We start from the raw sequence: 41457 nt of genomic DNA, 5'->3' as shown, positions 1-41457 counted from the left end.
CACCACCAGCGACATCAGCAGCTCCAGCGCCTTGTGCGGCAATACGTAGTTGACGATCACGCAGAGGAAGGTGATCAGCGCCGAGACCAGGATCGACAGCACCGGCACGCCCCGGCGGTCCACCGACATCAGCACCTTCGGCGCGTCACCCTGGGCGGCCAGGCCGTAGAGCATCCGGCTGTTGCAGTAGACGCCGCTGTTGTAGACCGACAATGCCGCGGTGAGTACTACGAAGTTGAGGATGTTGGCCGCGGTGCCGCTGCCGATCAACGAGAAGATCTGCACGAACGGGCTGCCGCTGTAGTCGTCGCCGGAAGCGTTGATGGTCTCCACCAACTGGTCCCATGGATACAGCGAGAGCAGCACCGCCAGGGCGCCGATATAGAAGATCAGGATCCGGTAGATCACCTGGTTGATCGCCTTCGGGATCACCTTCCGCGGCTCGGACGCCTCGGCTGCGGTGATACCCACCAACTCCAGCCCCCCGAAGGAGAACATGATGATCGCCAGGGTCATCACCAGGCCGCTGAGACCGTTGGGGAAGAAGCCGCCGCGGTCCCACAGGTTGCTCACCGAGGCTTGCGGTCCGCCACCGCCGCCGACCAGCAGGTAGATACCGAGCAGGATCATGCCGATGATCGCCGCTACCTTGATGATCGCGAACCAGAACTCGGTCTCGCCGAAGGCTTTCACGTTGGCCAGGTTGATCGCGTTGATCAGCACGAAGAACGCCGCCGCCGTCGCCCAGGTCGGCACGTCCGGCCACCAATACTGGATGTACTTGCCCACCGCGGTCAGCTCCGACATGCCCACCAGGATGTACAGCACCCAGTAGTTCCAGCCGGAAAGGAAACCGGCGAATCCGCCCCAGTACTTGTGTGCGAAGTGACTGAAGGAGCCGGCCACCGGCTCCTCGACGATCATCTCGCCGAGCTGGCGCATGATCAGGAAGGCGATGAAGCCGCCAATGGCGTAACCGAGGATCATCGACGGGCCGGCCGTCTTGATGACGCCCGCCGAGCCGAGGAACAGCCCGGTGCCGATCGCCCCGCCCAGCGCGATCAACTGGATGTGGCGATTCTTCAGGCCACGCTTCAGCTCGCCCTGGTGCAGATGTTGACCATCCATTGAAAAACCCTAAATCGAAGTGAGTAGTTTCTTGTTCTGGTTATCCACAGAAATGAAAAACGGGAGCCCGAGAGCTCCCGTTTTCCTCTACGCCTTGCGCATCAACGCGGGAAGGCCGGCGGGTTGACCCCAGCCATGTCTTCCATCACGCGCACTACCTGGCAGCTGTAGCCGAACTCGTTGTCGTACCACACGTACAGGACGACACGGTTGTCGTTGCAGATGGTCGCCTCGGCGTCCACCACGCCGGCATGGCGCGAACCGACGAAGTCGGTGGAAACCACTTCCTGGGAGCTGACGAAGTCGATCTGCTTCTGCAGGTCCGAGTGCATGGCCATCTGGCGCAGGTACTCGTTGATCTCTTCGCGGGTGGTGGCCTTTTCCAGGTTCAGGTTGAGGATCGCCATGGACACGTTCGGCGTCGGCACACGGATCGCATTGCCGGTCAGCTTGCCTTTCAGCACCGGCAGGGCCTTGGCCGCGGCGGTGGCGGCACCGGTCTCGGTGATCACCATGTTCAGCGGCGCGCTGCGGCCACGACGACTGCCCTTGTGGAAGTTGTCGATCAGGTTCTGGTCGTTGGTGTACGAGTGAACGGTCTCGACGTGACCGTTGACGATGCCGTACTGGTCGTTGACGGCCTTCAGCACCGGCACGATGGCGTTGGTGGTGCAGGAGGCGGCCGAGATGATCTTGTCGTCGGCGCCGATGTCGGTGTGGTTGATACCGTGCACGATGTTCTTCAGCGCACCCTTGCCCGGAGCGGTAAGGACCACGCGATCGATCCCCGGGCACTTCAGGTGCTGGCCGAGGCCTTCGGCGTCGCGCCACTTGCCGGTGTTGTCGACCAGCAGGGCGTTCTTGATGCCGTACTGGGTGTAGTCGATCGACGCCGGATCGTTGGAGTAGATCACCTGGATCAGGTTGCCGTTGGCGGTCAGCGTGTTGTTTTCTTCGTCGATGGTGATGGTGCCGTCGAACGGACCGTGCACCGAGTCCCGACGCAGCAGGCTGGCCCGCTTGACCAGGTCGTTCTCGGCACCCTTGCGCACGACGATCGCGCGCAGGCGCAGGCCGTCGCCGCCGCCGGTCTTCTCGATCAGGATGCGCGCCAGCAGGCGGCCGATGCGGCCGAAGCCGTAGAGCACGACGTCGGTGCCTTCGCGGGCATCGCCGTTCTGCTTGCCGACCACCTCGGCCAGCTCGGCCTTGACGAAGTCCTCGATGCTGCGGCCGTTACCTTCTGCCTTGAACTTGGCGACCATCTTGCCCAGATCGACGGAAGCGGCGCCCAGCTTGAGCTCGCTCATCGCCTTGAGGATCGGGAACGTCTCGTGAACCGACAGCTCGGCGTCATCAGCCATGCGATGACGGGCGAAACGATGCGCCTTCATGATCGCGATCACCGAGCGGTTGATCAGACCACGGCCATGGATCGAGGTCACCACATTGTTATTGCGGTAGAGCTGGCCAATCAGCGGGATCATGGCTTCCGCGATGGCTTCACGATCGATCCATTCACCGAGACACTGGTCGGGCTTCTGAGTCACGGGCAATACCTTCCACATGTAGGGGATGAAAAAAGGGGCTACATTATGACCGCGCCGGCCAGGCTCGGCAATCTGCAGCAGTCGGAAGACTGACATCCAGCAGTCGGGAAAGTTACAATCCGGCGGGTCAAATTCCCGACCGGAGCCCAGCTTGCCCGTGTCCGTACTGCGTCTTCCCAGCCTGCCGGCCAGCGCCGGCAAGCAACACTGGGGCAACCTCCCCGGTGCCGCGCTGAGCCTGGCTGTCGCCGAGGCCGCCAGTTCCGCCAAGCGCTTCACCCTGCTGCTGACCGCCGACAGCCAGAATGCCGAACGCCTGGAACAGGAACTGCGGTTCTTCGCCCCCGACCTGCCGGTATTGCATTTCCCCGATTGGGAAACCCTGCCCTACGACGTCTTTTCGCCGCACCAGGACATCATTTCCCAGCGCATCGCCGCCCTCTACCAGTTGCCGCAGCTCAAGCACGGCGTGCTGGTGGTGCCGATCTCCACCGCCTTGCACCGCCTGGCGCCGACCCGCTTCCTGCTCGGCAGCAGCCTGGTCCTCGACGTCGGCCAGAAACTCGACGTCGAGCGGATGCGCCTGCGCCTGGAAGGCGCCGGCTACCGCTGCGTCGACACGGTCTACGAGCACGGCGAGTTCGCCGTCCGCGGCGCGCTGATCGACCTGTTCCCGATGGGCAGCGAGTTGCCCTTCCGTATCGACCTGTTCGACGACGAGATCGAGACCCTGCGCACCTTCGACCCGGAGACCCAGCGCTCCATCGACAAGGTCGAGTCGATCCGCCTGCTGCCGGCACGCGAATTCCCCCTGAACAAGGAAGCGGTCACCGGCTTCCGCGGCCGCTTCCGCGAGCGCTTCGACGTCGACTACCGGCGCTGCCCGATCTACCAGGACCTCGCCAGCGGTTTGACACCCTCGGGAATCGAGTACTACCTGCCGCTGTTCTTCGAGGAAACCGCGACCCTCTTCGACTACCTGCCGCAAGACACCCAGGTGTTCTCCCTGCCCGGCATCGAACAGGCCGCGGAGCAGTTCTGGAATGACGTACGCAGCCGCTACGAGGACCGCCGGGTCGATCCGGAACGGCCATTGCTGCCGCCGGCGGAAGTGTTCCTTCCGGTGGAAGACTGCTTCGCCCGGCTGAAGAACTGGCCACGGGTGGTCGCCAGCCAGGAGGACGTCGAGCCGGGCGTCGGGCGCGAGCGCTTCCCGGCCCTGCCGCTGCCGAACCTGGCGATCGAAGCCAAGGCCGCCGAGCCGCTGGCCGCGCTGCGCCGGTTCATCGAGGAGTTCCCCGGCCGCGTACTGTTCTGCGCCGAATCGGCCGGACGCCGGGAAGTCCTGCTGGAGCTGCTGGCCCGACTGAAGCTGCGCCCCGAGGAAGTCGACGGCTGGCCGGCCTTCCTCGCCAGCCAGGCACGCCTGGCGATCAGCATCGCGCCGCTGGACGAGGGCCTGCTGCTGGACCATCCGGCCCTCGCCCTGGTCGCCGAAAGCCCGCTGTTCGGCCAGCGCGTCATGCAGCGCCGGCGCCGGGAAAAGACCCGCGACGGCGGCGACGCGGTGATCAAGAACCTCACCGAGCTGCGCGAAGGCGCGCCGGTGGTGCACATCGACCATGGCGTCGGCCGCTACCTGGGCCTGATCACCCTCGAGGTGGACAACCAGCAGGCGGAATTCCTCATGCTGCAATACGCCGAGGACGCCAAGCTCTACGTGCCGGTCGCCAACCTGCACCTGATCGCCCGCTACACCGGCGCCGACGACGCCCTGGCGCCGTTGCACCGGCTCGGCTCGGAAACCTGGCAGAAGGCCAAGCGCAAGGCCGCCGAGCAGGTCCGCGACGTCGCCGCCGAGCTGCTCGACATCTACGCCCGCCGCGCCGCCCGCGAAGGCTTCGCGTTCAAGGATCCGCAGGCCGACTACGCGACCTTCTCGGCCGGCTTCCCGTTCGAGGAGACGCCGGACCAGCAAAGCGCCATCGAGGCGGTGGTCGCCGATATGCTCGCGCCCAGGCCCATGGACCGCCTGGTCTGCGGCGACGTCGGCTTCGGCAAGACCGAAGTGGCGATGCGCGCGGCGTTCGTCGCCGTGCATAGCGGCAAGCAGGTGGCGGTGCTGGTGCCCACCACCCTGCTCGCCCAGCAGCACTACAACAGCTTCCGCGACCGCTTCGCCGACTGGCCGGTGAGCGTCGAGGTGATGAGCCGCTTCAAGAGCGCCAAGGAAGTCGAGAATGCTGCGCGGCTACTGGCCGAAGGCAAGATCGACATCCTCATCGGGACCCACAAGCTGCTCCAGGAAGACGTGAAGTTCGCCAACCTGGGGTTGGTCGTGATCGACGAGGAACACCGCTTCGGGGTGCGCCAGAAGGAGCAGCTCAAGGCCCTGCGCAGCGAAGTGGACATCCTCACCCTCACCGCCACGCCGATCCCGCGGACCCTGAACATGGCCGTCTCCGGCATGCGCGACCTGTCCATCATCGCCACGCCGCCGGCGCGCCGCCTGTCGGTGCGCACCTTCGTCATGGAGCAGCAGAACGCGGTAATCAAGGAAGCGCTGCTCCGCGAACTGCTGCGCGGCGGCCAGGTGTACTACCTGCACAACGAAGTGAAGACCATCGAGAAGTGCGCCCGCGACCTCGCCGAACTGGTCCCGGAGGCGCGCATCGGCATCGGCCACGGACAGATGCACGAGCGCGAGCTGGAACAGGTGATGAGCGACTTCTACCACAAGCGCTTCAACGTGCTGGTGGCCTCGACCATCATCGAGACCGGCATCGACGTGCCCAGCGCCAACACCATCCTCATCGAGCGCGCCGACAAGTTCGGCCTGGCCCAGTTGCACCAGTTGCGCGGCCGCGTCGGTCGCAGCCACCACCAGGCCTACGCCTACCTGCTGACACCGCCGCGCCGTCAGATGACCCCGGACGCCGAGAAACGCCTGGAAGCCATCGCCAACGCCCAGGACCTGGGCGCCGGCTTCGTCCTCGCCACCCACGACCTGGAGATCCGCGGCGCCGGCGAGTTGCTCGGCGACGGCCAGAGCGGGCAGATCCAGGCGGTCGGCTTCACCCTCTACATGGAAATGCTCGAACGGGCGGTGAAGGCCATCCGCAAGGGCGAGCAACCGAACCTCGAGCAGCCACTGGGCGGCGGGCCGGAGGTCAACCTGCGGGTGCCTGCGCTGATCCCCGAGGATTACCTGCCCGACGTGCATGCCCGGCTGATCCTCTACAAGCGCATCGCCAACGCCCCTGACGAGGAAGGTTTGCGCGAGTTGCAGGTGGAGATGATCGACCGCTTCGGGCTCCTGCCCGATCCGGCGAAGAACCTGATGCGCCTGACCCTTCTGAAACTGCAGGCGGAAAAACTTGGAATACTCAAGGTCGATGCCGGACCGCAGGGTGGTCGTATAGAATTCGCCGCCGATACCCAGGTCGACCCGCTGGTGTTGATCAAGCTGATCCAGGGCCAACCGAACCGCTACAAGTTCGAAGGCGCAACCCTGTTCCGCTTCCAGGTGCCCATGGAACGACCGGAAGAACGCTTCAATACCCTGGAGGCGCTGTTCGAGCGCCTGACACCGCAAACCACCTAAGGATTAGCCTATGCGCTTGTTCCGTTGCCTTGCCCTGCTGCTCTCACTGGCCGCCCCCGCGGCATTCGCCGGCGGTCCCTACCAGGTGGAACTGGTGGTGTTCCGCCAGGCCGGCGATGCCGTGCCGTCCAGCCAGCCGGCCCCGGACGACTGGGCCACCGGCGCACAGCCGCTGGCCAGCGACGCCCTGCGCGCCACCGCGCTCGACAACCAGCTCGCCAAGCTCAGCCAGGACAACGGCTACACCGTGCTGCTGCACAAGGCCTGGCGCCAGGACATCGGCGAGACCCCGGTGAAGATCGCCCTCAGCGAAGGCCAGGAACAGGATCATCATTTCCCGGTGGAAGGTACGCTGACCCTCAGCCAGGTGCGCTTCGTCGACATGGAGGCCGATTTCTGGGTCAATCGCTTCGGCGACGACGGTTTCCTCGCCGGCAGCCAGCACATCAGGCAGGGCACGCGGCTGAAGAATGGCGAACTGACCTATCTCGACCATCCGAGCCTGGGCATCCTGATCAAGGTGGTGCCGGTCGGCGCCCGTCCCGCCGCCCCCAATCCCATGGAAATGGAAGAACAGCAGGCACCGGCGGACGCGCCCCCCGTCGAAGGCGGCTTCGACGCCGCACCTCCTGCGCAATAGCGAAAAAGGCCGCAATAGCGGCCTTTTTTTCGTTGCGATGGCCGCCTAGCCGGCCAGGACCCGCGCCAGCACCTCGCGCACCTTGCCGATGCCATCGTGCAACGCCTGTTCGATTTCGGCCATGGTGATGATCCCCGCCGACTTGCCCGCCGCGGGATTGACCACCAGCGCCAGGCAGGCGTAGGGCAGGTCCAGCTCGCGGGCCAGTGCCGCCTCGGGCATGCCGGTCATGCCGACGATATCGTTGCCGTCCCGCTCCAACCGGGCGATTTCCGCCACCGTTTCCAGGCGCGGCCCTTGGGTGCAGGCGTAGACCCCATGGCTGCTGTGCGCCAGCCCCAACGCACGCAACGCCTCGATCAGGCGCTGGCGCAACGGCTCGTCATAGGGGTGGCTGAAGTCGATATGGGTGACATGCTCGATATCGCCGGCGAAATAGGTGTGCTCGCGTCCCGAGGTGTAGTCGATCAACTGGTGCGGCACGCACAGGTGCCCCGTTCCCATCGCCGCATGGATGCCACCCACCGCGTTGACCGCGATCACCGCCTCGGCACCCGCCTGCTTCAGCGCCCAGAGATTGGCGCGGTAGTTCACCTGGTGCGGCGGGAAGCGGTGCGGATGACCGTGACGTGCCAGGAACAGCACCTCGCGCCCGGCGTAGCGGCCACGCTGGAGCGGCGCGGACGGCGCGCCATACGGCGTTTCGATCGGCAGGGACTCGCCCAGCGTCAGCCCTTCCAGCTGGGTCAGGCCGGTTCCTCCGATAATCGCGTAGACACTCATCGACAGCTCCCTCAATCAATCAGTTGCGCGGCGCGCAACGCGGACAGTGCTTCCAGCCAGCGCGGCTGCTGGCGATAGTCGGTATTCGCGTAGCCCTTGCCACGCATGCGTTGCAGACGCGACGGCGGGGTCACCTTCAGGCGTTGCAGGGCAGCCAGGGCCAGCTCGGCGGAAGCCCGGTCGTTGCACACCAGGCCCATGTCGCAGCCCGCGGCCAGGGCGGCCTCGATGCGGCTGGCGGCGTCGCCGACCACATGGGCGCCGGCCATCGACAGGTCGTCGCTGAATATCACCCCGTCGAACTTCAGCTCGCCGCGCAGGATCTCCTGCAACCAGCGCCGGGAAAAGCCGGCGGGCTGCGGGTCGACCTGCGGATAGATGACATGGGCCGGCATCAGCGCGTCGAGCTGTCCGGCCAGGCGGGCGAACGGAACCAGGTCGCTGCGCCGGATTTCCTCGAGACTGCGCGCGTCTTCGGGAATCGCCACATGGGAATCGGCCTCGGCCCAGCCGTGACCGGGAAAATGCTTGCCGGTGGCGGCCATCCCGGCGGCATGCATGCCGCGAATGAAAGCACCGGCAAGCAGCGCGGCACGCTCCGGGTCGCCCTCGAAGGCGCGGCTACCGACCACGGCGCTGCGCTGGTGATCGAGATCCAGCACCGGCGCGAAACTCAGGTCGAGGCCGACCGCCTGCACCTCGGTCGCCATCAGCCAGCCACAATGCTCGGCCAGCTCTTCGGCATTGGGGTTGTCGGCGATCGCGCGCATCGCCGGCAGGCGCACGAAGCCCTGGCGCAGGCGCTGCACGCGCCCTCCTTCCTGGTCGACGGCCAGCAACAGGTCGGGACGGATGGCGCGAATGGCCGCACACAGTTCGCGAACCTGGGCAGGATGCTCGATGTTGCGAGCGAAGATGATCAGCCCGCCCACCTCGGGGTGGCGCAGGATTTGGCGGTCCTCGGCGGTCAGCCAGGTGCCGCCGATGTCGAGCATCAGAGAGCCTTGCATGAAGAGTCCTATGGCCTGGAAATCAGCGAAGCCCGCCGTCACGGGCCTCAGACAGCGCACACTGTACTGCACCCGGCAGAAAGACTTAAGTCCCGGGGCGGTACCGCGCGCCTGCCAATGGAGCCGGCCCGGCGCATGGAGTTCCGCCCGGAGCACAGAGAAAGGAGAAAGAAAAACGGCGCCCTGGGGCGCCGTCTGCAATCAGGCCTTGGCGGGCGTCTTGTTCCGCGGGCGCAGTTGCGCCCCGGCCAGCAGCGGATCGTCGATGCCGCTCTCGGCGCGCATGCCGGCAGCGAAGAACGGCACCATCAGGTGCATCACCTGCTCGGTGGAAGTGTTCACGCCGAAATCGGTTTCCGCCATCGCCCGCAGGGCCTTGATCCCCGACATGCTGAAGGCGGCCGCGCCGAGCATGAAGTGCACGCGCCAGAACAGCTCGATGGGCGGCAGCTTCGGCGCAGCCTCGTTGACCAGCAGCATGTAGCGCCGGAAGACCTTGCCGTAGACCTCCTCCAGGTACTTGCGCAGGTGCCCCTGGCTCTGGCTGAAGGCCAGGCCGAGCAAGCGCATGAAGATCGACAGGTCGTTGCCGCTGCGCGGCTTCACCGCCATCGCCTGGGACACCAGCAGGTGCAGGAGGTCCTCCAGGGTGGCGTGCTGGGCCTCGGGCTTGGCCTGGCGACGATCCAGCTCCTTTTCCAGGCTGGCGCAGAATGGCCCGAGGAAGCGCGAGAACACCGCCTGGATCAGCGCCTTCTTCGAACCGAAGTGATAATTCACCGCCGCCAGGTTGACCCCGGCCTTGCTGGTGATCAGACGCAACGAGGTTTCGGCGAAGCCTTTTTCCGCGAACAGCTGTTCCGCCGCATCGAGAATGCGTTCGACGGTTTCCGACTGGGCCATGGTTTCTCCGCCTGACAAACACTTGTTTGAAACATACGTTTCAGCCACATCCCTTGTCAAGCGGCAGATGACGCACCAGTCAGGAAAATTACAGAGAAGTCCCGAAAAACGGAAGCAAGACACTGGCCAACTTCATCGTGACGCAGGACGAAATGTCATGCGGAAAATCATTGCCACGCCCCGCTCACTGTATATAATCCCAGTCACTGGATAAAAACACAGAGCGACGACATGCAGAAGCTGACGCCCCGCCAAGCCGAGATTCTCTCCTTCATCAAGCGCTGCCTGGAAGACCACGGCTTTCCGCCGACCCGGGCGGAAATCGCCCAGGAACTCGGCTTCAAGTCGCCGAACGCCGCCGAGGAGCACCTCAAGGCGCTGGCACGCAAGGGCGCCATCGAAATGACTCCGGGCGCCTCTCGCGGCATCCGCATTCCCGGCTTCGAACCGCATGCCGCCAACGACGATGAGGGCCTGCCGGTGATCGGACGGGTCGCCGCCGGCGCACCGATCCTCGCCGAACAGAACATCGAGGAATCCTGCCGTATCAATCCCGCCTTCTTCAATCCTCGCGCCGACTACCTGTTGCGCGTGCGCGGCATGAGCATGAAGGACATCGGCATCCTCGACGGCGACCTGCTGGCCGTCCACGTCACCCGCGAAGCGCGCAACGGCCAGGTGGTGGTCGCGCGGATCGGCGAGGAGGTCACGGTGAAACGCTTCAAGCGCGAAGGCAGCAAGGTCTGGCTGCTGGCGGAAAACCCTGAGTTCGCTCCGATCGAAGTCGATCTGAAGGAGCAGGAACTGATCATCGAAGGCTTGAGCGTCGGCGTGATCCGGCGCTGACAGGAGATACCATGCAGACCTCCCACTCGCTGCCCAGCGCCCAGTTGCCACTATTCCAGGAAGCGTTCTGGGCTAGCAACGGCGCACCCTTGCTCGACGATGTCATCGACAGCCCTTCCAGTGCCTCCATCGAGGAACCCGCTGCCTTTAGCGAACTTTCGCTCAGCGGCCTGCCGGGGCACTGCCTGACCCTGCTCGCACCGATTCTCCGCGAGCTCAGCGAGGAACAGGATGCCCGCTGGCTGACCCTGATCGCTCCGCCGGCGAGCCTGACCCATGAATGGCTGCGCCGCGCCGGCCTGAACCGCGAGCGCATCCTGCTACTGCAGGCGAAGGACAACGCCGCTGCCCTGGCGCTCAGTTGCGAGGCCTTGCGCCTGGGCCGCAGCCACACCGTGGTCAGTTGGCTGGAACCGCTGAGCCGGGCGGCGCGCAAGCAACTGTCCCGCGCCGCCCAACTGGGCCAAGCACAGAGCCTGAATATTCGTCTGGGTTGAAAAAACGGCGGGGGACAGCGTTCAGTGCAGGACGCGGGGGCCTTCGTCGTGTTCCATCTCGCCCTCGGCAAGACGACCGGCCATTTGCACGCCGACATTGAACATGGCCTTGGCCACTTCGACATGCTGGCCTTGCAGGAAATTCTTCGCGTCCCCGGAGAACTCCAGGGTCACCAACGCCTCCTCGTCATCGGCGCGACGCAGCACGATGCGCCCGTCGGGCATTTCTACGATTTCAAGGAAGGATGTTGGCATGACAGACGCTCTCTACGAAGACGCGACATTGTAACAGCCCATCCAGTGCATCCCTAGCCCGCATCCGCCTTCCGGTTCCCCTCTCGCGCCTGTAACGGCGGTTCCAGAGCGCCCGGACGGCATCCGCTAAATTTTTTTGCTGGCAAATCAACCGAGTGGAACGGTAGGAAAATGTCCTACCGCTGATCGGCGAATGACGACGGCGTTACAGCTCCGTCAGGCTCTCGCGAAAACGCAGGACCAATTGCTTCAGCGACTGCCGCCATTCCTCGAGGGTTTCGCGAGAAAGCAAGGGGGCTTCTTCGTCGATACTCACGGCAACGATCAACGGTGTGCTGGGGTCGATCTTCGCTGCCTTGGTCGGTCGCGGCGGCAGGAACAGCTCGGAGTAGGCGCCCAGCAACTGGCCCAGCCAGGTTTCCGGCTGCGACGCCAACTCCACCAGTTCAGCTAGCTCGGGGCTGGGCGCGGCCGCCAGCACTTCGGCATTCAGCAATGCATCCACGCGAGGAGCGGCAGCCTGCGGCAGACGGTAGTAACCGGCGATCTCATGGCATACACCGAGCACTGCGCCATAAAGGTGGAACAGCGCCGACTCGCGCTCCCCCTGGATGATCGCCTGGGCATTCATCGCCCGCTCGGCATCGGCTCGCTTCCAGGCCTCCAGAGCCAACCCGGCGAAATACAGCTTCTGGTTGGTGCGGGTATAAAGCTCTTGGGCCATGCCGGTACTCCCGATTAAAACTGGAAGGAATGCGGAGCGCAGGCCAGGCCAGCGCCCGGCCTTCGCGCAGTATAAGCGCGCCCCATGCAAGCGGGCACGCCATCCATCAGCGCTTGTCTTCGACCTTCCACTTGCCGCCATCGTAGAAGGCGCGCCAGCCGGTGGGCTTGCCATCGACCTCGGACTGCACGTATTGCTCCTTGGTCTTGCGGCTGAAACGGATCACCGCGGGACGGCCGTCCGGGTCTTTCTGCGGGGCGTCGCAGAGGTAATGGTACTTGGGATCCAGCTCGGCCTTGTGCGGGATGATCTCGCTCACCAACGGCGCGCGGGTCTCGCGGTTCTTCGGGAACTGGCTGGCGGCCAGGAACATGCCCGAAGCGCCGTCGCGCAGCACGTAGATATCGTCCACCTTCTCGCACTTCAATTCAGGCATGCGAATGGCGTCCATCTTCGGCGGCGCCGCCTCGCCATTCTTCAGCAGCTTGCGGGTGTTCTTGCAGGTCGGATTGGTGCAACCGAAGAACTTGCCGAAACGGCCGGTTTTCAACTGCATCTCGCTGCCACACTTGTCGCATTCCAGGCTCGGCCCTTCGTAGCCCTTGATCCGATACTGGCCCTCCTCGATCTCGTAGCCCGGACAGTCGGGGTTGTTGCCGCAGATATGCAGCTTGTGTTTCTCGTCCAGCAGGTAGGCGTCCATCGCGGTACTGCAGATCGGGCAGCGATGCTTGCCACGCAACACCCGCGACTCGGACTCGCCCTCGTCGTCCGCGGCGATCTCGTCGCCGGGAATCAGGTTGACGGTCGCCTTGCAACGTTCCTTCGGCGGCAGGCTGTAGCCCGAGCAGCCGAGGAACACGCCGGTGGAGGCGGTACGAATCATCATCGGCCGGCCGCACTCGCGGCAGGGAATGTTGGTCAGGGTCGGCTGGTTGGCGCGCATCCCCTTCTCGCTGACTTCGGCCACCTCGAGCTTCTTCTTGAAATCGCCGTAGAACTCGTCGAGCAGGTGCTTCCAGTCGCGCTCGCCCTGGGCCACGTCGTCGAGATGCTCCTCCATCCCGGCGGTGAAACCGTAGTCCATCAGGTTGGCGAAGCTCTCGTTGAGCCGATCGGTGACGATGTCGCCCATCTTCTCCGCATAGAAGCGGCGGTTGTGGGTGGTTACGTAGCCGCGCTCCTGGATGGTGGAGATGATCGCCGCGTAGGTCGAGGGGCGGCCGATACCGCGCTTCTCCAGTTCCTTGACCAGGCTCGCTTCGGAGTAGCGCGCCGGCGGCTTGGTGAAGTGCTGGCTCGGATCGAGCTTGATCAGCTTGAGGTTCTCGCCTTCCTTCATTTCCGGCAGGACGTCGTCCTCGCCCGGCTTGCTCTGCTGCGGCAGTACCCGGGTATAACCGTCGAACTTGAGGATGCGGCCCTTGGCGCGCAGCTCGAAATCGCCGGCGGTGACGCTCACGCTGGTCGAGAGGTATTCGGCCGGGGTCATCTGGCACGCCACGAACTGGCGCCAGATCAGGTCGTACAGGCGCTCGGCGTCACGCTCCATGCCGGACAGCTGGGTCGGCTTGAGGTTGACGTCGGAAGGACGGATCGCCTCGTGCGCTTCCTGGGCGCCCTCCTTGCTCGAGTAGACGTTGGCCTTGCCCGGCAGGTACTTCTGGCCGAACTCGTCCTCGATGAAACCGCGGACCATGCCAATGGCATCGGCCGACAGGTTGGTCGAGTCGGTACGCATGTAGGTGATGTAGCCGGCCTCGTAGAGACGCTGGGCCATCATCATGGTCTTCTTCACCCCGAAGCCCAGGCGGTTGCTCGCCGCCTGCTGCAGGGTGGAAGTGATGAACGGCGCCGAGGGTCGGCTGGAGGTTGGCCGGTCCTCGCGCTTGGCGACGCTATAGGCCGAGGCCTTGAGCTTTTCCAGGGCCGCCATGGCCTGGGCTTCGTTGAGCGGCTTGAAGGCCTCGCCCTTCTCACGGGTAACCTCGAAGCGCACGTTGGCGCCCTTGGCGGTACCGAGGTCGGCATGCACTTCCCAGTACTCTTCCGGGACGAAGGCGCGAATCTCGCGTTCGCGCTCCACCACCAGCTTCACCGCCACCGACTGCACGCGGCCGGCGGACAACCCACGGGCAATCTTCTGCCAGAGCAGCGGCGAGACCATGTAACCGACCACGCGGTCGAGGAAACGCCGCGCCTGCTGGGCGTTCACCCGGTTGATATCGAGCTCGCCGGGCTGGGAGAAGGCCTCCTGGATGGCCTTCTTGGTGATTTCGTTGAATACCACGCGCTTGTAGCGGCTTTCGTCGCCGCCGATGGCTTCCCGCAGGTGCCAGGCGATGGCCTCCCCTTCGCGGTCCAAGTCGGTCGCGAGATAGACGGTGTCGGCGTCCTTGGCCAGGCGGCGCAGCTCGTCGATGACCTTTTCCTTGCCGGGCAGGATCTCGTACTTGGCCTTCCAGCCATGCTCCGGGTCGACCCCCATGCGCGAGACCAGTTGGCGCCTGGCCTTCTCCTTCGGTGACAGCGCCGGCGCCTCGGAGGCGCTCTTGCGGCCCTTGGCCGCCGGCTCCTTGGAACTCGACGAACCACTGGTGGGCAGGTCACGGATGTGGCCGATGCTCGACTTCACCACGTACTGGCTGCCCAGGTACTTGTTGATGGTCTTGGCCTTGGCCGGGGATTCCACGATGACCAGCGATTTACCCATGGATCGGAAGGTTCCTGCGTCGAAAAGATGAATATAAAGGAGGGAGCGACTAGCGCGGCACCGCTATATATAGTGGCGAACGAGCCAAGGTCAAGCGCGGTCTTCCCCGCCGGGAGCTTTCTGCAAGCCCAGGGGATCGGCCTCGGGACTCACCAGGACGAAGCGCGGCACCCACTCGCCATCGACCTCCACGGCCTCGGTGAACATCTCCAGCGGACGCACCCAGAGACCGAATTCGCCGTACAGCGCCTGGTAGATCACCAGCGCCTCTTCCGTCTCCGAATGCCGCGCGACACCCAGGACCCGGTAGTTCTGTCCCTTGTAATGACGATAGAGCCCAGCCTGCAGGTCCATGTTCCTTACCTTGTCTCGAAAATCGGAAAACAACGGCACAATGCCGACATACAACAGCCCGGTATAGGCACGGATCGCACAATAGGCAAACCCGCGCTCCCGGGGCGTCATTCGCTCGATACAGCCGGAAACGACTGACACTGAAAAACGAAAGCCGGGGCACGAGGCCCCGGCTTTCCCCTTCGACGAACGCTTAGATGCGCTCGAAGACGGTGGTGATACCCTGTCCCAGGCCCACGCACATGGTGGACACGCCAAGGGTACCGCCGTTCTGCTTCATCACGTTCAACAGGGTGCCGGAAATGCGCGCACCGGAGCAACCGAACGGGTGACCCAGGGCGATGGCGCCGCCGTGGAGGTTGACCTTCTCGTCCATCTTGTCGAGCAGCTTGAGGTCCTTCAGCACAGGCAGGGCCTGGGCGGCGAAGGCTTCGTTGAGTTCGACGAAATCGATGTCGGCGATGGTCAGGCCGGCACGCTTGAGCGCCTTGTTGGTCGACGGCACCGGGCCGTAGCCCATGATCGCCGGGTCGACACCCGCCACGGCCATGGAGCGGATCACCGCCATCGGCTGGATGCCCAGGTCCTGGGCGCGCTGGGCCGACATCACGATCATGCAGGAGGCACCGTCGGTGATCTGCGAGGAGGTCCCCGCGGTCACGGTGCCGCCTTTCGGATTGAACGCCGGCTTCAACTCGGCCAGGGTCTCGACGGTGGTTTCCGGACGAATGGTCTCGTCGAAGTCGAAGACTTTCAGGAAACCGTTCTCGTCATACCCTTCCATCGGGATGATCTCGTCCTTGAACTTGCCTTCCTGGGTGGCCTTCCAGGCCAGTTGGTGCGAACGCGCGCCGAACTTGTCCTGCGCCTCACGGCTGATACCGTGCATCTTGCCGAGCATTTCCGCAGTCAGGCCCATCATGCCCGAGGCCTTGGCGGCGTACAGGGACAGGTGCGGGTTCGGGTCGACGCCATGCATCATGCCGACGTGGCCCATGTGCTCCACGCCGCCGATGACGAATACATCGCCATTGCCGGTCTGGATCGCCTGGGCGGCGGTGTGCAGCGCGCTCATCGACGAACCGCACAGGCGGCTGACGGTCTGCGCGGCGCTGGTGTGCGGGATCTGGGTCATCAGCGACGCCATGCGCGCGATGTTCCAGCCCTGCTCCAGGGTCTGGTTGACGCAGCCCCAGATCACGTCTTCCACTTCGGCCGGGTCGACCTTCGGGTTACGCTCCAGCAGCTTGCTGATCAGGTGCGCCGACATGGTCTCGGCGCGGGTGTTGCGGTGCATGCCACCCTTGGAACGACCCATCGGGGTGCGGCCGAAGTCGACAATGACGACGTCTCTCGGATTCAGGCTCATAAATTCACTCTCGCTCTAGTCGTTCCGCGATTAACCGAAGAATTTCTGACCGTTCTTGGCCATTTCACGCAGCTTCGCGGTCGGGTGGTACAGCGCGCCCAGCTCGGCGTACTTGTCGGCCAGGGCCACGAACTCGGCGACACCGATCGAATCGATGTAGCGCAGAGCACCACCACGGAAGGGCGGGAAGCCGATGCCGTAGATCAGGCCCATATCGGCCTCGGCAGCGGTCTCGACGATGCCGTCTTCCAGGCAACGCACGGTTTCCAGGCACAGCGGGATCATCATGAAGTTGACGATGTCCTCGTCGGTCACTTCGCGCTGCTCGACCACGATCGGCTTGAGCACTTCGTAGGCCTGCGGATCGGTGACCTTCTTCGGCTTGCCGCGCTTGTCGGTCTCGTAGGCGTAGAAGCCCTTGCCGTTCTTCTGGCCCAGGCGGTTGGCCTCGTACATCACGTCGACGGCGGTCTTGCCCTCGACCGCCATGCGGTCCGGGAAGCCCTCGGCCATGACGTCGCGGCCATGGTGGCCGGTGTCGATGCCGACCACGTCGGACAGGTAGGCCGGGCCCATGGGCCAGCCGAACTTCTCCATCACCTTGTCGATGCGCACGAAGTCGACGCCGAAGCTCAGCAGCTTGGCGAAGCCGCCGAAGTACGGGAACAGCACACGGTTGACCAGGAAGCCGGGGCAATCGTTGACCACGATCGGGCTCTTGCCCATCTTCTTGGCGTAGGCGACGGTGGTGGCGATGGCGGTTTCACCGGTCTTCTCGCCACGGATCACTTCCACCAGCGGCATCATGTGCACCGGGTTGAAGAAATGCATGCCGCAGAAGTTTTCCGGACGCTTCAGCGCCTGGGCCAGCAGGCTGATGGAGATGGTCGAGGTGTTGGAGGCGATGATCGCGTCTTCCTTCACCGCGCCTTCCACTTCGGCGAGCACGGCTTGCTTGACCTTGGGGTTCTCGACGACGGCTTCGACGACGATGTCGACGTTGCCGAAGTCGCCATAGGACATGGTCGGACGGATGCCATTGAGCGCCTCGGCCATCTTCGCCGGGGTCAGGCGACCCTTCTCGACGCGCTTGCCGAGCAGCTTGGCGGCCTCGTTCAGGCCCATCTGGATACCCTCTTCGCGGATATCCTTCATCAGGATCGGGGTGCCCTTGAGCGCCGACTGATAGGCGATGCCGCCGCCCATGATGCCGGCGCCGAGCACGGCGGCCAGTTTCACGTCCTTGGCGACTTCGTCGTATTTCTTGGCTTTCTTCTTCAGTTCCTGGTCATTCAGGAACAGGCCGATCAGACTCTGCGCGACCGAGGTCTTGGCCAGCTTGACGAAGCCGGCGGCTTCGACTTCCAGCGCCTTGTCGCGGCCGAAGTTGGCGGCCTTCTGGATGCTCTTGATGGCTTCCACCGGCGCCGGGTAGTTCGGACCGGCCTGGCCGGCGACGAAGCCCTTGGCGGTTTCGAAGGCCATCATCTGCTCGATTGCATTCAGCTTCAGCTTTTCCAGCTTCGGCTGGCGCCGTGCCTTGTGGTCCAGCTCGCCGGCGACGGCGCGCTTGGCCAGGTCGAGGGCAGCGGCCTGCAGTTGCTCGGGAGCGACCACGGCGTCGACGGCGCCGACCTTCAGGGCGTCCTCGGCCTTGTTTTCCTTGCCCGAGGCGATCCACTCGACGGCGTTATCGCAGCCGATCAGGCGCGGCAGGCGGACGGTGCCGCCGAAGCCCGGGTAGATGCCCAGCTTGACTTCCGGCAGGCCGACCTTGGCGGTCGCGCTCATCACGCGGAAGTCCGCGGCCAGGCACATCTCCAGGCCGCCGCCGAGGGCGATGCCGTTGATCGCGGCAACGGTGGGTACGTCCAGGTCTTCGAAGTCGCTGAAGATCTTGTTGGCTTCGAGGTTGCCCGCCATCAGTTCCTCGTCGGGCAGCTGGAAGTTGTCAACGAACTCGGTGATGTCGGCACCAACGATGAACACGTCCTTGCCGCTGGTCACGATCACGCCCTTGACCGATGCATCGGCCTTGATCGCATCGACTGCCGCACGCAACTCACTGAGGGTGAGACGGTTGAACTTGTTGACGGACTCGCCCTTGAGATCGAAATTCAACTCGACGATGCCGCCCTCAAGAGGCTTAACCGTGATGGCTTTACCTTGGTAAATCATCAACTGATCTCCACGCTATTATGGAAGCTTGAACTTACACATCGGACGCCGTGTCGGGACCCTTTCGGCAACCGCCGAGCATAGTCCCAAACCCTTCGGCACACCCGCCGACGCGATAACCGGGTCTCTATTGTCGAGGCCTGCGCGAGGCAAACGCTCGATTCATACGCCCGTTTGACTTGGGTGCGCACACATTCCGGCAAAAGCCGGGAATTGTCAATCAGCCATCCGGAAAACACCTGCCCTCCTCCAGGCCCTCTGCGCAGGGCCATTCAGCCAGCCTCTGTCGGACCATTCAGATGTTCGATGATCGGCGCCGTGGGCGCTTGTCCCGGTGCGGAAAGGCAGGCTAGAGTCGCCGCAGATCGCCATGCATGATCGGCCACGGGCCGTTACAAAAGAACAACAAGAAGGCCTCCAGGGCCACATGGAGATGGAACCCATGATCTGCCGTCCGTTCACTCTTTGTCTGGCCCTGCTCGGCCTGCTGAGCCTCCCCGTCTTCGCGGCAGGGACCGCCGATGACCTGCTCGCCCTGCACCAGATGCGGCTCGCCACGCAGAAATCCCTGAACGCCTTCTTCATGTACGTCGGCCAGGAAGGCGATCAACGCTACGCCAGCCTGATCGAAAGCTCGACACAGACGGCGGAAGCCCGCCTGCAGCGACTCGACGGCGTGAACGGCAGCGAATCCCGGCGCCTGCTGGGCCAGCTTCGCGAGCAATGGCGGGACTATGCGCAAGACCTCGACAAGCTGACCGGCGCGGTGCGCAACAAGGGCTACAGCGACCTGCAACCGGTCGCCGACCTGGCACGACGCAACCAGCAACTGATGGACCTCGGCGGCCAGTTGTATCGCAGCCTGCAACGGGAAAACGCCGCCACGGTGCCGACGCTCACCGAGCAGAGCCGCGAACAGAGCCTGCTGATGCAGGACATTGCTCTGGACTATGCCTCGCGCAACGCGTCGGTGGGCGCCAGCTTCTTCGGCGGCGGCGAGGAGCGTCCACTGGACGACCTGGCCAGCCGCTTTTCGGTCAACCTGTTGAAGCTGCAGCAGGCGCCGCAGAACGACGAGGAGATCGCCAGGGCGCTGCGCAGCGTGGCGATCAAGTGGCACTACATCGAGAAGTCCCTGCGCAACTACAACCAGAACAGCGTGCCGTTCCTGGTCAACAAGAATGCAGACCGGATCATCGATGGCCTGGAGAAGGTCGCCGCGCTGTATGCCGCGCGCAACCAATGAACCTCGGCGCGCCGCCTCAGGCGCGCTGGCGGAGAAACTCGGCGATGCGCCCGAGGTCGGCGCTATCGCCGCGCTCGCCCCAATACAGGGCAAGGAACTGGGCGGTCGCCTCCACCTTGTAGACATCCCCGGGGAGGCTGCGCAGGGCGTCCAGCAACTCATCGTCCGCGCACGGCTCGCGCCACTGGTTCAGCCACTGGCCCGGGGTATTCTGCCAATAGCACCAGGCCTCCCGGCCGCGTCGGCGCGGGCAGTGGAACTGCGCGCAGGACGTCGGCGGAGCGCTCTCCAGCCAATGCGGCCAATCCTGGCGCGCGAGCTGCATGGCCAGGCCGAGACGGCGCGCCTCGAGGCGCAGGGCCATCTTGCCGCGCTGCCTGTTGGACGGCATCAGCCAGGCCAGGGGACTGAGCATGACAGCCAGCAGCAGGATCACCAGCCAAGTGGTCATAAGGAACGGACACTCGAAAAACGGTTAAGGCATTTGCCTCGATCCGCGCGCGCAGGCAGGATCGGTCGCAGTCGCCAAGGGAGGCGCAGTTTACAGGCGAATGCGACCACGGCGGAGCAGCTTTTTGCCCAGCGCAACGGAACAGGTTCCACGCGCGGCGCAAAAGTCCATAATGAAAACACTATCCCCTTCTGGGAGGAGACGTTCATGCCCTATCAACACATTCTGGTCGCCGTCGACCTGACCGACGAATGCGACCCGGTGATGAAGCGTGCGGCGGCCCTGGCCACCAGCAACCAGGCCCGGCTCTCGGTGGTGCATGTGGTCGAGCCCATGGCCATGGCCTTCGGTGGGGACGTGCCGATGGACCTGTCGATGTTGCAGCAGCAGCAGTTCGACCAGGCCCGTGAACGCCTGGATGCCTTCGCCGTACGCTATCCGGACCTCGGCAGCGAGCAGCGCCACCTGGTCTACGGGCAACCGCGCCAGGAAATCCACCGCCTCGCCGCGGAACAGGCCTGCGACCTGATCGTGGTCGGCAGCCACGGTCGCCACGGCCTGGCGCTGCTGCTCGGTTCCACTGCCAACGACGTGCTGCACGGCGCGCCCTGCGACGTGCTCGCGGTGCACCTGAAGAAAGCCTGATCTCTCCCCGCTCGGCCGGGGCCTGCGCCTCAGCCGGGCGTTTCCTCGGCGCTCATCACCAGCGGGCGGATCTTCTGCAACTGGGTTTCCAGCGAATAGCTGATGCTCGACGACAGCGAGAAGAAGGTCAGGAACGCCTTCAGGTTGGAATCGCTGACACAGGTGTCGTGGATTCGCTGCCAGAACGCCTGGTTGACCAGTTGCAACTGCTGGAACAGCCGCACCAGCCCTTTCAGTTCCCAATCGGCATGCCGCCCCTCGCGGAAGTTGAAGTACTGGCGCATCAGGTACAGCGGCACCACCCGCAGCACGAACTCCTGGTTGCTGGCGAACGGCAGGTGCTGCATGGCCATCGGCCTCAGCGGCGCCAGCAGCGGACAGGCGCTGCTGGCCATGATCAAGCCGATCAGCGCGCGCAGTCCTTCCTCCAGGCCCGCCTGCTTGATGTACTCGCGCTCCGGCGTGCGCACGCAGATGCCGGCCTTGCGGAACGCCGGCAGGTTGCGGAAATCCTCGATCACCCCATGCAGGTCGACCGCCGCCGGACAATGGCTGTAGCGCTCGCGATCGAGCGGGCAGTTGCTGCAGCGATTGTGTTCCAGGCGCGTCCAGCGCGGCGCTGCGGCAGCCGCCTGCGGGTCGTAGTGCCGCTCCAGCTCGATGCGATAGTTGAGCTGATGCTGGTCGTCCAGCGTGATGCGGTACTCGATTGCCATGGACTGATCCTTTCTCGGGAGACGGCCGGCCCGTCAATGACGCCAGCCAGAGGGACCGACGGGGGACTGCACCCACCGCCGGCAAGGCCCGCAAGGATCATCGAGATGAGCCGCTATCACATTGATGCAGCTCACTTTTTCGAGATAGATCAGTCTTCCAGTTCGGCCCAGCGCTCGAGCAAGGCATCGAGTTCCTGCTGCAACGCGTCCAGCCGCGCCAGGGTTTCGCGCTGCTCGTCCTGCGGGCGCAGATAGAAATCCTGCTGCGCGATGGTTTCCTGGACACCCGCCAGCTCCGCCTCGACCGCGTCGATCTGCCCGGGCAAAGCCTCCAGCTCGCGCTGCAACTTGTAGCTGAGCTTTTTCTTCGCCGGCGCCTCGCTCGGCGCCGCAGCAGCCGGCGCGGGTTCGGCGGCGGGCGCCAGCGCGGTATTCAGCTCGGCCTTGCCGCTCTTCGACTCGCTCACGCCGAGCAGGCGCGGCGTGCCCCCTTGGCGCAGCCAGTCCTGGTAGCCACCGACGAATTCGCGAACCTTGCCCTCGCCCTCGAAGACTAGGGTGCTGGTCACCACGTTGTCGAGGAAGGCCCGATCGTGGCTGACCATCAGCACGGTGCCCTGGAAGCCGAGCAGGACTTCCTCCAGCAGTTCCAGGGTTTCCACGTCGAGGTCGTTGGTCGGTTCGTCGAGCACCAGCAGGTTGGCCGGCTTGCTGAACAGCTTGGCCAGCAACAGGCGCGCGCGCTCGCCGCCGGACAACGCCTTCACCGGGGTGCGGGCGCGCTGCGGACTGAACAGGAAGTCGCCGAGATAGCTGAGCACATGCCGGTTCTGGCCGTCGATGGTGATGAACTCGCGGCCTTCGGAGATATTGTCGATCACCGTCTGCTCGGGTTCGAGCTGATGGCGCAACTGGTCGAAGTAGGCCACTTCCAGCTTGGTGCCCACCTCGATCTTGCCCGAGGTCGGCTGCAGGTCGCCAAGCAGCAGCTTGAGCAAGGTGGTCTTGCCGGTACCGTTGGCGCCGAGCAGGCCGATACGGTCGCCGCGCTGCAGGACCATGGAGAAGTCGCGTACCAGCGGCTGGCCGCCGGGATGGGCGAAGCTGACGTGCTCCACCACGATCACCTGCTTGCCGGACTTGTCCGCGCTTTCCAGCTGGAAGCTGGCCTTGCCCTGGCGCTCGCGGCGCTCGGCGCGTTCGCGACGCATTTCCTTCAGTGCCCGAACCCGCCCTTCGTTGCGCGTGCGGCGGGCCTTGATGCCCTGGCGGATCCACACTTCTTCCTGGGCCAGGCGCTTGTCGAACAATGCGTTGGCAGCTTCTTCGGCGGCCAGTTGCTGTTCCTTGTGCACCAGGAAACTGGCGTAGTCGCCGTTCCAGTCGATCAGGTGGCCACGATCCAGCTCGAGGATGCGGGTCGCCAGGGATTGCAGGAAGGCGCGGTCGTGGGTAATGAACAGCACCGCGCCGTTGAAGCCCAGCAGCGCTTCCTCGAGCCAGGCGATGGCGCCGATGTCCAGGTGGTTGGTCGGTTCGTCGAGCAGCAGCAGGTCCGGCTCGGCGACCAGCGCCTGGGCCAGCAGCACGCGCCGACGCCAGCCGCCGGAGAGTTCGGCGAGGGTCTTGTCGGCCGGCAACTGCAGGCGGCTGAGGGTGCTGTCCACCAGTTGCTGCAGGCGCCAGCCATCGCGCGCCTCGAGTTCCTGCTGGACCCGCGAGAGGCGCGCCAGGTCATCGTCGGTATGGATGTTCAGGCTCAGGTGGTGGTACTCGGCGAGCAGCTTGCCGACTTCCGCCAGACCCTCGGCCACCACGTCGAACACTGTCCGTTCGTCGGCACGCGGCAGTTCCTGGGGCAATTCGCCGATCTTCAGCGCCGGTGCGCGCCAGACTTCGCCGTCGTCGGCCTGCTGTTCGCCCTTGACCACCTTGAACAGGCTGGACTTGCCGGTACCGTTGCGCCCGATCACGCAGACCCGCTCGCCACGGCCGATCTGCCACGACACCTTGTCCAGCAAGGGAGTGGTGCCAAAGGCAAGGGATACATCGGTGAACTTGAGCAGGGTCATGGGCGCCTCCGGAAACAGGGCGCGCATTTTACGCCGGATAGGCATCGGATGGCACGGCGCTTTCACCGCCATGCCGCAACGGCTAAGCTTAGGCGAGCCATCCGCCCGGCTTCGGGCGCGCCCCGCGACAGCGGTCGCGCGCCAGTCCCGCGAGCGGTCGAAACGCCCGTAGGCAGCCGTTGCGGACCTGCCGACGTTACCCGACATCACCTGCCCGGATAAGTCATGCGCGGTCGCCTGTTCACTCTCGTTTCCTGCCTTTTGCTCAGTATTTCCTCCGTCGACGCGGTCCACGCCGCTTCCCTGACCGAACAACGCCGTCTCTACGACCAGGCCAAGGCCGCCCTGGCCAAGGGCAACAGCGCGCCCTACATGGCCTCGCGCAGCGCCCTGCGCGATTACCCGCTGGAACCCTACCTGGCCTACGACGAACTGACCCACCGGCTGAAGTCCGCCAGCAACGAGGAGGTCGAGCGCTTCCTCACCGAACACGGCGACCTGCCGCAGATCGGCTGGCTGAAACTGCGCTGGCTGCGCCTGCTGGCCGACCGCGACGACTGGAAGACCTTCGTCAACTACTACGATCCGAAGCTGAACTTCACCGAACTCGACTGCCTGTATGGCCAGTACCAGCTGGGCCACGGCCAGAAGGCCGAAGGCTACGCCACCAGCGAACGCCTGTGGCTGGTCGGCAAGTCGCAGCCGGCTGCCTGCGACACCCTGTTCGGCCTCTGGCAGGGCGAAGGCCAGCTCACCGAGGAAAAGGTCTGGAAACGCCTCAAGCTGGCCGCCGAAGCGCGCAACTACAGCCTCGCCTCGCACCTCGCGCAGCGCCTGCCGACCCTCGGCAACCAGGGCGCGCTGATGGTCAGCGTGGCGCAGAACCCCGCCCAGCTGAGCCAGACCGGCCGCTTCAGCCAGCGCGACCATGCCACCGCCGACGTGGTCGGTCTCGGCCTGCGCCGCCTGGCGCGGCAGGACCCGGAAAAGGCCCTTAGCCTGCTCGACTACTACAGCTCGGCGCTACCCTTCTCCAGCGACGAGAAGGTCGCCATCGCCCGCGAGATCGGTCTCAGCCTGGCCAAGCGCTTCGATCCGCGCGCACTGCCGCTGATGACCCAGTACGATCCCGGCCTGCGCGACAACACCGTCACCGAATGGCGCACCCGCCTGCTGCTGCGCCTGGGCCGCTGGGACGAAGCCTACGCGCTGACCCGCAAGCTGCCCCAGGATCTTGCCGCCACCAGCCGCTGGCGCTATTGGCAGGCACGCAGCCTGCAACTGGCGCAGCCGAACAGCAAGGAGCCGATCGCGCTGTACCAGAAGCTCGCCGGCGAGCGCGACTTCTACGGCTTCCTCGCCGCCGACCGCCTGAGCGTGCCGTACAAGCTCGGCAACCGTCCTGCGCACATCGACCCGCGCGTCCTGCAACGCGTACGCAACGCCGCCAGTACGCGCCGGGCCATGGAGTTCTTCAACCGTGGCGAAGTGATCAACGCCCGCCGCGAGTGGTACCACGCCGCGCGCCTGTTCGATCGCGACGAGCTGATCGCCCAGGCCAGGCTGGCCTACGACATGCAGTGGTATTTCCCGGCGATCCGCTCGATCAGCCAGGCGCAGTACTGGGACGACCTGGACATCCGCTTCCCGATGGCGCACCGCGCCACCCTGGTGCGCGAAGCGAAGAACCGCGGCCTGCACTCCAGTTGGATCTTCGCCATCACCCGGCAGGAAAGCGCGTTCATGTCCGATGCCCGTTCCGGAGTCGGCGCCACCGGGCTGATGCAGCTGATGCCCGGCACCGCCAAGGAGACCTCGCGCAAGTTCGGCATCCCGCTGGCCTCGACCCAGCAACTGATCGTGCCCGACGTCAACATCCGCCTCGGCGCCGCCTACCTGAGCCAGGTGCATAGCCAGTTCAACGGCAACCGGGTACTCGCCTCGGCCGCCTACAACGCCGGTCCGGGCCGCGTCCGCCAGTGGCTGAAAGATACCCGCCACCTGGCCTTCGACGTGTGGATCGAGACCATTCCGTTCGACGAGACTCGCCAGTACGTGCAGAACGTGCTGTCCTATGCGGTGATCTACGGGCAGAAGCTCAATGCGCCGCAGCCCATCGTCGACTGGCACGAACGCTACTTCGACGATTTCTGACCCCCAACCCGGCCCGGACGCCCGGGCCTTTCCAGTACCTTGAAAAGGACCTCAAGATGAACAAGCCCCTCGCCACCGCCCTGCTCGCCGCCTCCAGCCTGCTGCTCGCCGACGGCGCCCTGGCCGCCGACGCCTGCGGTACGCCGCGCAACGCCTTCGACAGCGTGTATTGCCGCAGCGGCGAGTTTTCCCAGGCCGACCGCGAGCTGAACCAGCAGTTCGGCACCCTGCGCAAGCACCTGAACGACGGCCAGAAAGCCCTGCTGAAGAAGAGCCAGATCGCCTGGATCAAGGAGCGCGACGCGGCCTGCAGCGAAAGCAAGGACAACGGTTATTTCGTCAACCTCGACTGCGCCACCGAGAAGACCCGCCAGCGCCTCGACTTCCTCCGCGAACGCGAGCGCGAGTGCCTGAGCACCGGTTGCGTCGACGCCAAGCTCTGATCGCCGGCAATGGCCGCCCGCCGCAACGGCGGGCGACCGTTCCTCAGTCGAGGATTTCCACCGGCATCCCCACCTCCAGGCTGCCCTGTCCCAGCGCAATCAGGTTCTGCCCGAACAGCACCGCGCCATCCTTTTCCCGGTAGGTCTTCAGGGTCGTCAGCGGCTCGCGGTCCTCGTTGCGCTCGCCGGTCGCCGGATCCAGGGTGGTGAGGATGCAGCGGGAACAGGGCTTGGCCACGACGAACTCGACCGAGCCGATGCGGATGCGTTTCCAGCCGTCCTCGGCGAACGCGGCGCTGCCTTCCACCACCAGGTTGGGACGGAAGCGCAGCATCTCCAACGGCCGGCCGACCCGCTGGCTGAGGTCGTCGAGCGAAGCCTGGCCGATCAGCAGCAGCGGGAAACCGTCGGCGAAATGCACCTTCTGCCCCGGTTCGGCGTAGCCGGTATCGACCTGCCGCGCGCGCGCCTCGGGAATGTGCACCAGGCGCGTCGGGCGGCCGAGGAAGCGCGTCAGCCAGTCCGCTGCGGCGTCGCCGGCATCCGGCGCCTGCAAGGTATCGCGCCAGACCGTGACGCCACGCAGGTTGGCGTCGGCTGCCGGTACTTCGAGGCTCAGCTCGGACATCCCCGGCGCATTCAGCCGCAGGACCTCCGGCGCCGCCCAGCGCGCCTGGATACGCCCCAGCTGCGGCAGCAGGCGCTGGGTGAAGAAACGTCCGGTTTCGGTGTCCACCGCCATCCAGCGTCGGTCGCCGACCACGCCCAGCGCATCGAGCGCGACGCGCTCCAGGGACTCGGCGGCGGAAGACTTGATCGGATAGCGGTACAGCGCGGAGAGACGGAACATGGAACCAGCATCCTTGGTGGAAAGATGCTGTTATACGGTGTCGCGGGAAAGGCCGACAAGACACAGACGCCACTCCAGGCAGCGGATCAGTCGGCCCCGCCCTCAGTCCTCGCGCGGCGGCTCGCGCAACAACGGCGAGCCGGCCGGCAAGTGCACGCGCAGCGCGCCCGGGGAAACCGAGAAACGCAGCTTGCGTCCTTCCAGCGGCTCGCCGTCGAGATTGACGTCGAGACCTTCCGCCGCCTCCACTTCCAGCCATGGCACCCGCGCGCGGACGAACAGGCTTTCCACTCCGTTGCCACCGCCGAGCAGGGTGCCCAGGGTACCGACCATGTCCTGCGGCGTCGGCAGGATGCTCACGTCCAGCAGGCCGTCGTCCACTCGCGCTTGCGGACACAGTACGTGCCCGCCGCCGGCCTGGCGCCCGTTACCGATGCCCAGGGCGAGGAACTCGCCTTCCCACTGGAAGTCCGGGGCGCTGAAACGGCCCTGGGCGGCATGCACTTCGGAAAAACGGGTCAACCCGGTCAACAGGTAGGCGGCACCGCCGAGAACCTTCTTCAGGTCCTCCGAGGTATTCGCCGTGACCTTCGAACCGAAGCCGCCAGTGGCCATGTTGAGGAACAGCTTGCCGTTCACCTCGCCCAGGTCGATCGGCCGCGCCGTCTGGTCGAGCAGCGCCAGCGCCGCGGCCGGTTCCAGGGGAATCCCGGCGGCGCGGGCGAAATCGTTGGCGGTGCCCAGCGGCAGGATCGCCAGGCTCGCCTCGCCTCGCCCGCGCGCCAGCGCTTCGGCCACCTCGCGCAGCGTGCCGTCGCCACCGCCCGCGACCAGCGTCGCATAGCCGGCCGCCAGCGCCTCCTCGACGATGCGCCGGGCGTCGCCGTCCTCCCAGGTTACCCGCACCGCCAGCTCCCGCCCGGCCTCGCGCTGTGCCGCGACCGCGGCACGAACCTCTTCGTTGCCCGCCTGCTTGCCGTGCAGGACCAGCAGAACCTTGTCCTTGTCCATCGAACCGAACCCCTCGTCGTGGCCTTGTCTTTGCCTATTGACCGCGTATCCGGGACGGAAGTGCGGCGCCCGGTTCAGGCAGGGTAGCCGGTAATCTCGCGAATGCTGCGGTAGAGCGGGCGCAACTGGCGATACATGCGCAGGTAGACCTCGCCATAGAGCCGCTGGTAGATCTGCCGGGCTTCCGCCTGGGGCAGGAAAACCCGGCCGACGCGGGTCATCCCGGCCACCGCGCTGGCGACGTCCGGATAGAGGCCGAGCCCCACCGCGCAGTCGATCGCCGCACCCAGGCCGGACGCCTCGTAGACATGCGGGCGCTCGGCCGGCAGGCCGAAGATGTCGGCGGTGAGCTGCATCGCCGCGTCGCTCTGCGAGCCGCCGCCGGCCACGCGCAGGCGCACGATCGGCGTGCCCGAACGCTTCTCGATGCGCTCCTTGCCCTGGCGCAGGGCATAGGCCAGGCCCTCGAGGATGGCCCGGTAGATGTGCGCCCGGGTATGCACGTCGCCGAAACCGATCATCGCCCCCTTGGCCTCCAGTCCCGGTTCGCGGATTCCCGGCGACCAGTAGGGTTGCAGGGTCAGGCCCATCGAGCCGGGCGGCACGCCGTTGACCAGTTCGTCGAACAGTTGCTCCGGCTCGACCCCCTGCTCGCGCGCCTGCTGCATCTCGCGCAAGCCGAACTCGCGCTTGAACCAGCTGACCATCCAGTAGCCGCGATAGATCATCACCTCGGTATTGAAATGATCGGGAATCGCCGCCGGATAGGGTGGAATCAGCGGCACGGTTTCCAGGTAGCGGGCGCGAGTGGTGTTGATGGTCGCCGTGGTGCCATAGGAGAGGCAGGCGATGGTGGGCTCCAGCGCACCTGCGCCGAGCACCTCGCAGGCCTTGTCGGCCCCCGCGGCGATCAACGGCAGGCCTTGCGGAATGCCGGTGTGCCGGCTGGCCTCGGCGCTGATCTCGCCGAGCCGCTCGCCCGGCTTGAACAGCTCCGGCAACTGCTCGCGGCGTACCGCCAGCGCCTGCCATTTCCAGTCGCGCGGCGCGGCCCAGCGCAGGCGCTTGTAGTCGAACGGCAGGTAGGCAACGCAGCACCCCACCGAGTCGACGAAACGGCCGGTCAGGCGGTGGCTGAGAAAGCCGGAAAGCAGCAACACCTTGTCGGTCTTCGCAGCGATCTCCGGCTGCTCCTGGGCCACCCAGTTGACCTCGGCCTGGGCGCGGAAATGCTCCACCGCGCCCTCGGCGCCGACCAGCTTGAACAGCCAGCCCCAAGGCCCCCTGATGCGCTCGCGGACCTCCGCCCGGCGCTGGTCGAGCCAGAGGATCGCCGGACGCAACGGCCTGCCCTCGGCATCGACGTGGATCACCGTGCCACGCTGGGTGGTCAGCGACACCCCGCGGATGAGCCCGCGATCGATGTCCACCTGGTCCCAGAGCCGCCGACAGGCCTCGCCGAGCATCGCCCAGTAGTACTCGGGGTCCTGTTCGGCCCAGCCCGGATGCTTCGAGTAGTAGGCCTCCAGCTCCACCTTGCCCTTGCCCAGCAGGTTGCCCTGCAGGTCGAACAGCAGGGCGCGCACGCTCTGGGTGCCATTGTCGATCGCCAGCAGATAGTTCTTATCGTTCATCTCGTTCTCGTCTCGGCTGGTCAGACGGGCAGGCTGTAGTGCCGGCGCCAGAGGTCCAGATAGGCCTGTTGCTCACGTTCCCAGCGCGGGTCGTCCCAGCCCAGGCGCGCTTGGCAGAGTGCGCGGATACGCGGCAGGTATGCCGCGCCGCCTCCGGGCAACAGCAGGCCGAGGCGGGTGCGGCGCAACAGCAGGTCATCGAGATGCAGCACCATTTCCGCCTCGGAGGCGAACGCCAGTTCGGCCCAGAGCGTTTCGCTGGCACCCACGCAGTCCGTTCCGAGGGTGTCCACCAGCCGCTTGAGGCGGACCAGGTCGCGTCCGTAGCGACCGGCCAGGCGGCGTCGCTGGCCGCTGCCGAGCCCGTCGATGAGCGGGCCTTCGCAGGCGCCGAACACCGCCGCGCCATCGTCCGTGACCGTGCGCCCGAGCAGCGCCGCGCAGGCTTGTAGCACCTCCACCGCCAGCGGCCGGAAGGTGGTCAGCTTGCCGCCGGCCAGGGTCACGCAGCCCGGCTCGCGCCAGAGCACATGCTCGCGTTTCTCGTCGGAAGGCTTGCCGCTGTCGTCGCCGCTGCTGACCACCGGTCGCACGCCGGCCCAGGTCGACAGCACGTCGCGCGCCTCGATGGCAGCGGCGGGAAACTGCTGGGCGCAGGCCGCCAGCAGGTAGTCGAGTTCGGCGCGGCTGATCCGCGCGTCCTCCCCAAGGCCGTCGCGATGGTCGAGATCGGTGGTGCCGACCACCGTCGCGCCCTCCCAGGGGAACACGAACACCGGTCGCCGGTCCGTGGCGTGCATGAAGCTGAAGGCATGGGCCACCGGCAGGCGCCAGGCCGGCAGCAATAGATGGCTGCCGCGCAGCGGGCGGATGTGCTCGCTTCCGCCGGGCTGGCGCAACTCATCGGCCCAGGCCCCGGTGGCCAGCGCCAGGGCGCGGCAGCGAAAGTCGAAAAGCTCGCCGCTCTCGCGGTCCTCGGCGCGCAGGCCGACCACCTGGCCGCCCTCGCGCAGCAATTCGCGCACACGCATGCCGTTGAATGCCTCGCCGCCGTCGTGACGCGCCTCGGCCAGCACCCGCAGCACCAGGCGCGCATCGTCGGTCACCGCATCGAAGAATCGCGTGCCGCCGAGCAGCCGTTGTTCCTTCAGGCCCGGCGCCAGGTAGCGCAACGCGGCGGCGTCGTAGAAACGGTGGTTGCGCCGCCCGGCAAGGGCGTCGTACACGCTCAGCAGGCCGCCGAATAGCCGCGGGCCGGGAAAGCCGCCGCGGTAGTGGGCCATCACGAAGCTCAACGGCTCCACCAGCCCAGGCGCCTCGCCGAGCAGGCGCTGGCGCTCGCGCACCGAGTCGCGGGTCAGCCGCCACTGGCCCTTGGCGATGTAGCGCAGGCCGCCATGGACCATCTTCGACGAGCGGCTCGAGGTGCCCCAGGCGAAGTCCCGCTGCTCCAGCAGCAGGCAGCGCCAGCCGCGCCGCGCGGCTTCGCGGAGGATGCCGGCACCGCTGATGCCGCCGCCGACCACGATCAGGTCCCACTCCTGCCCCGCCAGCGCCGGCAGGCGGCGGCGACGCCACTCCTCGTTCCAGGCTGAAGTCATTCCGCTCAGTCCTGCAGCAGGGTGCCGCGGTTGAGCCGCCCGGCCGGGTCGAAGTGACCGGCCATGGCACGCAGCGCGGCGACGCCCAGTTCGCCCTTCTCGCGGGGCAGGTAGGGTGCGTGGTCCTTGCCGACGCCATGCTGGTGGCTGATGGTGCCACGATTGTCGACGATCGCCTGGCTGGCCGCATGCTTGAGACGCTTCCAGCGCTCCAGCGTCGCCGCATAGCTCGCGGCCGGACGGAACACGTAGGTGGTATAGATGCTCGACCCCTCGCCATAGACATGCGAGAGGTGGGTGAACACATGGACCCTCTCGCCCTCGGCGGCCAGGCCGTCGCGCAGGCTGGCCTCGATCTTCTGCAGCAGGCCGTCGACGTTGCTCCAGTCGGTGGCGGTCTCCAGGGTGTCCACGGCGTAGCCCGCCTGCCACAGGGCCTCGCGCAGGTAGGGGAAGCGGAAGCGGTTCTGCGCCCACTTGCGCCCCAGCAGGGTGCCGGTGAAGACCCCGCCGAAGCGTTTCAGCAAGGCCTTCGCCTGGCTCAACGACAATCCGTTCTGCCGACGGTTGCCAGTCACGCCGAAGGTCAGCATGCACTTGCCCTCGCCCGCGCCGCGCAGTGCCAGGTATTTCTCCAGCCAGGCGATCTGTCCGGGATGGCCGGCCAGGGCCAGTTGGGTCATGGTTTCCACGGCGTTGGACAGGCGCAGCATCGACAGCGGCACGCGCGCCTGGGCCAGCTCGCGGGTGGCTTGCTGGGCCTGCTGCCAGTTCGGCAGGAAGACGCTGTAGAAGCGCTCGTCCTCGGCCAGCGGCGAGACCCGCACCTTCACCGAGGAAATGATCCCGAAGCGTCCCTCAGAGCCCAGCACCAGTTCGCGCAGGTCCGGTCCCGCCGCGGATGCCGGGAAGGTAGCGATTTCAAGCGGCCCGGCGAAGGTCTCCAGGGTCCCGCCGGCGAAAAGTTGTTCGATCCGCCCGTAGCGCAGCGACTGCTGGCCACTGGAGCGGCTGGCGACCCAGCCACCGAGGGTCGACAACTCCCAGGACTGCGGGAAATGCCCGAGCGTGTAGCCCAGCGCACGCAACTGGCTCTCCACCTGCGGGCCGGCGGCGCCGGGGCCGAAGGTCGCGACCAGGCTCTCGCGGTCCAGATCGAGCAGGCGGTTCATACGCTCCAGCGAGACCGTCAGTACCGGCCGCCGCGAGGCTTGCGGATTGATATGGCCGGCCACGGAAGTACCGCCGCCATAGGGAATCAGTTGCAGGTCGCGGGAGTCGGCCAGGGCCAGCAACTCGCGGATCTGCTCGGCGGTTTCCGGATAGGCCACGGCGTCCGGGTAGACGCCGAAGTCGCCCTCGCGCATCGCCAGCCAGTCCGGCAGGCTCTGCCCGCGGGCATGCAGCAGACGCTCACGGGGGTCGATGCTGTAGCGCGGATCGGCCTCCAGGCGCGACGCCGGGACCTTCGCCAGCGCCGCCTCCAGGCTGGCGTCCGGCAAGCGTGCGCCCTGCCCGACCAGTTCCGCCAGGAACCCACGGGCGCTGTCCGGCAATTCGACCACGGTGCTTTCTTCGCCCCAGCCATTCCAACGACGCATGAACCTCTCCCCTCGCTTGTCGCGGCAACCTGTTTATCGGAACCTTTCTGGCTGCCTATACTAGCCAGCCGCCCTCGCCTGTCACTGTCGGATCGAGACACTCCCTGTGACCGATCAAGACAGCCGGCACGCACGCCGGACGGCCTGTTCCACCCGCCACGACAAGAACAACGACCATGCAGACCCTTGGCTCCACCTCGGTTCCGGCCCTGCTGAAGTACCTGCGCCACGCCGAACGGCTCGGCCTGGACATCGCCCCTGCCCTGGCCGCCGCCGGCCTCCAGGCCGACCAGCTCAACGACAATCGCCAGCGCCTGCCGGGCGAAGCCCACGAGCGCCTGCTCGGCTATTTCTGCGAGCATTCCGGCGATCCCCTGTTCGGCCTGCATTCGGCGCGCTTCGTCCAGCCCGGCTCCTGGAGCGTGCTCGGCTACATCGCGATGAACTGCGCCACCCTGGGCGAGGCCATGAGCCGCATCACGCCCTACGAGAAGCTGGTCGGCGACATGGGCACCAGCCGCATCGAGGCGGCCGGCGGGCAGGTCCGGCTGATCTGGAACTGCCGCCACCAGACACCCCTGGTACGGCGCCACATGGTCGAGCACGTCCTGGCTTCCTGGGTCCTCTACGCGCGCTGGATCGCCGACCTGGAAGGTTCGCCGGACGAGGTCTGGCTGGAACACGACCTGCCGGACGGAACCCGCGTGGAAGACTACGAGACCTTCTTCGGCTGTCCGGTGCGCTTCACCCAACCCTGTTCGGCGCTGCTGGTACCACTGGACTACCTGGCGCTGCCGCTGCGCCAGGCCGACGCGACGCTGCTGCGCACCCTGGAAGAACATGCCCTGGCGCTGATGGCCGAGCTGGACGATGACGAGCCGCTGCCGCTGCGGGTGAAGAACGCCCTGCGCCAGCTACTCAAGGACGGCCTGCCGCGCAAGGAACGGGTGGCGGAGAAGTTCGGCATGACCGTACGCACCCTGCAACGCCACCTGCAGCAAGCCGGCAGCAGCTACCAGCAGACCCTCGACGAACTGCGCCGCGAACTGGCCGAGCACTACCTGCTGCATAGCGAGCTGCCGATCCAGGACATCGCCCAGTACCTGGGCTTCACCGAGTCGCGCTCGTTCCATCGCAGTTTCAAGGGCTGGACCGGGCAGACGCCCGGCGAGTACCGGCAACGGCGGAAGGAGCCGGCGGCGCAATGAGAACGGCGGCCATCCGGCCACCGTCGGCTCAGTCGAGCAGTTCGCTCAGCGGAATGAACGCCACGCCCTCGCCTTCCACGAGGGTACGTCCCTCGCGGACCTCCACCAGCCCCTCGGCCCAGGAAGCGCTGCGCAGTACCCCGGAACTCTGGTTCGGATAGAGCACCGCGCGGCCCTGCTCCAGGCGACCACGCAGGTACTCGCGACGCTGCCCCGCCTTGGTCCAGGCGAAGCCGGCCGGTACCTCCACCCGCAGCGGCGCGACCTGCGCCACGCCGAGCCGGCGCAGCAGGTAGGGACGCGCCAGCAGGGCGAAGGTGACCAGGGTCGAAGCCGGATTGCCCGGCAGGCCGATCACCGGGATGCTCTGGAACTGGCCGACGGTCAGCGGCTTGCCGGGTTTTATCGCCAGCTTCCAGAGGGTCAGCTCGCCGGCTTCGCGCAGCGCCATGCCGAGGAAGTCGGCCTCGCCCACCGATACGCCGCCAGTGGAAAGGATAAGGTCCACCCCGGCCAACCCGGCCAGGCGCTCGCGGGTACGTGCCAGGTCGTCGGGAAGGATACCGGCGTCGAGCACGTCGCAGCCCAGGCGTTGCAGCCAATCCTTGAGCAACGGACGGTTGCTGTTGTAGATCTGCCCGGCCTGCAGCGGCTGGCCCGCCTCGACCAGCTCGTCGCCGGTGGACAGCAGCGCCACCCGCGGCTTGCGTCGCACCTCCAGGGTCGCGCAGCCGAGCGAAGCCGCCAGCCCCAGTTCGATGGAGCGCAGGCGCGTGCCGGCCGGCAGGACCAGGTCGCCCTGGCGGATTTCCTGGCCACGCGGGCGCACATGCTGGCCCGCGCGCAACGGCTGGGTGAAGCGCACGCGGCCATCGTCGAGCGCTTCGGCGTTTTCCTGCATCTCTACCAGATCGGCGCCTTCCGGCAGCGGCGCACCGGTGAAGATCCGCGCACAGGTACCCGCTTGCAGCGGCTCCGGCGCCTGTCCGGCAAAGATCTTCTGGCTGACCGGCAGTGGCTCGCCGTTCCAGTCGGCGAGGCGCAAGGCGTAGCCGTCCATGGCGCTGTTTGGCCACGGCGGCAGGTCCAGGCCGGCCAGCAGGTCGACCGCCAGCACGCGGCCGCCAGCCTGCTCCAGGGGCACCTGCTCACACGTATCGATAGGCGTTTGCGCGGCCAGTTCGAGGAGCCGTTCCAGCGCCGTCTCGACCGGCATCAGCCCCGGCTGTTCGCAGCAGCCGCTCACCCGCGGCTCTCGCAGGGCGCCGCCTGTTTCAGGTGCGGGACGAAGTTGCACGGGCGATGACGGGCGTCCAGTTGCTCGACGAGGATGCCTTCCCAGGCAGTGCGGCAGGCATTGGTGGAGCCCGGCAGGCAACAGACCAGGGTACCGTTGGAAAGCCCGGCCAGGGCCCGCGACTGGATGGTGGAGGTACCGATGTCGGCCAGCGAAATCTGCCGGAACAGCTCGCCGAAGCCGTCCACCTGCTTGTCCAGCAGGCAGGCCACCGCTTCCGGGGTGCTGTCGCGGCCGGTGAAACCGGTGCCGCCGGTGATCAGCACGACCTGCACGCTGTCCTCGGCGATCCAGGTCGCGACCTGTGCGCGGATCCGGTACAGGTCATCCTTCAGCAGCACGCGAGCGGCCAGGTTGTGCCCGGCCTCGGTCAGGCGGTCGACGAACAACTGGCCTGAGGTATCGGTTTCCAGGGTACGGGTATCGCTGACGGTCAGGACGGCGATGTTCAACGGCACGAATGCCGTTTCGGCCTTGTGGCTCATGGGGTTGGCCCTTGCTTGTGGACGTGATCGCGGTGTTATATCACAGGCCCGACACGGAGACCCCAGATGCCCGATAGCGCCCTGCCCCCCTGCTCCATCCTTCTCCTGGCGGGAGGCCGCGGCCAGCGCATGGGCGGTCGCGACAAGGGCCTGATCGAGTGGCAGGGCCTGCCCCTGATCGCCCACCTGCATCGCCTGGTGCGCCCGCTCACCGATGACCTGATCGTCTCCTGCAACCGCAACCAGGAACGCTATGCGGCCTATGCCGACCGCCTGGTGAGCGACGACAGCCGAGACTTCCCCGGCCCGCTCGCCGGCATCCGCGCCGGCCTGGCGGTGGCCCGGCATCCCTGGCTGCTGGTGCTGCCCTGCGACGCGCCGCGCATCGACCGCGCCTTGCTGGAAACCCTGCTGCAGGCCGCCGGCCGCACACCGGCGCGCCCCTGGATGCTGCGCTGCGGCGGCCAGTGGGAACCGCTGTTCAGCCTGATCCCGACGCACCTGGCCGAAGAGATAGAACACGCCTGGCGCCAGGGCGACCGTAGCCCACGCCACGTCCTGTTGCCGCTTGGAGCGGAGGCCATCGAGCTGGCCGCGGGCGATCCGCGGCTGGCCAACCTGAACACCCCCGAGCTGTTGGCTAATCACCGCGAACTGAAGTAAAACGGAAGGGACGTCGAGTCGAATTTTCTCGAAGGTGGGGGGAACACTCGTTTTTAGGGGGGAACTCTTCCTAGAACTCGTCTGTCAGAAACTCGTAACTTCAAAGTCTGACCGCACAGGAGAACTGCGCAATGATCAAGCGGATGCTACCCGCCCTCCTCCTCGCCGTAGGCCTCGGCGCCCTCGCGGGTTGTTCCAGCCCTACCGTGATCACCCTCAACGACGGACGTGAAATCCAGGCCGTAGACACCCCTTCCTATGACGAGGATTCCGGCTTCTACGAGTTCGAACAGCTCGACGGCAAGCGCGCCCGCGTGAACAAGGACCAGGTCCGCACCGTCAAGGAACTCTGATACCGTCGCGTAACAGGTTTTCCTGAAGACCCCGTCGACTCGAACGAGCGACGGGGTCTTTGCTTTTCCGCCCAGGGAAACCGGGGCTCGAAAAAAAGTTCATCTAACCCCTTGTGTACCAAAACTTTTTCTGTAGAATGCGCCCCAACAAAACGGAGCGTAGCGCAGCTTGGTAGCGCGTCTCGTTCGGGACGAGAAGGTCGCTGGTTCGAATCCAGTCGCTCCGACCATATCCCGAAAAACCCGCCTCAACGGCGGGTTTTTTATTGCCTGCGATTCGGTCTTTCTCACAGGGTACGCAGGTAGGCCACCAGGTCGCCCTTCTCTTCCGCGGACAGCTTGCGCTCCAGCACCAGGTTGAAGAACTCCACCGTGTCCTCCAGGGTCAGCAGGCGGTCGTCGTGCAGGTACGGCGGCGAATCCTTGATCCCGCGCAACGGGAAGGTCTTGATCGGCCCGTCGGCGGACGCCATCACGCCATTGACCAGTTTCGGATCGTAGAAGCGCTCCACCTTCAGGTTGTGCATCAGGTTGTCGGTGAAGTAAGGCGGCGCATGGCACCCGGCGCAGGCCGCCTTGCCGTAGAACAGCTTTTCGCCACGCAATTCCTGCTCGCTGGCCTTGCGCGGATCGAGCCGCCCCTCCACATCCAGCTTCGGTGCCGGGGGGAAGTCCAGCAGCGCCTGGAACTCACCCATGAAATGCACCTGACTGCCACGCTCGAGCACGTTCACCCCCTTCTTGGTGGCGATTACCGGATCGCCGTCGAAGTAGGCGGCACGCTGCTCGAACTCGGTGAAGTCCTCGACGGTCTTCAGCGCCCTCTGCGAGCCGAACAGCCGCTGGATGTTCACCCCGCGCAGCGTCGGCGTGTCGATGCGGTGGCGGAACGGTTGCGGGCGCACATCGCCGGCCAGGTGGGTAGCGGCATTGGTGTGGCCGTTCGCATGGCAGTCGAAGCAGGCCACGCCGCGGCTCGGATGCTCGCTACGGCGATCGTCGGTGAGGTTGAACTGCTGCTGCGGAAAGGCCGTTAGCAGCAGGCGCAGCCCTTCCAGTTGCTTGGGATTGAGAATCCCGTTGAACAGCTCGAAATAGTTGTCGATGGTCACCAGCTTGCCCTTGGACACATCGCCCAGGTCAGGCCGGGTGGTAAGGAACATCGGTGCCGGGAATTCCGGCAGGAAGTGGTCCGGCAGGTCGTAGTCGAGGTCGAAACGGGTCAGGTCGCGGCTTTCCTGGCGCTTGATCTCGTCGATGAGGAACTTGGGAAAGACCATCCCGCCTTCGGCATGGTTGGGGTGTGGCAGCGGCAGGAAGCCACCGGGGAACAGCCCCTGCTTGCGGATTTCCTCGGGGCTCAGCCTGGCCAGCTCCTCCCAGCTGGTGCCGGCCGGCAGCTTCACCCGGACCCCTTCCTGCAGCGGCTTGCCGCGCGTCATGCTGGCACCCTTGGCCGGCCTGTCGCTGAGATCGTAACGCTGCTCGAGAAGCGTCTTGTGGGCCTGCTCGATCGACGGCTTGTTCGCCGTCATGCGCTTCATGATGGTGGCGAAGTCCTCGTTGATCACCACCGGCGAATAGCTGGAAGTCTTGCTTGGCTGCTCATCCCCCGCGACCACGGCGGATTGCAGCCCCAGGGCGAGCGGCATGACCCAGAGGGCATGGCGCGTCCAGGCGGGCGTTTTCATCAGGCGTCCTCTTTCGTTATGAGGAAACGCCGAGCCTCGTCGTCCCGACCCCACACCCCGGCGGTCCGCGACAGCGGACCGAACGACCTGCGACGCGTCCTGCGCCACGCGGGTTCCCGGCTGTTTCCAGTCAGTCCTGAAGGGAACTCAGGGTTTATCCATCGCCCTTAGGCCTAGCCGAACGCAGCCTGCCGAGCCAATAGGCTCAGGCTATGAAAACCATTGAGAAACGCCTATGCATCGCTTCGCCAGCATCGCCGAAGCCAGGCACCGCGCGGCATGGGGGAAGGAAGCGGAACGCAGTCCGGTTTGCGCATAGCGCGCGGGGTTACCAGCGGTGCCGCGCTTAGCGCGAATGAATAGGCATCAGCGGCTGAGGAAGGCTGCGACCTGCTCGGCCTCGAACGGCCAGTTCAGCTCGGCGCCATTGTCGCAGCGGCGCAGCACCGGGATCCGCAGGCCATAGCGCTCGACCCAGGCTTCGTCGTCGGCGATGTCCACCAGTTCGACCAGCAGGCCATGTTCGACGAAGGGCATCAGCACCGCCTCCGCGACTTCGCAGAGGTGGCAACCGAGGGTTCCGAAGAGTTGGCATTCCGGGGGCATCGAAAGGACCTGTGCAGTGTTTCGCGGCGATGGTAGCACCCGCGCTCAGATGCCAGCGACCTGCAACAGACTTTCGGCCGCCTGCCGGGCCTCGCGGGCCTGGTCCGCCGGCCCGTGGATGTGCGCCATCACCAGGGCGCCCTCCATCAGGTATTGCAACTGCCGCGCAAGCAGTGCCGCCGAACGCACGCCCAGGCGCTCCAGCTGGCGCTGGAAATAGGCTTCGACGAAGGCCTTTTGCTCGGCCGCCTGGCGATGGATCGGATGCGAGCGCTCATGGAACTCGGCGGCGGCATGGATGAAGGCACAGCCACGGAACGCCTCGTCCTGGAGGAACTCCTGCAGACCATCGAACACCGCCAGGATCGCCGCACGCGGCTGCAACCGTGCCTCGGCTTCGAGCATGCGTTCGGCGGTGCGCTGCCGACGCACCTCCAGGGCGGCCATGATCAGTTCGTCCTTCGAGCGAAAGTGTTTGTACAGCGTCATCTTCGCCACGCCGGATTCGGCCAGGATGCGGTCGATGCCGGTGGCGTGGTAACCCTCGCGATAGAACAGGTCGACGGCGGTGCTGAGCAGTTGCTCGCGTTTGCGGGATGTCATGGAAAGCCTCCTGAGCGGCCCATTATGCGCGACCCTGCCGCCCCCTTGAACCGCTCTGCGTCGCTCCCCGGACGAATACCGACGGAAAAAGGCGAACGCGTGCCTTGAAATATACAGACCTGTCTGTCTAATATCCAGACACCAATACCCGCCTGGAACCCTCAGATGAAACTCCATGACCTGGATCTCTCCGGCAACGCCTACAAGGTCCGCCTGTTCCTCTCCCTCATCGGCCGCGAGGCGACGCTGCGGCCGGTCGATTTCCTCAACCGCGAGCACAAGACCCAAGCCTTCCTCCGCATGAATCCCCGCGGGCAGATCCCGGTGCTGGAAGACGGCGAGCTGCAACTGGGCGACTCCCATGCCATCCTCGTCTATCTGGCGCGACGCCATGCCGATCCCGTGTGGTATCCGCTCGACCCCGTCAGCCAGGGCCGAATCGCCTACTGGCTCAGCTATTCGGCCAACGAGGTGCAGAACGGTCCGGCCAGCGCCCGGCTGATCGCCCGCTTCGACCTGCCGCTGGATCGCGAGCAGACCCACCAGCGAGGCCTGGAAGTGCTGCGCCTGGTCGAGCGGCACCTGGCCGAGCATCGCTGGCTGGCCCAGGGCGAACAGCCGAGCATCGCCGACGTGGCCCTCTACCCCTACCTGGCCCTGGCCCCCGAGGGCGGCCTGGCGCTGGACCACTACCCGGCGCTGAACGCCTGGATCGCCCGCATCCGCGCGCTGCCCGGCTACATCCCGATGCCCGGCCTGTAGCTCGACAGGAGGCAGCATGAGCCAGGAACAGAACCCCTTCCACGCCGGCGAACTGGCGATCCAGGAACGCGCCGGCGTTCGCGAGCAGGTCGCCGGCTTCGGCAGCCGCGCGATCCGCACCTTCATGCCGGACCAGCATCGGGAGTTCTTCGCCCTGCTACCGCTGTTGCTGGTGGGCAGCCTCGACGCCGACGGCTACCCCAGCGCCTCGGTGCTCTGGGGCCCCCCCGGCTTCGCCCGTTCGCCGGAACCGACCCGCCTGCGCATCGACAACCTGCCGCAAGCGGACGATCCGCTGGCGGCCAATCTCGAGGCTGGCACCCGCCTCGGCATCCTCGGCCTGGAATGGCCGACACGCCGCCGCAACCGCATGAATGGACGGGTCCTGGCGCAGGACGGAAAGGGTTTCACGGTCGGCGTCGAGCAGTCCTTCGGCAACTGTCCCAAGTACATCCAGGCGCGCAGCCATCAGCCCGTCTCCAGGATCGCAAGTCCCGCGTTGCAGGGCGAAGGACTCGATCCGCGCTGGCTGTCGCTGGTCTCGCGCAGCGATACGCTGTTCATCGCCAGCCAGCATGCCGACCCACTCAGGGGCGGCGTCGACGTCTCCCATCGGGGCGGGCCGCCGGGCTTTCTCCGGCTCGGCGCGGATGGCCGCCTGTGGTTGCCCGACTACGCCGGCAACCGCCTGTTCAATACCCTCGGCAACCTGCTCCAGGAGCCTCGCTGCGGCCTCCTGTTCATCGATTTCGACAACGGCGACCTGCTGCACCTGCACGCCGAGGCCGAGCTGTTCTGGCCGGGTTCGCAG

37 protein-coding genes and 1 tRNA gene (1 of these 38 running past the window's edge) are annotated in these 41457 nt (G+C 65.9%); 14 read left to right on the top strand and 24 right to left on the bottom strand.

Translation table 11 applies throughout. The features are described 5' to 3' along the window. The coding region (locus HMPREF3014_RS09970; RefSeq protein WP_070734527.1) for an amino acid permease at window positions 1-1128 on the bottom strand (1128 nt) is incomplete at its 3' end. A 101-nt stretch (window positions 1129-1229) separates the two neighbouring features. After that, a complete protein-coding gene (locus tag HMPREF3014_RS09965) occupies window positions 1230-2696 on the bottom strand; it encodes a glyceraldehyde-3-phosphate dehydrogenase (RefSeq protein ID WP_010793199.1) in 1467 nt (488 codons plus the stop codon). A gap of 139 nt (window positions 2697-2835) precedes the next feature. Here HMPREF3014_RS09965 and mfd point away from each other — a divergent pair, with 139 nt between their 5' ends. Both mfd and HMPREF3014_RS09955 read left to right on the top strand, forming a co-directional pair. After that, window positions 2836-6282, top strand: a complete 3447-nt coding sequence (gene mfd, locus HMPREF3014_RS09960; protein WP_003113980.1) for a transcription-repair coupling factor — start codon at window positions 2836-2838, stop codon at window positions 6280-6282. Window positions 6283-6292: 10 nt separating this feature from the next. Continuing rightward, on the top strand, window positions 6293-6922 hold the full coding sequence (locus HMPREF3014_RS09955; protein ID WP_003091190.1) for a CsiV family protein: 630 nt from the start codon (window positions 6293-6295) through the stop codon (window positions 6920-6922). Between the two features lie 45 nt (window positions 6923-6967). Here HMPREF3014_RS09955 and HMPREF3014_RS09950 read toward each other — a convergent pair whose 3' ends face one another. The 3 genes from HMPREF3014_RS09950 to psrA form a co-directional block, all read right to left on the bottom strand. Further along, window positions 6968-7705, bottom strand: a complete 738-nt coding sequence (locus HMPREF3014_RS09950; RefSeq protein ID WP_003122475.1) for an S-methyl-5'-thioinosine phosphorylase — start codon at window positions 7703-7705, stop codon at window positions 6968-6970. Between the two features lie 11 nt (window positions 7706-7716). After that, window positions 7717-8715 carry a beta-N-acetylhexosaminidase gene (gene nagZ / locus HMPREF3014_RS09945; protein WP_003118092.1) on the bottom strand — a complete coding sequence of 333 codons (999 nt, stop codon included), beginning with the start codon at window positions 8713-8715 and terminating at the stop codon, window positions 7717-7719. 201 nt (window positions 8716-8916) lie between these two features. Continuing rightward, window positions 8917-9618 (bottom strand): transcriptional regulator PsrA, encoded by a 702-nt coding sequence (gene psrA / locus HMPREF3014_RS09940; protein ID WP_003091195.1) that lies wholly within the window; start codon window positions 9616-9618, stop codon window positions 8917-8919. Window positions 9619-9849: 231 nt separating this feature from the next. On the opposite strand from psrA, the gene lexA reads away from it, so the two are divergent. After that, the gene (lexA, locus tag HMPREF3014_RS09935; RefSeq protein ID WP_003091196.1) at window positions 9850-10464 is read left to right on the top strand and encodes a transcriptional repressor LexA; all 615 of its coding nucleotides are present in this window, start codon (window positions 9850-9852) and stop codon (window positions 10462-10464) included. 11 nt (window positions 10465-10475) lie between these two features. Then, window positions 10476-10961 carry an SOS-induced cell division inhibitor SulA gene (gene sulA / locus HMPREF3014_RS09930; RefSeq protein WP_003091197.1) on the top strand — a complete coding sequence of 162 codons (486 nt, stop codon included), beginning with the start codon at window positions 10476-10478 and terminating at the stop codon, window positions 10959-10961. Between the two features lie 21 nt (window positions 10962-10982). Here the strand turns inward: sulA and HMPREF3014_RS09925 are convergent, their stop codons facing one another. The 6 genes from HMPREF3014_RS09925 to fadB form a co-directional block, all read right to left on the bottom strand. Then, window positions 10983-11216, bottom strand: coding sequence for a hypothetical protein (locus HMPREF3014_RS09925; RefSeq protein WP_003109483.1), 234 nt, complete (start codon window positions 11214-11216; stop codon window positions 10983-10985). Window positions 11217-11421: 205 nt separating this feature from the next. Beyond that, on the bottom strand, window positions 11422-11940 hold the full coding sequence (locus HMPREF3014_RS09920) for a DUF6586 family protein (protein WP_003113979.1): 519 nt from the start codon (window positions 11938-11940) through the stop codon (window positions 11422-11424). Window positions 11941-12046: 106 nt separating this feature from the next. Further along, window positions 12047-14653, bottom strand: a complete 2607-nt coding sequence (topA, locus tag HMPREF3014_RS09915) for a type I DNA topoisomerase (protein ID WP_003091201.1) — start codon at window positions 14651-14653, stop codon at window positions 12047-12049. Between the two features lie 90 nt (window positions 14654-14743). Beyond that, complete coding sequence (locus tag HMPREF3014_RS09910; protein WP_003109484.1) at window positions 14744-15007, bottom strand: DUF1653 domain-containing protein; 264 nt, start codon at window positions 15005-15007, stop codon at window positions 14744-14746. A 193-nt stretch (window positions 15008-15200) separates the two neighbouring features. Continuing rightward, entirely contained in the window at window positions 15201-16376 is a 1176-nt protein-coding gene (gene fadA, locus HMPREF3014_RS09905) for an acetyl-CoA C-acyltransferase FadA (RefSeq protein WP_003113978.1), read from the bottom strand. A 30-nt stretch (window positions 16377-16406) separates the two neighbouring features. Continuing rightward, window positions 16407-18554: a fatty acid oxidation complex subunit alpha FadB gene (gene fadB / locus HMPREF3014_RS09900; protein ID WP_003091204.1), complete on the bottom strand. Its 2148-nt coding sequence runs from the start codon at window positions 18552-18554 to the stop codon at window positions 16407-16409. A 427-nt stretch (window positions 18555-18981) separates the two neighbouring features. Here fadB and HMPREF3014_RS09895 point away from each other — a divergent pair, with 427 nt between their 5' ends. After that, window positions 18982-19800 carry a hypothetical protein gene (locus tag HMPREF3014_RS09895; protein WP_029610214.1) on the top strand — a complete coding sequence of 273 codons (819 nt, stop codon included), beginning with the start codon at window positions 18982-18984 and terminating at the stop codon, window positions 19798-19800. Between the two features lie 16 nt (window positions 19801-19816). Here the strand turns inward: HMPREF3014_RS09895 and HMPREF3014_RS09890 are convergent, their stop codons facing one another. Continuing rightward, complete coding sequence (locus HMPREF3014_RS09890) at window positions 19817-20251, bottom strand: hypothetical protein (protein ID WP_003109487.1); 435 nt, start codon at window positions 20249-20251, stop codon at window positions 19817-19819. A 207-nt stretch (window positions 20252-20458) separates the two neighbouring features. Here HMPREF3014_RS09890 and HMPREF3014_RS09885 point away from each other — a divergent pair, with 207 nt between their 5' ends. Continuing rightward, complete coding sequence (locus HMPREF3014_RS09885; protein ID WP_003091210.1) at window positions 20459-20896, top strand: universal stress protein; 438 nt, start codon at window positions 20459-20461, stop codon at window positions 20894-20896. 29 nt (window positions 20897-20925) lie between these two features. Here HMPREF3014_RS09885 and HMPREF3014_RS09880 read toward each other — a convergent pair whose 3' ends face one another. Then, window positions 20926-21612, bottom strand: coding sequence for a DUF6901 family protein (locus HMPREF3014_RS09880; protein ID WP_003118097.1), 687 nt, complete (start codon window positions 21610-21612; stop codon window positions 20926-20928). Window positions 21613-21761: 149 nt separating this feature from the next. Beyond that, the gene (locus HMPREF3014_RS09875) at window positions 21762-23684 is read right to left on the bottom strand and encodes an ATP-binding cassette domain-containing protein (RefSeq protein WP_003091215.1); all 1923 of its coding nucleotides are present in this window, start codon (window positions 23682-23684) and stop codon (window positions 21762-21764) included. Window positions 23685-23909: 225 nt separating this feature from the next. Between HMPREF3014_RS09875 and slt the strand changes: the two genes are divergently transcribed. Beyond that, entirely contained in the window at window positions 23910-25838 is a 1929-nt protein-coding gene (slt, locus tag HMPREF3014_RS09870; protein ID WP_023087166.1) for a lytic transglycosylase Slt, read from the top strand. A 56-nt stretch (window positions 25839-25894) separates the two neighbouring features. Then, complete coding sequence (locus HMPREF3014_RS09865) at window positions 25895-26281, top strand: lysozyme inhibitor LprI family protein (RefSeq protein ID WP_003091225.1); 387 nt, start codon at window positions 25895-25897, stop codon at window positions 26279-26281. Window positions 26282-26324: 43 nt separating this feature from the next. Here the strand turns inward: HMPREF3014_RS09865 and HMPREF3014_RS09860 are convergent, their stop codons facing one another. From HMPREF3014_RS09860 to HMPREF3014_RS09840, 5 genes are all read right to left on the bottom strand, one after another. Further along, a complete protein-coding gene (locus HMPREF3014_RS09860) occupies window positions 26325-27131 on the bottom strand; it encodes an MOSC domain-containing protein (protein ID WP_003113973.1) in 807 nt (268 codons plus the stop codon). 102 nt (window positions 27132-27233) lie between these two features. Further along, complete coding sequence (yegS, locus tag HMPREF3014_RS09855) at window positions 27234-28142, bottom strand: lipid kinase YegS (protein WP_003091230.1); 909 nt, start codon at window positions 28140-28142, stop codon at window positions 27234-27236. 74 nt (window positions 28143-28216) lie between these two features. Beyond that, window positions 28217-29776 carry an FGGY-family carbohydrate kinase gene (locus HMPREF3014_RS09850; protein WP_003109491.1) on the bottom strand — a complete coding sequence of 520 codons (1560 nt, stop codon included), beginning with the start codon at window positions 29774-29776 and terminating at the stop codon, window positions 28217-28219. 20 nt (window positions 29777-29796) lie between these two features. Next, entirely contained in the window at window positions 29797-31377 is a 1581-nt protein-coding gene (locus HMPREF3014_RS09845; RefSeq protein WP_019371622.1) for a glycerol-3-phosphate dehydrogenase/oxidase, read from the bottom strand. 5 nt (window positions 31378-31382) lie between these two features. Continuing rightward, on the bottom strand, window positions 31383-32978 hold the full coding sequence (locus HMPREF3014_RS09840; protein WP_003162439.1) for an FAD-binding oxidoreductase: 1596 nt from the start codon (window positions 32976-32978) through the stop codon (window positions 31383-31385). 176 nt (window positions 32979-33154) lie between these two features. Here HMPREF3014_RS09840 and HMPREF3014_RS09835 point away from each other — a divergent pair, with 176 nt between their 5' ends. Beyond that, window positions 33155-34186 carry an AraC family transcriptional regulator GliR gene (locus HMPREF3014_RS09835; protein WP_003091237.1) on the top strand — a complete coding sequence of 344 codons (1032 nt, stop codon included), beginning with the start codon at window positions 33155-33157 and terminating at the stop codon, window positions 34184-34186. 28 nt (window positions 34187-34214) lie between these two features. On the opposite strand, the gene glp is transcribed toward HMPREF3014_RS09835, so the two are convergent. Further along, window positions 34215-35432 carry a molybdopterin molybdotransferase MoeA gene (gene glp / locus HMPREF3014_RS09830; protein ID WP_003091238.1) on the bottom strand — a complete coding sequence of 406 codons (1218 nt, stop codon included), beginning with the start codon at window positions 35430-35432 and terminating at the stop codon, window positions 34215-34217. Then, complete coding sequence (gene moaB, locus HMPREF3014_RS09825) at window positions 35429-35968, bottom strand: molybdenum cofactor biosynthesis protein B (RefSeq protein WP_003091240.1); 540 nt, start codon at window positions 35966-35968, stop codon at window positions 35429-35431. The genes glp and moaB overlap by 4 nt, the downstream gene beginning before the upstream one ends. Window positions 35969-36034: 66 nt before the next feature. Here moaB and mobA point away from each other — a divergent pair, with 66 nt between their 5' ends. The 3 genes from mobA to HMPREF3014_RS09810 all read left to right on the top strand — a co-directional run bounded on the left by mobA (window position 36035) and on the right by HMPREF3014_RS09810 (window position 37214). Continuing rightward, window positions 36035-36631 (top strand): molybdenum cofactor guanylyltransferase MobA, encoded by a 597-nt coding sequence (gene mobA, locus HMPREF3014_RS09820; RefSeq protein WP_003109495.1) that lies wholly within the window; start codon window positions 36035-36037, stop codon window positions 36629-36631. A gap of 131 nt (window positions 36632-36762) precedes the next feature. Then, window positions 36763-36984: a YgdI/YgdR family lipoprotein gene (locus HMPREF3014_RS09815; RefSeq protein WP_003091247.1), complete on the top strand. Its 222-nt coding sequence runs from the start codon at window positions 36763-36765 to the stop codon at window positions 36982-36984. Window positions 36985-37137: 153 nt separating this feature from the next. Continuing rightward, a tRNA-Pro gene (locus HMPREF3014_RS09810) sits at window positions 37138-37214 on the top strand. Between the two features lie 57 nt (window positions 37215-37271). Here the strand turns inward: HMPREF3014_RS09810 and HMPREF3014_RS09805 are convergent. From HMPREF3014_RS09805 to HMPREF3014_RS09795, 3 genes are all read right to left on the bottom strand, one after another. Then, the gene (locus HMPREF3014_RS09805; RefSeq protein WP_009876767.1) at window positions 37272-38675 is read right to left on the bottom strand and encodes a cytochrome b6; all 1404 of its coding nucleotides are present in this window, start codon (window positions 38673-38675) and stop codon (window positions 37272-37274) included. Between the two features lie 366 nt (window positions 38676-39041). Next, entirely contained in the window at window positions 39042-39281 is a 240-nt protein-coding gene (locus tag HMPREF3014_RS09800; protein WP_003109620.1) for a glutaredoxin family protein, read from the bottom strand. A gap of 45 nt (window positions 39282-39326) precedes the next feature. Continuing rightward, complete coding sequence (locus tag HMPREF3014_RS09795; protein WP_003109619.1) at window positions 39327-39884, bottom strand: TetR/AcrR family transcriptional regulator; 558 nt, start codon at window positions 39882-39884, stop codon at window positions 39327-39329. Window positions 39885-40049: 165 nt separating this feature from the next. Between HMPREF3014_RS09795 and HMPREF3014_RS09790 the strand changes: the two genes are divergently transcribed. Beyond that, on the top strand, window positions 40050-40646 hold the full coding sequence (locus tag HMPREF3014_RS09790; RefSeq protein ID WP_003091251.1) for a glutathione S-transferase family protein: 597 nt from the start codon (window positions 40050-40052) through the stop codon (window positions 40644-40646). 16 nt (window positions 40647-40662) lie between these two features. After that, window positions 40663-41457, top strand: the 5' portion of a protein-coding gene (locus HMPREF3014_RS09785) for a pyridoxamine 5'-phosphate oxidase family protein (RefSeq protein WP_023087165.1). Its footprint extends 138 nt past the window's final position; only the first 795 of its 933 coding nucleotides appear in the window; it begins with the start codon at window positions 40663-40665; its stop codon lies beyond the right edge, outside the window.

The organism is Pseudomonas sp. HMSC065H01 (genome assembly GCF_001815235.1).
GTDB classification, from domain to species: domain Bacteria; phylum Pseudomonadota; class Gammaproteobacteria; order Pseudomonadales; family Pseudomonadaceae; genus Pseudomonas; species Pseudomonas aeruginosa.
This window is presented reverse-complemented; position numbering and strand designations above follow the sequence as displayed.

What these genes read in the sequence shown, in the direction of transcription:
- HMPREF3014_RS09965 (WP_010793199.1), bottom strand. Translation starts at nt 2,696, where the DNA reads ATGTGGAAGGTATTGCCCGTGACTCAGAAGCCCGACCAGTGTCTCGGT.
- HMPREF3014_RS09955 (WP_003091190.1), top strand. Translation starts at nt 6,293, where the DNA reads ATGCGCTTGTTCCGTTGCCTTGCCCTGCTGCTCTCACTGGCCGCCCCC.
- HMPREF3014_RS09950 (WP_003122475.1), bottom strand. Translation starts at nt 7,705, where the DNA reads ATGAGTGTCTACGCGATTATCGGAGGAACCGGCCTGACCCAGCTGGAA.
- nagZ (WP_003118092.1), bottom strand. Translation starts at nt 8,715, where the DNA reads ATGCAAGGCTCTCTGATGCTCGACATCGGCGGCACCTGGCTGACCGCC.
- psrA (WP_003091195.1), bottom strand. Translation starts at nt 9,618, where the DNA reads ATGGCCCAGTCGGAAACCGTCGAACGCATTCTCGATGCGGCGGAACAG.
- lexA (WP_003091196.1), top strand. Translation starts at nt 9,850, where the DNA reads ATGCAGAAGCTGACGCCCCGCCAAGCCGAGATTCTCTCCTTCATCAAG.
- sulA (WP_003091197.1), top strand. Translation starts at nt 10,476, where the DNA reads ATGCAGACCTCCCACTCGCTGCCCAGCGCCCAGTTGCCACTATTCCAG.
- HMPREF3014_RS09925 (WP_003109483.1), bottom strand. Translation starts at nt 11,216, where the DNA reads ATGCCAACATCCTTCCTTGAAATCGTAGAAATGCCCGACGGGCGCATC.
- HMPREF3014_RS09920 (WP_003113979.1), bottom strand. Translation starts at nt 11,940, where the DNA reads ATGGCCCAAGAGCTTTATACCCGCACCAACCAGAAGCTGTATTTCGCC.
- topA (WP_003091201.1), bottom strand. Translation starts at nt 14,653, where the DNA reads ATGGGTAAATCGCTGGTCATCGTGGAATCCCCGGCCAAGGCCAAGACC.
- HMPREF3014_RS09910 (WP_003109484.1), bottom strand. Translation starts at nt 15,007, where the DNA reads ATGGACCTGCAGGCTGGGCTCTATCGTCATTACAAGGGACAGAACTAC.
- fadA (WP_003113978.1), bottom strand. Translation starts at nt 16,376, where the DNA reads ATGAGCCTGAATCCGAGAGACGTCGTCATTGTCGACTTCGGCCGCACC.
- fadB (WP_003091204.1), bottom strand. Translation starts at nt 18,554, where the DNA reads ATGATTTACCAAGGTAAAGCCATCACGGTTAAGCCTCTTGAGGGCGGC.
- HMPREF3014_RS09895 (WP_029610214.1), top strand. Translation starts at nt 18,982, where the DNA reads ATGGAGATGGAACCCATGATCTGCCGTCCGTTCACTCTTTGTCTGGCC.
- HMPREF3014_RS09890 (WP_003109487.1), bottom strand. Translation starts at nt 20,251, where the DNA reads ATGACCACTTGGCTGGTGATCCTGCTGCTGGCTGTCATGCTCAGTCCC.
- HMPREF3014_RS09885 (WP_003091210.1), top strand. Translation starts at nt 20,459, where the DNA reads ATGCCCTATCAACACATTCTGGTCGCCGTCGACCTGACCGACGAATGC.
- HMPREF3014_RS09880 (WP_003118097.1), bottom strand. Translation starts at nt 21,612, where the DNA reads ATGGCAATCGAGTACCGCATCACGCTGGACGACCAGCATCAGCTCAAC.
- HMPREF3014_RS09875 (WP_003091215.1), bottom strand. Translation starts at nt 23,684, where the DNA reads ATGACCCTGCTCAAGTTCACCGATGTATCCCTTGCCTTTGGCACCACT.
- slt (WP_023087166.1), top strand. Translation starts at nt 23,910, where the DNA reads ATGCGCGGTCGCCTGTTCACTCTCGTTTCCTGCCTTTTGCTCAGTATT.
- HMPREF3014_RS09865 (WP_003091225.1), top strand. Translation starts at nt 25,895, where the DNA reads ATGAACAAGCCCCTCGCCACCGCCCTGCTCGCCGCCTCCAGCCTGCTG.
- HMPREF3014_RS09860 (WP_003113973.1), bottom strand. Translation starts at nt 27,131, where the DNA reads ATGTTCCGTCTCTCCGCGCTGTACCGCTATCCGATCAAGTCTTCCGCC.
- yegS (WP_003091230.1), bottom strand. Translation starts at nt 28,142, where the DNA reads ATGGACAAGGACAAGGTTCTGCTGGTCCTGCACGGCAAGCAGGCGGGC.
- HMPREF3014_RS09850 (WP_003109491.1), bottom strand. Translation starts at nt 29,776, where the DNA reads ATGAACGATAAGAACTATCTGCTGGCGATCGACAATGGCACCCAGAGC.
- HMPREF3014_RS09845 (WP_019371622.1), bottom strand. Translation starts at nt 31,377, where the DNA reads ATGACTTCAGCCTGGAACGAGGAGTGGCGTCGCCGCCGCCTGCCGGCG.
- HMPREF3014_RS09840 (WP_003162439.1), bottom strand. Translation starts at nt 32,978, where the DNA reads ATGCGTCGTTGGAATGGCTGGGGCGAAGAAAGCACCGTGGTCGAATTG.
- HMPREF3014_RS09835 (WP_003091237.1), top strand. Translation starts at nt 33,155, where the DNA reads ATGCAGACCCTTGGCTCCACCTCGGTTCCGGCCCTGCTGAAGTACCTG.
- moaB (WP_003091240.1), bottom strand. Translation starts at nt 35,968, where the DNA reads ATGAGCCACAAGGCCGAAACGGCATTCGTGCCGTTGAACATCGCCGTC.
- mobA (WP_003109495.1), top strand. Translation starts at nt 36,035, where the DNA reads ATGCCCGATAGCGCCCTGCCCCCCTGCTCCATCCTTCTCCTGGCGGGA.
- HMPREF3014_RS09815 (WP_003091247.1), top strand. Translation starts at nt 36,763, where the DNA reads ATGATCAAGCGGATGCTACCCGCCCTCCTCCTCGCCGTAGGCCTCGGC.
- HMPREF3014_RS09805 (WP_009876767.1), bottom strand. Translation starts at nt 38,675, where the DNA reads ATGAAAACGCCCGCCTGGACGCGCCATGCCCTCTGGGTCATGCCGCTC.
- HMPREF3014_RS09800 (WP_003109620.1), bottom strand. Translation starts at nt 39,281, where the DNA reads ATGCCCCCGGAATGCCAACTCTTCGGAACCCTCGGTTGCCACCTCTGC.
- HMPREF3014_RS09795 (WP_003109619.1), bottom strand. Translation starts at nt 39,884, where the DNA reads ATGACATCCCGCAAACGCGAGCAACTGCTCAGCACCGCCGTCGACCTG.
- HMPREF3014_RS09790 (WP_003091251.1), top strand. Translation starts at nt 40,050, where the DNA reads ATGAAACTCCATGACCTGGATCTCTCCGGCAACGCCTACAAGGTCCGC.